At 69.4% G+C, this 40,737-nt stretch carries 29 protein-coding genes and 1 pseudogene; 11 read left to right on the forward strand and 19 right to left on the reverse strand.

Annotated features, from left to right (window positions below):
• Positions 1–418 precede the first annotated feature (418 nt).
• On the forward strand, positions 419–1,465 hold the full coding sequence (locus CCN37_RS14405; protein WP_168200667.1) for an HNH endonuclease signature motif containing protein: 1,047 nt from the start codon (positions 419–421) through the stop codon (positions 1,463–1,465).
• Positions 1,466–1,476: 11 nt separating this feature from the next.
• Here CCN37_RS14405 and CCN37_RS39840 read toward each other — a convergent pair whose 3' ends face one another.
• The 8 genes from CCN37_RS39840 to CCN37_RS14440 are packed head-to-tail and all read right to left on the reverse strand — an operon-like array spanning position 1,477 to position 9,615.
• Positions 1,477–1,644 (reverse strand): hypothetical protein, encoded by a 168-nt coding sequence (locus tag CCN37_RS39840; RefSeq protein ID WP_168200668.1) that lies wholly within the window; start codon positions 1,642–1,644, stop codon positions 1,477–1,479.
• A complete protein-coding gene (locus CCN37_RS14410) occupies positions 1,641–2,054 on the reverse strand; it encodes a hypothetical protein (RefSeq protein ID WP_086821275.1) in 414 nt (137 codons plus the stop codon). Before CCN37_RS14410 ends, CCN37_RS39840 begins: the two co-directional genes overlap by 4 nt.
• A gap of 17 nt (positions 2,055–2,071) precedes the next feature.
• Positions 2,072–3,850, reverse strand: a complete 1,779-nt coding sequence (gene asnB, locus CCN37_RS14415) for an asparagine synthase (glutamine-hydrolyzing) (RefSeq protein WP_086821276.1) — start codon at positions 3,848–3,850, stop codon at positions 2,072–2,074.
• Between the two features lie 9 nt (positions 3,851–3,859).
• Positions 3,860–5,071, reverse strand: a complete 1,212-nt coding sequence (locus tag CCN37_RS14420; protein WP_086821277.1) for a cytochrome P450 — start codon at positions 5,069–5,071, stop codon at positions 3,860–3,862.
• Positions 5,059–6,402 carry an ABC transporter ATP-binding protein gene (locus CCN37_RS14425; RefSeq protein ID WP_086821278.1) on the reverse strand — a complete coding sequence of 448 codons (1,344 nt, stop codon included), beginning with the start codon at positions 6,400–6,402 and terminating at the stop codon, positions 5,059–5,061. The genes CCN37_RS14420 and CCN37_RS14425 overlap by 13 nt, the downstream gene beginning before the upstream one ends.
• A complete protein-coding gene (locus tag CCN37_RS14430; protein WP_086821279.1) occupies positions 6,399–7,160 on the reverse strand; it encodes an ABC transporter permease in 762 nt (253 codons plus the stop codon). The genes CCN37_RS14425 and CCN37_RS14430 overlap by 4 nt, the downstream gene beginning before the upstream one ends.
• Positions 7,157–8,071, reverse strand: a complete 915-nt coding sequence (locus tag CCN37_RS14435; RefSeq protein ID WP_086821280.1) for an ABC transporter permease — start codon at positions 8,069–8,071, stop codon at positions 7,157–7,159. The genes CCN37_RS14430 and CCN37_RS14435 overlap by 4 nt, the downstream gene beginning before the upstream one ends.
• Positions 8,068–9,615: an ABC transporter substrate-binding protein gene (locus tag CCN37_RS14440; RefSeq protein WP_086821281.1), complete on the reverse strand. Its 1,548-nt coding sequence runs from the start codon at positions 9,613–9,615 to the stop codon at positions 8,068–8,070. The genes CCN37_RS14435 and CCN37_RS14440 overlap by 4 nt, the downstream gene beginning before the upstream one ends.
• Before the next feature lie 372 nt (positions 9,616–9,987).
• On the opposite strand from CCN37_RS14440, the gene CCN37_RS14445 reads away from it, so the two are divergent.
• The 4 genes from CCN37_RS14445 to CCN37_RS14460 are packed head-to-tail and all read left to right on the forward strand — an operon-like array spanning position 9,988 to position 19,797.
• Positions 9,988–10,737: a thioesterase II family protein gene (locus CCN37_RS14445; protein WP_086821282.1), complete on the forward strand. Its 750-nt coding sequence runs from the start codon at positions 9,988–9,990 to the stop codon at positions 10,735–10,737.
• On the forward strand, positions 10,734–17,906 hold the full coding sequence (locus tag CCN37_RS14450) for a non-ribosomal peptide synthetase (RefSeq protein WP_246843045.1): 7,173 nt from the start codon (positions 10,734–10,736) through the stop codon (positions 17,904–17,906). Before CCN37_RS14445 ends, CCN37_RS14450 begins: the two co-directional genes overlap by 4 nt.
• Positions 17,903–18,814 (forward strand): hypothetical protein, encoded by a 912-nt coding sequence (locus CCN37_RS14455; protein WP_086821284.1) that lies wholly within the window; start codon positions 17,903–17,905, stop codon positions 18,812–18,814. The genes CCN37_RS14450 and CCN37_RS14455 overlap by 4 nt, the downstream gene beginning before the upstream one ends.
• The gene (locus CCN37_RS14460; RefSeq protein ID WP_168200669.1) at positions 18,811–19,797 is read left to right on the forward strand and encodes a Gfo/Idh/MocA family oxidoreductase; all 987 of its coding nucleotides are present in this window, start codon (positions 18,811–18,813) and stop codon (positions 19,795–19,797) included. The genes CCN37_RS14455 and CCN37_RS14460 overlap by 4 nt, the downstream gene beginning before the upstream one ends.
• Here CCN37_RS14460 and CCN37_RS14465 read toward each other — a convergent pair.
• Complete coding sequence (locus CCN37_RS14465; protein ID WP_086821286.1) at positions 19,791–21,260, reverse strand: methyltransferase; 1,470 nt, start codon at positions 21,258–21,260, stop codon at positions 19,791–19,793. The genes CCN37_RS14460 and CCN37_RS14465 overlap by 7 nt on opposite strands.
• A 53-nt stretch (positions 21,261–21,313) precedes the next feature.
• Between CCN37_RS14465 and CCN37_RS14470 the strand changes: the two genes are divergently transcribed.
• Genes CCN37_RS14470 through CCN37_RS14485 form a run of 4 tightly spaced genes read left to right on the forward strand, consistent with a single transcriptional unit; the run spans position 21,314 to position 30,079 of the window.
• Positions 21,314–22,018, forward strand: a complete 705-nt coding sequence (locus tag CCN37_RS14470; protein ID WP_086821287.1) for a VOC family protein — start codon at positions 21,314–21,316, stop codon at positions 22,016–22,018.
• The gene (locus tag CCN37_RS14475; protein WP_086821288.1) at positions 22,015–26,562 is read left to right on the forward strand and encodes a non-ribosomal peptide synthetase; all 4,548 of its coding nucleotides are present in this window, start codon (positions 22,015–22,017) and stop codon (positions 26,560–26,562) included. The genes CCN37_RS14470 and CCN37_RS14475 overlap by 4 nt, the downstream gene beginning before the upstream one ends.
• Positions 26,563–26,573: 11 nt before the next feature.
• Positions 26,574–28,346, forward strand: coding sequence for an ABC transporter ATP-binding protein (locus CCN37_RS14480; RefSeq protein ID WP_086821289.1), 1,773 nt, complete (start codon positions 26,574–26,576; stop codon positions 28,344–28,346).
• On the forward strand, positions 28,343–30,079 hold the full coding sequence (locus tag CCN37_RS14485; RefSeq protein WP_086821290.1) for an ABC transporter ATP-binding protein: 1,737 nt from the start codon (positions 28,343–28,345) through the stop codon (positions 30,077–30,079). Before CCN37_RS14480 ends, CCN37_RS14485 begins: the two co-directional genes overlap by 4 nt.
• Before the next feature lie 470 nt (positions 30,080–30,549).
• Here CCN37_RS14485 and CCN37_RS41510 read toward each other — a convergent pair whose 3' ends face one another.
• The 4 genes and pseudogenes from CCN37_RS41510 to CCN37_RS14500 all read right to left on the reverse strand — a co-directional run bounded on the left by CCN37_RS41510 (position 30,550) and on the right by CCN37_RS14500 (position 33,209).
• The gene (locus CCN37_RS41510) at positions 30,550–30,966 is read right to left on the reverse strand and encodes an Imm1 family immunity protein (protein WP_246843047.1); all 417 of its coding nucleotides are present in this window, start codon (positions 30,964–30,966) and stop codon (positions 30,550–30,552) included.
• A 12-nt stretch (positions 30,967–30,978) separates the two neighbouring features.
• Positions 30,979–31,413 (reverse strand): annotated as a pseudogene (locus CCN37_RS41515) (pyridoxamine 5'-phosphate oxidase family protein); the annotation flags it as partial.
• Between the two features lie 15 nt (positions 31,414–31,428).
• Complete coding sequence (locus CCN37_RS14495) at positions 31,429–31,767, reverse strand: HIT family protein (RefSeq protein ID WP_210408021.1); 339 nt, start codon at positions 31,765–31,767, stop codon at positions 31,429–31,431.
• Positions 31,768–31,781: 14 nt separating this feature from the next.
• Positions 31,782–33,209, reverse strand: a complete 1,428-nt coding sequence (locus CCN37_RS14500) for an ATP-binding protein (RefSeq protein ID WP_086821292.1) — start codon at positions 33,207–33,209, stop codon at positions 31,782–31,784.
• An 86-nt stretch (positions 33,210–33,295) separates the two neighbouring features.
• On the opposite strand from CCN37_RS14500, the gene CCN37_RS14505 reads away from it, so the two are divergent.
• Entirely contained in the window at positions 33,296–34,390 is a 1,095-nt protein-coding gene (locus CCN37_RS14505) for an alanine--glyoxylate aminotransferase family protein (RefSeq protein ID WP_086821293.1), read from the forward strand.
• Between the two features lie 12 nt (positions 34,391–34,402).
• Here the strand turns inward: CCN37_RS14505 and CCN37_RS14510 are convergent, their stop codons facing one another.
• Together CCN37_RS14510 and CCN37_RS14515 are read right to left on the reverse strand one after the other, a co-directional pair.
• The gene (locus tag CCN37_RS14510; RefSeq protein ID WP_086821294.1) at positions 34,403–35,533 is read right to left on the reverse strand and encodes a C45 family peptidase; all 1,131 of its coding nucleotides are present in this window, start codon (positions 35,531–35,533) and stop codon (positions 34,403–34,405) included.
• A 48-nt stretch (positions 35,534–35,581) separates the two neighbouring features.
• Positions 35,582–36,016 (reverse strand): hypothetical protein, encoded by a 435-nt coding sequence (locus CCN37_RS14515; RefSeq protein ID WP_143261603.1) that lies wholly within the window; start codon positions 36,014–36,016, stop codon positions 35,582–35,584.
• A 158-nt stretch (positions 36,017–36,174) separates the two neighbouring features.
• Here CCN37_RS14515 and CCN37_RS14520 point away from each other — a divergent pair, with 158 nt between their 5' ends.
• Positions 36,175–37,071 (forward strand): TetR/AcrR family transcriptional regulator C-terminal domain-containing protein, encoded by an 897-nt coding sequence (locus CCN37_RS14520; protein ID WP_086821296.1) that lies wholly within the window; start codon positions 36,175–36,177, stop codon positions 37,069–37,071.
• Here the strand turns inward: CCN37_RS14520 and CCN37_RS14525 are convergent.
• The 4 genes from CCN37_RS14525 to CCN37_RS14540 are packed head-to-tail and all read right to left on the reverse strand — an operon-like array spanning position 37,032 to position 40,578.
• Positions 37,032–37,682, reverse strand: coding sequence for a TetR/AcrR family transcriptional regulator (locus tag CCN37_RS14525; RefSeq protein ID WP_086821297.1), 651 nt, complete (start codon positions 37,680–37,682; stop codon positions 37,032–37,034). The genes CCN37_RS14520 and CCN37_RS14525 overlap by 40 nt on opposite strands.
• 57 nt (positions 37,683–37,739) lie before the next feature.
• Positions 37,740–39,350: an alkaline phosphatase gene (locus tag CCN37_RS14530; protein WP_086821298.1), complete on the reverse strand. Its 1,611-nt coding sequence runs from the start codon at positions 39,348–39,350 to the stop codon at positions 37,740–37,742.
• 56 nt (positions 39,351–39,406) lie between these two features.
• Positions 39,407–39,886 (reverse strand): RICIN domain-containing protein, encoded by a 480-nt coding sequence (locus tag CCN37_RS14535; RefSeq protein WP_086821299.1) that lies wholly within the window; start codon positions 39,884–39,886, stop codon positions 39,407–39,409.
• 59 nt (positions 39,887–39,945) lie between these two features.
• Positions 39,946–40,578, reverse strand: a complete 633-nt coding sequence (locus tag CCN37_RS14540; protein ID WP_246843046.1) for a uridine kinase — start codon at positions 40,576–40,578, stop codon at positions 39,946–39,948.
• Positions 40,579–40,737: the final 159 nt, after the last annotated feature.

Consider the following 40,737-nt stretch of genomic DNA (forward strand, 5'->3'; position numbering starts at 1 on the left):
CGGTCGGGGACGGCTGGACTTCCAGCGTGCGCAGGTTACAGCGGTGGGTGCGGCTGGGCTTCCAGCCTGCGCCGGCTCCAGCGGTGGGTGCGGCTGGGCTTCCAGCTTGCGCCGGTACCAGCGTGGGGTCGGCTTGACCTGGGGCCCCTTGCGCGTGCCTTCATTGGCCGGGCGGGCACGGGATGAGTCCCGGCCCACGCGGACGAGCGTATGGCACGCGCACCCCAGGTAAAGTCGACCGTTTCGTGTGCGCCTTGCGTTAGGTGGGGGTTGCGTTTTTCGGCGTTGCGGGCGCCTGGGAATTCACCCCTTAGAGCCATGATCCACTATTTAAACGGCGTAGAATAGAGACATGGACCCTGATGTTGTTCTCAAAACAGCGTTCACGGACATAGGTAAGGCCGTAGCCGACTTTTCCGTGACCCTGCTCGACTACATTTCCGACCTCGATCCACGAGACCGGGAATTCTCCGAGGAGATCCTGATGCGTGAACTGCGCGTATCGAGGGTCAAAGCAGCCAGGCTCATCGACCGAGCCACCGATCTCACCTCCCGCCCAGGAGTGTTGAAGGCGATGGCCGAAGGCCGAGTCGACGAGGGCAAGGCACTCATGATCATCGATCTGCTCCGAGTCCTCTCGGTCGTGCACGCCGCGATCGCCGAGGAAGCGTTGTTGGCGCACGCGGAGAAGAACCCGTACTCCACCACCCGCCAGTACGCGGTCAGGTTCATCCACCGCTTGGACCCGACCGCAGCCGAGCGTCGGTTTCAGGAGAAGCGCAAGACGCGCCTGGTGGAGAAGATCAACCAGGACGACGGCATGGCCCTGCTCCGGGTCCTCATGACCGCCCACGACGCGGCGATGGTCTATGACCACATCAACCGCATCGCCCGCTCCCTCCCGAAAGACGACCGCACCCTGGATCAGAAACGCTCCGACATCGCCCGGGACTTGTTGCTGGGCAGGGACACTCCGGCCCCGCAGGGCCGGACGATGGTGTACCTGACGATGCCGATCACCTCAGCCCTCGGTCTCACCCAGGACCCCGCGATCTTGGGCGGCTACGGCCCCATCCCCGCACCCATCGCGAGGGAGATCGCAGCGGGCGGTGTCTGGAAACGCATCCTCACCGACCCCGTCACCGGAGCGGCTGAAGAGATCAGCAACGTCTACCGGCCCACCGCCAAACAGCGCGAGCTGATTGCCGCCCGCTATCCGACCTGCATGGCGATCGGCTGCAACCAACCCGCACACCGCTGCGATCTTGATCATTGCCGTCGCTACAACGGCGAGAACACCACGATCGACAACCTGAGGCCGAAGTGCCGTCGGCATCACCGGATGAAGACGCACTCCAACTGGACCTGCACCAACCAAGAGGACGGCACCCACACCTGGACCACACCGAGCGGCAAGACCGAGGACGTCCACCCCACGCCCATCGCCGAACCGGCGCCGTTCTGACGAGCGGACCGTCAGTCGCGCACGACGAACACGCACTCGTTCCGCTCGGCGGCGCTTCGGTACAGCCAGGCGTACTGCGCCAGCAGGTCGACGAGCATGTCGAGGTCCCACGGCGCCTTGTACACGTGACCGGCGATCATCGCCTCGACGTCGAACACCTCCCGAGCCGAAGAGATCATGCGCTCGATGTGGGTGGCGACAGCGGCCGCTCGCTCCGGGCGGACGAACCTGAGCGGAACTCCTTGGGTGGCCGTGGCACCGGAAGAGAACGTTGTGGCGCCGAGTACCGCGACATGGCCCAGATCGTCCGGAACCGGCTCCTTGCCCTCCCTCCGCTCGCGGAGAGCAGCCAGAGAACGGCGTCCCACGCCTGCGTGCTGAACGTCCTGTCCAGGATGCCGGGGTGCCCGCGCATCACCTGGCGAACGGCCGGGCCGAGCGCTCGCCAGGTGATGTCTTCCTGCTCCTGCGCGTCAACAGCAGCGAACCTGCCGAAGAACTGCAACGCCTCGGCGAAGTCGCGGTCGACCATCGCGCGCGCCAACAAGGGCTCGTACGGGATCGCTCGGTACTCGGCGCTGAGACTCACTCCGAGATGCTAAGCGATCACACGGCGAACGTCGGGCGGTACAGGTCGACCCAGTGGTAGAGGTCGAGAACGCGCTCCAAGCCCTGCCGAACGGGACCGGAGACGGACGTGGCGCTGACGGCCGAGCGCAGCCAGGCGCGGTCGATCAGCGCGAACACGGGATTGTCCTTCTCCGACAACACGTCGGCGGCCTGAGCTTGCAGAGCGGTGACGTACTGGTCGGACTGGACGGAGGGGTAGGGGCTCTTCACGCGATCCGCCACGGATTGGGGGAGCACGTGGCGAGCCGCCGCGCGGAGGAGGCTCTTCTCGCGGCCGTCGAAGTGCTTGAAAGCCCAAGGGGCGTTGTAGACGTACTCGACGAGGCGGTGATCGCAGAAGGGGACGCGCACTTCGAGGCCGGTGGCCATGGACATGCGGTCCTTGCGGTCCAACAGCGCCCGCACCAAACGGGTCAGGTGCAGGTGGCAGATGACGCGCATCTGCCGCTCGGAAGCCGACTCGTTGTCCAGGAACTCCACCTCCGAGACCGCGGACGCGTACTGGTCAGCGACGTAGGAGTCGAGATCGAGGTCGAGGTCCTTGCGGAGCACAGCGGTGCGGTCGGTGTTGATGGAGTGCGAGAACGTCAGCCACGGGAACGTGTGGGTGGCCTTGGTCTGGAACCAGGGGTAGCCGCCGAACAGCTCATCGGCGGACTCGCCGGAGAGCGCGACGGTGGACTCCTGGCGGATTGCCTTGAACAGCAGGTAGAGCGAAGCGTTGATATCGCCCAAGCCCAACGGGATGTCCCAGGCGCCAACGACGGCGCGGCGCAGCGACGGGTCGGAGAGCGCGGTGGGATCGAGGACCACGTTGGTGTGCTTGGAACCGACGAAGTCGGCGACCTCGCGGACGAAGCCGGAATCGGAAGTGGTGCGCAGCTCGTCGGGGGTGAACTCACCGGTGAAGTCCACGGAGAACGTGCGCAGGTCGGGGATCGCCTTGGCGGCGAGGCCGGTGATGGCGCTGGAGTCGAGGCCGCCGGACAGGAGAACGCACTGGGGCACATCGGCGACGAGTTGGCGGGCCACGGTGTCGGTGAGAAGATCGCGGACGGTCTCGATCGTGGTGTGGCGATCATCGGTGTGCTCAGCGGTGTCCAGCGACCAGTACCTGTGGGAACGGAGTCCCGAACGGGTCAACGTGAGCACAGTCCCAGGTGGGACTTCGTTCATGTCCTTCCACAGGGACCAGCCGGGTGCCTTGGTCTGGCCGAACAGCTCTTGGAGGCAGGAGCGGTCGATCACCCGCGAAGCCAGCGGGTTGGCGAGGATGGACTTCGGCTCGGAGCCGAACAGCAGGCCGTCCGAAGTGCGCTGGTAGTACAGGGGTTTGACGCCGAGGCGGTCGCGGACGAGCACGAGCTTCTGCTCCCGCGAATCCCACAGGGCGAAGGCGAACATGCCGTTCAGCCGCTCCGCGACGGCCGCGCCCCAACGGAGGTAGCCGCGCAGGACGACCTCGGTGTCGCTGCGCGTCCGGAAGTTCTGCGAACCCAGTTCCTCGCGGAGCTCGGTGAAGTTGTAGACCTCGCCGCTGTAGACGAGTGTGACGCCGTCGGCCTCCATGGGCTGGGCGCCGCCGTCCAGGTCGATCACGGCGAGGCGGCGGTGCCCGAGCGCGACCTGCGGGCGCAGCCAGGTTCCCGCCGCGTCAGGACCTCGTTGCGACAGGGTGTCGGTCATCGCGGCGAGCACGTCGGCGTGCTGGGTGAGATCGGTGTCGTAGGCGGCCCAACCGGTGATGCCACACATCGTTGGTCCCTAGGGGTGGAGGCGGACGGGGAGGGCTTCGAGACCGTGCATCTGCGTGCTCTTGCGCCAGCGCAGCTCGGAAGCGTCGACGGCCAGCTCGATGCGCGAGAACCGGGCCAGCAGGTGACCGATCGCGATTTCGCCTTCGAGGCGGCCGAGCGGCGCCCCGACGCAGTAGTGGATGCCGTGGCCGAAGCCGAGGTGCGCGCCGGTCGGCCGGGTGATGTCGAGCTTGTCGGGCTCAGGGAACCTTGTGGCGTCACGGTTTCCGGCCAGCAGCGACACCATGACGAACTCGCCCTCGGGGATCTCCACCTCGCCGACGCGCACCGGGGCAGTGGTGTAGCGCGGAGACGCCATGTTGTTCGGCGTCTCGTAGCGCAGGAACTCCTCGATGGCGTTGGGCAGCAGCCCGGGGTCCGCGCGCAGCGCCGCGAGCTGCGATGGGTGTTGCAGCAGCCCGAGAACACCGTTGCCGATCAGGTTCACGGTCGTCTCGTAGCCGCCGATGAGCAGGATGAACGTCATCGCGATCAGCTCGGGGACCGACAGCTGGTCACCGCCCTCCGACGCGTGCACCAGCGCGGAGAGCAGGTCGTCGGTCGGCGTCGCCCGCTTCTGCTCGGCCAGGCCGGCGAGGTAGCCCGCCATCGCACCGGAGGCCGCGCCGATCTGCTCCGGCGGCGCGGTCGAGACCATCGCGTTGGACCAGCCGCTGAACTGCTCCTGGTCCTCGGCGGGAATGCCCATCAGCTCGCAGATCACCATGATCGGCAGCGGCAGCGCGAACGCCTTGATCAGGTCCACGGTGTCCACAGTGGACATGTCGGAGAGCAGCTGGTCGGTGATCTCCTCGATGCGCGGGCGGAGCCGGGCGATCGTGCGCGTGGTGAACGCCTTGTTGACCAGCTTGCGCAGCCGCGTGTGATCCGGCGGGTCCACGTTGAGCATGTGCGCGGCCAGCGAGCGGGAGAACTCGATCTTCTTGCCCTCGGCCAGCAACCGTTGGTGCTCGAGGCGGTCGTAGACGCCGTCGCTGCTGAGCCGCGGATCGGTGAGCAGCGACCGCGCCTCGGCGTGCCCGGTGACCAGCCACACCCGCATCCCGTCGGGCATCAGCACCGGGCGCGCGGGCCCTTCCTGGCGCAGCCGGTCGGCGAGCTCGTGCGGGTTCTGCAAGTACTCCGGGCCGAGCCGGGGCAGCTCCTCTACGTCCTGCATGGTCGTTCCTCCAGAAGCAGCGCGGGCAGGTCCTCCGGCCGCGCGAGCACGTCATCGGTGCGCCCGCTGACGGCCACCCGGCCGTCGACGAGCACGAGAATGCGGTCGGAGACCGCGGCGGCAACGTGGGCGTCGTGGGTGATGAACACGACCGCGAGCCCGTGCCGCTGCCGGAGCTCGCCCAGCAGGCCGAGCACGCCCGCCTGCGTCGAAGCGTCCAGCGCTGAGGTGATCTCGTCGCAGACGAGGACTTTCGGTCGCGCGGCGAGCGCCCTGGCGAGCGCGACGCGTTGCCGCTGACCGCCGGACAGTTCGCCGGGAAGACGAGAAGCGAACTCGGCGGGGAGCCCGACCGCGTCGAGCAGGCGGTCCACCTCCGCGTCGTACGGCTTCCGCATCCCCCGGATCTTGCGCAGCGGCCGCACCAGTGCGGTGCGGACGTCTTGACGGGGGTGCAGCGACTCCGCCGGATTCTGCGGAACCAGCTGGACGTCCGAGCCCGACACCGACCCGTCGCTGGGCTTGTGCAGGCCGACCAGGCACCGCGCGAGCGTGCTCTTGCCGACGCCGGAGGCACCGAGTACCGCGAGGCACTCACCCTCACGAACGTCGAGGTCGACGTCCTCGAGCACGCGGTTCGAGCCGTGGCCCGCGTGCAAGCCGTTGACTTGCAGAGCAACCTGACCATCCGAAGCGGACGGTGTGCGCGGAACCTCGGTTCGGGTCGGCGTTGAACCGTCCACTGTGAACACGCGGTCGACGAGACTGTCCACAGTGTCCAGATCGTGGCTGATCCACAACAGGGCGACACCGCTGTCACGGAGCCGCTTCAGCTCCTCCAGCACTTCTGCCTTGGCCAGCACGTCGAGCGCGGTGGTCGGCTCGTCCAGCACCAACAGCCGTGGTTCGCGCGCGAGGGCGATGGCGAGCGCGACGCGCTGTTGCTGGCCACCGGAGAGCTGGTGCGGGTAGCGGCCGACGAGCGTGGAAGGAAGCCCGACGCGCGCGAGCGGCAGGTCGGCGCCGACCTTCGCGTACGGGTTGAGCAGCAGGCCCGGGTCCTGGCCGAGGTAGCCGACGACACCGCCGCGCACTCCGGGATGTGGGGTGGGAAGCATCGCGTGGCCGTCCACATAGGACTGACCGCCGACGTGCCGCACTCCGGGGCGCAGGTGACCGAGCACCGCGAGGGCCAGGGTGGTCTTGCCGGAGCCCGACGGGCCGAGCACTCCGACGGCCTCGCCCGGCGCGATCGTGAGGTTCACGCCGTCCAGCAGCAGGCGGTCATCGGCCGCGAGGGACAGATTGTCCAGCTCTACCAGTGGTTTCATCCGAGCATCCCCCTGGAGCGCCGCGCCACGCGGTCGGCGAAGAGGTTCGAGCTCACCGCGAGCACCGCCACGCCGAGCACGGGCACGAGCAGCGCCCACGGTTGCAAAGCGGCACCGGGCAGCGCCTCCACGATCAACAGACCCCAGTCGGAGTCCGACACGCTCAACCCGAGGAAGCCCGCTGCCGCAACAAGATGGACCGACGTGACGAACCGCATCCCGGCGTCAGCCAACACGGTCCCGCCCACGAGAGGCAGGATTTCCCGGCCGAGCAACCACGCCCAGTTCTCCCCGCGCGCGATCGCGATCTCCACGTGCGCACGCCCGACTACCTGCGCGGCGGCTGCTTGCGTGACCCGCGCCGCGAGCGGAGCGCCGACGACCGCGACGGCGAGAACGAGCCCCACCCGGTCGGGCATGGCGGTCAAAGTCAGCAGCAGCACCAGAATCGGCGGCACGGCGGCGATCGCGTCCAACGGCCACATCAACGCCTGCCGCTTGGTGAGCGCCACGGCCAGGCCGACCGCCGCGCCGAACAGCACTCCGGCCAGCGCGGCGGCGAGGCTGGTCAACACCAACGGCCGACCGCCGTGCAGCATGCGCGACAACACGTCGCGGCCGAGGTGGTCGGTCCCGAACGGCAGCGCCCAGGTCGGCCACGAGTACGGCACTCCGACCGGCTTGGTCGGTGAGTTCGCGGCGAACTCCGGCCCCAAGAGCACGATCAGCGCCGCGATCGCGGCGAACGCGCGCTTCACGAGGCGGTCCGAAGGCGCGGGGTGAGCAGGCGGATCGCCACATCGGCGAACAGCAGGGCGAGCACCATGGCGCCGCCGAGGATGAGCGTCAGCGCCTGCACGACCGGGAGGTCTCCGGACTGCACCGACACCACCAGCAGCTCACCGATCCCCGGGTAGCCGAAGACCTTCTCCACCAGCACTCCACCACCGATGAGACTCACCCCGGTCACCAGCCAGACCTGCACGGCGACCGGTAGCACCGCCGGGACGACCGCCGTGCGGAACACGGTTCGCGATGGAACCCCGTTCAGCCGCATGAACTCCACGTGCGGCGACCGCAGCGCTGTCGAAGCCGTCGAGCGGATCACCCTGATGGCATAGGACATGCCGAGCGCGAGCAGGCTCAACACGGGCAGCACCAACGCGGACGGGTACGCGAGCGGACTGGAACCGGCCGGAATCAACGACACGGCGGGGAACCAGCCGAGCGTGATCGCGAACAGCAGCACCATGCCCACGGCCAGCACGAACTCCGGGATCGACGCCAGCACGAGCGCTCCGGCCGAGACCGCCCGGCGAGTCGCGGCGAGCAGACCGAGCCCGAGCGACAGCGGGACGAGCAACGCCAGGCTGAGCCCGGCCAGCAGCACGGAGTTCCCGACGCGGTCGCTCAACATCTCCGACACCGGCTTGCCCGTCGCCGACCGGCCGAGATCTCCCTGGACGAGGCCGCTGACCCATTCGCCGTAGCGCACGAGCACCGGCCGGTCGAGACCGAGCTGATGCCGTGCGGCCGCAACGCGTTCCGGCGTCGCGGTCGGGCCGAGCCGCGTGGTCACGGGATCACCGGGGAGCAGTTCGACGCCGACGAAGACCAGGAACGACAACAGCGCGAGCAGGACCGCCCCGGTGGCCAGCCCGCGGATCACGCCAGTCCGGCTTTGCCGAGGTACGGGTACTTGGCGAGACCGCGTACCTCGACGCCCGCGACGGCCTTGCGCTCCAGGCTCAGCGTGTCGGCGAGACCCCAGACGATCGTGTTGCCGCGATCGGTCATCACGTCCTGCACGGTCGTCCACGCCTTGCGCTTCGCGGCGTCGTCGACCGCGGCGAGCCCTTCCGCGAGGGCGGCGTTGAGCTGCGGGTCGTTCAGCGCGAGCGACGGGTAGGCGGCCAGGCGCGCGTAGGTCACCGGCAGGGGCAGCGCGCCGATGGAGAACGTCACGCCGTGGCTCGCCGCCATCGCCTTGGGCTCGAAGAACTCGGCGACGCCGACGATGTCCGGCTTCACCTTGAGCCCGACCTCGCGCAGCTGCTCGGCCAGGAGCTGGGTGGAGGCGTTGTAGCCGACCTCGTACTCCGTCGAGCGGATGGTGATCGACGCGCCCTCGGCCCCCGCCTCGCGGAGCAGCTTCCGGGCCTCGTCGACGTTGCGCTGGACGGGAGGGCGTTCCGCGAAGTACTCGGTACCGAATCCGTAGAGGTCGTTGCCGGGCTCGCCGTAGCCGAGCAGCACGCTGTCCACAAGGGACTGGCGGTCGACGGCGAGCCGGATCGCGCGGCGGGCACGCGGGTCGTTGAACGGCGCGATCGTGGAGTTGAGCACGAAACCGAAGCCCACGCGGTGCTTGCGACCGGCCGTGCGGACCTCGATGTCCGGGCTGCCGCTGCCCGCCTTGGCCATGCTGAACGGGATGTCACCCGCGTAGTCGGCCTGCCCGGTGCGAACCGCGTTCACCTTGGCCTGCGGGTCCGTCAGGCTCAGCAGGACCAGTTCGTCCGCGGTACCGGGAGAGTCCCAGTACCGGTCGAACCTGGTCAGCCGCGCCTCGCGGCCGGCGTCGAAGGCGGCGACGCGGTAGGGGCCGGTGCCCACGGCGGTGGTCGGGGTGAAGGAGGTGGCGCCGTCCTTGACCACCTTGGTCAGGAACGCGGCGATGATCAGCGCCGGGTCGCCGATCGGTTGCAGCGTCGGCACGACCAGCGTCCGGTCGTCGCGCACCTGCACCTTGGCCAGGTCGAAGTAGCTCTGCAGCTCGCTGGGCATGGGGCGCTCCGGCGCGCTCATGTAGCGGAAGCTGTAGGCGACGTCCTTGGCGGTGAACGGCGAACCGTCGTGCCAGACCACACCGTCGCGGAGCTTGAGCACGAAGGACTTGCGGTCCGCGGCGGGCTCCGCCGACAGCGCCAGGCGCGGGGTCGCGCGGCCGTTCTCGATGGAGAACAGCGAGTCGAAGAGCACGTCGTTGCGGACGAAGTCCACCGGCGACATCGAGTCGAACGGGTTGAGCGTGTCCGCGGTGCCGCCGCCGGTGAACACCGCGCGCAGGCTGCCGCCCTTGCGGGGCAGGCGCCCCGGGGCGTTCTCCACCGGCGCCGGGCCCGGGGCGGTGGGGCCGCAGCCGCCGAGCAGCGTCGCGGTACCGAGCGCGAGCCCGGCCGAGCGCAGCAGGGCACGACGACTCAACGGCATGGGGAACCTCCGGGACGGGCACAGCGGGGAGTGTTAGGTCGACCTAAGCGCGGTCAAGGTAACAAGCTGCCCAGGTGAGTTCAACGGGCAGATTTCAAGAGCGCGCTTCGTCACGTGAACGATCTGTGACCGGGGCGAACGCTGCGTGACCCGTGCGTACATCAGCATGTGACGATGCCGGAATCCGCGCTTACTGTGCTGGTGCGCCAAGGAAAACTGCGGCCAAACGCGAATCTTCGACCGTCCACTGTGTACACATTCGGGCGTTCGCATGGGTTCTGGATCACGTGCTGATCCGCTCCCTCGATATTTGGTAAGGGTTACCTTAGTCTCTTGAACGATGAACAAGAGCTTCGTCTGGAGAGGATCGCGATGAGCCCACGCTGGCTGCGCTGCCGCACCCCCCGTGCCGCCGCGCGCACGCGACTGGTCTGCTTCCCGCACGCGGGGGGCTCCGCGAGTTTCTTCGGCCCCTGGGGTGCCGGGCTGCCGGAGGACGTCGAGCTGTGGGCCGTGCAGTTCCCCGGGCGCGAGGACCGGATCGCCGACGCGGTCCCGGCCTCGATGGCCGAGGTCGTGACCGGAGTGCTCGCCGACCTCGGGCCGCTGCTGGACCGCCCGCTCGCCCTGTTCGGGCACAGCATGGGCGCGGTCGCGGCGTACGAGGTCGCCCGCGCGCTCGAAGCCCGCGGCGAGGCTCCGACCAGGGTTTTCGCCTCCGCGCGGCACGCCCCGGACGAGCTGGTCGGCGGTGACGTCCACCTTCGCGACGACGCCGGGCTGGTCGACGAGGTGGTGCGCGTGGGCGGTGCCGGGGCCGAGGTGCTGAAGGCGAATCCCGAGCTGTGGCCGGTGTTCCTGCCCGCGATCCGCGCCGACTACCGGGTCGAGGAGACCTACCGGCACCTCGCAGGAGCACCACTGCGCGCGCCGATCACCGCCGTGGTCGGCGAGCAGGACAGCGAGGTGACGCCCGCGCAGGCCGAGCGCTGGCGCGACTTCACCACCGGTGGTTTCGACCTGCACGTCGTGCCTGGTGACCACTTCTACCCCGTGCGGCACAACGCGATGCTGCTCGACTTGCTGACATGTCAACTGAACAAGAAGGACGTCCTGCGGTGACCATCGACCTGTTAGGCACCGTGGCGTCCGTGCTCAAGGTGCCCGCGGAGTCCCTTGACGAGCACGCGAACCTCATCGAGTCCGGCATGGACTCCATCGCGATGATGCGGGTCGCCGGCAAGCTCCGCCGCGCTGGCGCGAAGGTGAGCTTCGCCGACCTCGCCGAGCGCCCGGCCGTGGCCGCGTGGCGGGAACTGTTGGGCGAGAAGGCTTCCCCGCTGCCCAGAGCGGAGGTCGACGAGTTCGCGCCGTTCGAGCTGGACCCGCTCCAGCACGCGATGTGGATCGGCCGCGAGGAAGGCGTCGCCGCGCACTTCTACGCCGAGTTCGAGGTCGAGGACATCGATCCGGAGCGGCTGGAGGCGGCTGTCCGTACGGTGATCGACCGGCACGGAATGACCCGCGTTTCCGTTGACGCCAATGGACAGCAGCGTATTTCGCCGTCCAGTGATTGGCCCGGCCTCAAGGTGCACGACGGCGACGTTCGGGCAGAGCTCTCCGAGCGGATCGCGGACGGCCGGGTCTTCGACGTCCAACTGTCGCGTGTGGACGGACGCTACCGGGTGCACGTGAACCTGGACATGGTCGCCGCCGACGCGATGAGCCTGCGCATCCTGGTCAACGACATCGCCCGCGTCTACCACGGCGAAGTGTTGCCGCCCTTGGACTACAGCTTCCCCCGCTACCTCGCCGACCGGGCCGCCAGCCGTGACGTGGAGCAGGACAAGACGTGGTGGCTCGACAAGCTCGGCGAGCTGCCCGGAGCACCGTCGCTGCCCGTGTTGCCCAGCAAGGACCTGCGCGTCGAGCGGCGTCAGTTCTGGTTGGACCCCAAGGCTTCTGAGCAGCTGCGTGAGCGCTCGCGGAGCTTGGGTCTCACTCCGGCCGTTGTTCTCGCCACTGCCTTCGCCGAGGTCGTCGGGGCGTGGAGCAGCGAGCAGAACTTCCTGCTGAACATCCCAGTTTTCGGCCGCGAGCCGCTGCACGACGACGTCGATTCGTTGGTGGGCGCGTTCTCCAGTTCGGTGTTGCTGGGTGTGCGCACGGGATCTCCTTTCGTGGACGCGTGTCGGCGCGTCCAGCAAGACCTGCGCGAGGCGTCGAGCCACTCCGGGTTCACCGGCGTGGATGTGCTGCGCGAGCTGACCCGGGCCAACGGAGACCAGGTTGTCGCGCCGGTCGTTTTCGCGAGCACTTTGGACTTCGGCGAGCTGAACGGCCTCGGACGGCCGGTGTGGATGATCTCGCAGGGGCCGCAGGTGTGGCTCGACGCGCAGGTCACGGAGCTGGACGGCGGCATCCTGCTCAGCTGGGACGCCCGCGAGGCGTTCTTCGCCGAAGGCGTGCTCGACGCGATGTTCGCCGCCTTCACCGGCCTCGTCACCGCCCTGCCCTGGGACGAGCCGATCGGGACTTTGGGCACGATCAGGCCCGGGACTCGCGGTGAAGCGCCGGGAAAGCCGCTGTACCAGAGGTTCTTCGAGATCGCGGAGGCCGAGCCCGAGCGCACGGCCCTGGTGTGGGGCGAAGACGGCACGATGAGCTACGGCGATCTGTCGCTGAAGGCTCGCCGGGTCTCCACGATGCTGATGGCGCAAGGCGTTCAGCCCGGTGACGCGGTCGGCATCACGCTGCCCAAGGGAGCGGACCAGGTCGTCGCGGTGCTCGGCGTGCTCGCGGCCGGGGCCTACTACATTCCGTCCGGAGTGGACGTTCCCGCCGCGCGCCGGGCTCAGGCGCACGCCGCCGCGAAGGTCGTGCTGACGGAGTCCGTGCTGGCCGACGCGATCGACCACCGGCCACTGGACTCCGTGGTTTCGGTGTCCGGCGAAGACCTGATGTACGTGATCTTCACTTCGGGCTCGACCGGTGTGCCCAAGGGCGTTGAGGTCCCGCACCGCGCGGTCTCGAACACGATCGAAGCGGTGAACGAGCACTTCGGTGTCAGTCGGGATGATCGCACGATCGCACTGTCCGCTCTGGACTTCGACCTCTCCGCCTACGACCTGTTCGCGTTCCTCTCCTTCGGTGGCAGCGTCGTCCTGCTCAACGAGGAACAGCGCCGCGACGCGCACGCGTGGGCGGAGCTCATGCGGCGGTGGGACGTCAGCGTGGTCAGCTGCGTGCCCGCCCTGTTGGACATGCTGATCGTCGCGGGCGACTTCGGCGACCGCCTGTGGCTGGTCATGCTCGGCGGCGACTGGGTGACCGTCGACCTGCCCGGGCGGCTCCGCGAGCTGAGGCCGGGCTGCCGGTTCGCCGGGCTCGGCGGCATGACCGAGGCCGCCATCCACGCGACCGTCTTCGAGGTCGACGAGGTCGATCCGAACTGGAACGCAGTTCCGTATGGAACGCCGTTGCGGAACATGCGATGTCGTGTTGTTGACGCGCACGGCCGCGACTGCCCGGACTGGGTCGCGGGAGAGCTGTGGGTCTCCGGAGCCGGTGTCGCTCGCGGCTACCAGAACGACGTCGCCCGCACTGCGGAGAAGTTCGTCGAGTTCGACGGAGCGAGGTGGTACCGGACCGGCGACCTCGCCCGGTACTGGCCGGACGGCACGGTGGAGTTCCTGGGCCGCACGGACCATCAGGTCAAGATCCGTGGTCACCGCATCGAACTGGGGGAGATCGAGGCAGCGCTGACCGCCTTCCCCGGCGTGGCTCAGGGGATCGCCGTCGTCACCGATGAGCGCCGGATCGCCGCCGCCATCACGATGGCACCCGACCGCGACCTCATCGCGTCCTTTGTGGACTACCTGCTGGAGATGGCCCCCGACACCGACTCGCCCTCGGTGACGCAGTGGCTCGTCGGCCGCGAACCCGCGCCGTGGAGCACTGTGCGGTGGCAGGGCGGGCCGTTCGCGCACGCGCTCGCCGAGCGCACGGACGAGCTCGTGGCGATCCTGCACGGCGATGGCGACATCACGGAGTTCGACCGCCTCGGAGAGGTGGATCTCCAAGCCCTGCAAGCATCTTTGGCTGAGCGACTTCCCGCAGTGATGGTGCCGGACCGCGTGGTCGTCCTGCCCGCCCTGCCGATCACCGCCAACGGCAAGATCGACCGCGCGGCGCTGAAGCGCGAACTGTCCATGAAGGACGCTTCGGAGGAGCTCACTCCGCCGCGCGGCCCCGTCGAGGAGACCGTTGCCGCCGCGTGGTCGGAGCTGCTGGGTGTGCCAGTGCTCGGGCGCGAACAGAACTTCTTCTTGCTGGGCGGGGATTCCCTGCTGGCGACCCGCCTCGTCGGCAGGCTGAACGCGGCGGGACTCGGCAACGTCGCGCTGGCCGGGCTGTTCGCCAACCCGACGCTCGCCGCCTTCGCCGCGACCCTGACCGAGGGTGTCGCGCTCGTCACGCAGGTCGTCGCCGACCCCGCCAACCGCTTCGAGCCGTTCCCACCGACCGACGTGCAGCGCGCGTACTGGATCGGTCGCGGCGAGGACTTCACGCTCGGCGGCATCGGCAGCCACTTCTACCGCGAGTACGCCGTCCCGGACCTTGACGTCGTCCGGCTCGAAGCCGCCGTGAACGCGCTCGTGGCCCGGCACGACATGCTCCGCGCGGTCTTCGACGAGCACGGGCAACAGCACGTGCTGTCCGAGGTGCCCGCCTACCGGGTGTCCACTGTGGACAACCTCCGCGAGGGGATGTCGCACAAGGTCTTCGACCCGGCGGTGTGGCCGCTGTTCTCCGTCAGCGTCTCCCGGGACGGCGTGCTCGGCATCGGCACGGACAACCTGATCTTCGACGCGCTGAGCGTGCTGACGTTCTACTCCGAGCTGGGCGCGCTCTACGCCGATCTCGACGCCGAACTGCCGCCGGTCGGCATGTCGTTCCGGGACTACGTCCTCACTGGGACTCCGTCCGCTGACAAGGCCGAGGAGTACTGGACCGCGCGCCTGCCCGAGCTGCCGCCCGCGCCGCAGCTGCCGTTGGCCGTGGACCCCGCCGAGGTCGAGCGCCCGCGTTTCGTTCGCCGGGAGTCGGTGCTCGACGCGCGGCGGTGGGAAGCGATCACCGAACGAGCCCGCGAGTGCGGCGTCACGCCTTCGGCGGTGCTGATGTCGGCGTTCGCCGACGTGCTCGGCCGGTGGAGCGGGCGGGCCGACCTCACCCTCAACGTCACGCTGTTCGACCGCCGTGAGGCGCACCCGGACATCGCCAACGTGATCGGCGACTTCACCTCGTTGATCTTGGTGGACCACCACCCGGTGGCGGGGGAGGCGTGGGCCGATGGCACGCGCAGGCTCCAGGAACGCCTGTGGGGAGCCCTTGATCATCGCGAGGCGTCGGCGGTGTGGGTGCTGCGCGAGCTGGCCAGGCGCGCGGGCGAGGCCGAGGTGACCATGCCGGTGGTCTTCACCAGCGCGCTCGGCCTGCCGTTCCCGGAGAACTCCCTGCTGGCGGAGCCGGTGTGGGGGATCTCGCAGACCCCGCAGGTGTGGCTGGACCACCAGGTGTCCGAAGTGGACGGTGGGATCGCGCTCGTGTGGGACGCCGTGGAGGAGCTGTTCCCGGCGGGCATGGTGGACGCGATGTTCGCCGCCTACCTCCAGGAACTGGACTGGCTGGCGAACTCCGACTGGTCGGCTCCGGCCCCCGACCTGCTGCCCGCGAGCCAGCGCGGAGTGCGCGACACCGTCAACGCGACCGAGGGTCCGCGCTCGGAGGTGTTGCTGCACCAGGAGTTCTTCCGCATTGCGGAGGAGTCGCCGTCGCTTCCCGCGCTGCTGTGGGGAACTGACGGTTCGCTGAGCTACGGCGCGCTCGCCGCTCGTGCGCGCCGGGTGGCGTCCTTGCTGTTGGCGGAGGGGGTGCGGCCGGGGGAGACGGTCGCGGTCACCCTGCCCAAGGGCGTCGACCAGATCGTCGCCGTGCTCGGCGTCCTGGCAGCCGGTGCGGCTTACGTGCCCATCGGTGTTGATCAGCCGCCGGTGCGGCGCGAGCGCATCCTCCGGCTGTCCGGGGCGCGCGTGGTCGTCACGCCGGAGCTGGTCAGGAAGGCGGAGAGCGCCGAGCCCGCACCTGTCGTGCTCGGTGCGGACCGGCTCGCGTACGTGATCTTCACGTCCGGCTCGACCGGTGAGCCCAAGGGTGTGGAGATCACCCACTTCGCGGCGATGAACACCATCGCGGACGTGAACTCGCGCTTCGAGGTCACGGCCGCGGACCGCGTGCTGGCGGTGTCCGCGCTGGACTTCGACCTCTCGGTCTACGACGTGTTCGGCCTGCTGTCGGCCGGGGGCGCGGTCGTGCTGGTCGAGGAGGAGTCCCGCCGCGACGCCCGCCGCTGGCTGGAGTTGGTGCACCGGCACGGAGTGACCGTGTGGAACTCCGTTCCAGCGTTGCTCGACATGCTGCTCATCGTCGGGGACCGCGTGCCACTGCGGTTGGTGCTGGTCTCCGGTGACTGGGTCGGCCTCGACCTTCCCGGCAAGCTGGGCTGCCGGTTCGTCGCGCTCGGCGGTGCCACCGAGGCTTCCATCTGGTCGAACCACTTCGAGGTGGGTTCGGTCGACCCGTCATGGAACTCGATTCCATATGGGTTCCCGTTACGCAACCAGCAGTTCCGCGTGGTGGACGACTTCGGCCGCGACTGCCCTGACTGGACGGCCGGGGAGTTGTGGATCGGCGGCGCGGGCGTCGCACTGGGCTACCGCGGCGCGCCCGAGGCGACTGCGGCCCAGTTCGTCGGCGGGTGGTACCGCACGGGCGACATGGGCCGCTACTGGCCGGACGGCACCCTGGAGTTCCTGGGCCGCCGCGACCACCAGGTCAAGATCCGCGGTCACCGCATCGAGCTCGGCGAGGTCGAAGCCGCTCTGCAATCCCACCCCGCAGTGGGCCAGGCGGTGGTCAGCCAGACCCTGACGGCGGCCGTCGTGCCCGCTCCGCTCCCGCCGACCACGTCGATCAGCGGCGTCGTCGAGACCGTTGACCTGGGCGACCAGGCCGCCGCGGTGGCACCTCTGCTCCGCGAACTGCTCCCGGCTGCTTCACCGCAGCTGCGCGGACTCTGGGAGAACTGGCTGGCACATCAAGATCCCGCGCGCACAGGCCAGCACGCGGTGGTCGACCACATCTGGCAGCGACTCGACTGGTTCCGCGGAGTGCTGGAGAGCGGCACCGCCGCGGAGATCCTGACCGACCCGGTCCTGGCGCCCGCCAACGCCGGTGCGGAGAGCGTGCCGGTGATCGCTCGCGAGATCGCTGAGCTGGCGAAAGAGCTGGGACGGCCTGTTGAGGTCGTGGAGCTCGGCGGCCGTGAAGGTGTTGCCGCGCAACGACTTCTCGCGGAGCTCAAGCCTTCTGAGGTGCGCTACACGCTGATCGATCCGTCCACGTCGATGGTCCAAACAGCGGCGCGGCGGCTCGACGGAGTGAACTGCCAACGCATTCCCGAAGATCGAGTGCCGGAGTCGTTGCGGCACAGGTTCGACGTGGTGCTCGCGCACAACGTTCTGCACCGCTACACCGACGTGCGCCATGGGATCGCCGTCGCGGGGCTCCTCGCGCGCAGCGGCGGTCGGGTGATCGCGGTGGAGCCGACCGTGCTGGCGCCCATCGGCCTGCTCACGGCGGCGGTGCTGGAGAACGGCTTCGAAGGGCTCGACGCGGAGCGCAGGGCCAACGGGTCGCCGATGCTCGACGCACGGCGGTGGGCGGAGCTGTTCGCCGAAGCCGGGTTCACGGAGGTGGTACTCCGTTCCGTCGGGGACTCCGGCCTGGCAACCGTCCAGGGTCGTCGACCGGCCGACGCGGTGGACGTCGATCTCGACGACGTGCAGCGCCACGTCGACGGTCGCCTGCCCGCGCACATGATCCCCGAGCACATCGAAGTGCTGCCGTGGTTGCCGCTGAGCGCCAACGGCAAGGTCGACCGTTCCGCGCTGGCCGCCCCTACTGATGAGACCGCGGGGGAAGCCCCGCGCGGCGAGGTGGAGACGCGGCTGGCGGCGATGTGGTCGGACCTGCTCGGCGTCAGCGACATCGGGCGCGACCAGAGCTTCTTCGCGCTCGGCGGTGACTCGCTGCTGGCCACGCGGTTCATCCAGGAGGCGGAAGCGCGCTTCGGCGTGGTCATGCCGCTCCGCCAGTTGTTCGCCGCGCCCACGATCGCCAGCACCGCCCCGGCGTTCGAGGTCGACATCGAGGAGGGCGAGCTGTGATCGCGCTCCTCGGCGCCACCGGCGCTGTCGGCAGGCACGTCCTCCGCGCGCTGCCCGGCGAGGTTCGGGCGGGCAGTCGATCGTCCGGTGTGGACGTTCACGACGACCGGTCCCTTGCGGAGTTCGTCGCCGGTGCCTCGGTGGTGGTGAACTGCGTCGGCCCGTCGCACCAGACCGCCGCTCGCGTCGCCGAGGCCGCCGTGAACGCCGGGGCCGACCACGTGGACGCCGGAGGCGCTGACGCCGTTGTCGATCCGCGAGGTCAGCGCGTTGTCTTCGCGGCAGGGGCTTCGCCGGGCCTGTCCGGGCTGCTTCCCCGCTGGCTGGGCTCGCGCGGAACGAGGCTGACGATGTACTGCGGAGTGCTCGACCGGTTCACCACAGCTGGGGCGGAGGACTACCTCAACGGGGTCAACGAGCCCCTGGCGGCGTGGCGGAACGGCCAGGTGAAGCGTGGTGCGTTGACCCGTGTGTCCGATGTGGACATTCCGTTCTTCGACGAGCCGGTGTCGGCCTTCCCGTTCATGGACGCTGAAAACGAAGCCGTCGCTCGTTCACTGTCGCTTGTGGACGGTGACTGGTACAGCGTCGTGGAGGGCAAGCACCTCCTGCGTGCGCTCGGCGAGCGGAAAGGCCTGTGCGAGGCTTCCGCGCTGGACCTCGCTGGCCGGAGCCCGAGGGTGACCTTCGTGGCTGAACTCGACGGCCGGACCGCCGTGTTGCGCGCGGGCAGCGTCGCGGAGTTGACGGCGGCGATGACCGTGGCCGCCACCAAGGCAATCCTGCGCGGCGATGTCCCTTGTGGACTCCACCGCGCCGCGACCGTGCTGGAGCCCTTCGACGGCTTGGACGTGACGGTGTTCGACGCGCCGCTCGCCGACCTCGTTGTCGAGGAGGGCGCGCTGTGAAGGTCCTCGTTTGCGGGACGACCTTCGGGCAGTCCTACCTCGCCGCCATCGCCCAGCTCGCCGGGAACTTCGAGCTGGCCGGAGTCCTCGGGCGCGGCAGCGAGCGTTCTGTCGCCACCGCGCACCGAGCCGGAGTGCCGCTCTACACCGCCGTCGACCAGCTCCCCGATGACATCGACCTCGCGTGCGTGGTCGTGCGCTCATCGTCGATGGGCGGGCCGGGCAGCGAGCTGGCGCGGGAACTGCTCGCGCGCGGAATCAACGTGCTGCAAGAGCAACCCGTGCACCACGACGACCTCGCCGAGTCGCTCCGCGTCGCGCGCAGGAACAACGTGACCTACCGGCTCGGCGATCTGTACGCACAGCTGCCTGCCGCGCGCCGATTCGTCGCCGCAGCAAGGGAACTGGGCAGGCCGCTGTACGTGGACGCCGTGTGCGGGGTGCAGGTGTCCTTCCCGCTGCTGCACGTCATCGGCGACGCTCTCGGCACCGTGCGCCCGTGGAGCTTCACCAAGCTCATGGACGGCGAGCCGTTCTCCGTTGTGGGCGGCCAAATCGGCGGTGTTCCGGTCACTCTGCGCGTGCAGAACCAGATCAACCCGGACGACCCCGACAACCATATGCACGTGCTGCACCGGATCACCATCGGCACCGACAGCGGCACGCTCACGCTCAACGACGCGCACGGGCCGGTGTCGTGGACGCCGCGGCTGCACATCCCGGAGTCCGTCCGCACGTCCTTCGACTTCACCGCGCCCGACGCCGCGCACCTCGCCGAGCCGTGCACCACGCAGCTGGCGGGAAATCCTGGCAGCTACAAGGAATTCCTCACCGAGGAGTTGCCCGCGGCAATCGGCAGAGACCTCCTTTCGATGGTGGAGGGCGCGCGGCCGGACCAGTACCACCTGACGCTGTGCCGGATGTGGCAGGACCTGACGTCCCAGCTCGGCTACGCGTCCCTCCTCACCGGGCTCCCTCAGTGACGCGCGACGAACAGGTATTGCGACATCGGCGACAGCGGGTGCGCGTCGTCGGGCGTGACGTCCACAAGGGACAGTCCGGCCCGGTCGATGGCCTCGACCCACTGCTGCCGCGAGAGGAACGTGGTGCCGCTGCGCAGCCTGGCGTCCTCGGCGGCGGTCATCATGAACGCCTGGGAGATCAGGATCTCGTAGTACTCACGGGTGGGCTCGATGATCAGCAGCGAGCCGCCGGGCACGAGGAGGTCCTTGAGCCGCTTGAGGGTCGCGTCGGCGTCGCGTGCGTTGTTGAGCACGCCCGCCGCGATCACCGCGTCAAAGGTACCGAGGCCCTCGGGGTTCTCGGTGTCAATGTCGTAGATCCCGTAGCGGACCCACGGGTGCTCGGCGAAGCGCTCCTTGGCCGTGGTCAGGAAGAACGCCGACAGATCGGTGAACAAGTAGTCGGTGGCCTGCCCGGCCAGGTCGCGGATCACGACCTCGCTCGTCGCACCGGTTCCCGCGCCGACTTCGAGGATGCGCTTGGCACCGAGTCGCTGAACGTACTCGCTCACGCGGGCGTTGAGGTGCCGCGCGACGGCGGTGTCCCGGTAGAGCGCGTCGGCGATGTCCGTGCGCCCCTCGGGGAACAGCAGCAGCGTCGCCTGCTCCTCACCGGTCATGAGCTGCGGCAGCCGCTCCGCGTTGTGCCGGAAGTACGCGGCGACCTCGGCCGCGCCGAGATGCCCCGTCCACAGCTTCTCCGAGGCGTCCCAAGCCTTTTCGACCGCGTCACGGCTGATCGGCTCGGTTCCCAAGAAGCGATCACCTTGGCGGGCGAGGACTCCGTGCTCGGTGAGCGCGACGAGCCAGCGCTGCACGACACCGTGGTGCCGCTCCGCGACGCGCGCCGCATTCAGGATCTCCTCGGCGGAGTGGCTGACAGCGGCGTCGCGGAGCACGCCGTTCGCTTGCAGGGTAAGCAACATCGACGCCAGCACGGCGTCACGGAAGCGCGCGACGAACTGCTCGACGTGATCGAGGGTGAGAGTGTCCACACGGGACAGTGCTGGTCCGGGGAGGTCGAACCGCGCGGGCTCGCCGACGTAGTAGATCCGGTTCAGCTCGGACAGGTCGGTCATCGGCGCGGACGGCTCGGAGTTCAAGCGCTCCACCAACTTCGACGGCAGCGTCACCGCCGTGGCACCACTGCGCTCCAGCAGCGCGAGCGTGCGCGCAGGGTGGGCGTCGGGGTCACCGAGCACGACTGTGCCGCCCGCGAGCAGCGTCGCGAGCACGATGTCGCTCCCGGCTCCGCGCAGCGGGAACAGTACGAGATTGCGTTCCGTGCGACCGCCGAAAGCCTCCAGCCACGGGCCAACCCCGGGTGCTCCGGAATCGAGAGCTTCGCGCAATTCGGGGGCCGACCGCAAAGCGTCGTCCTCATCGACGCGACGGCGCAGAAAATCGATGTCGGTGACGTTCATGCGGTCACCCTAACTCGTCTAGCTGCGTGGATGTCAAGAAAGGGATTTTCGTCATGCTGAGGACGAGTCACGTCCTGTGTCGCGTGGAGGACATTCACGAGACGGTCCAGAATTTCATCGAGCTGGGTTTCGAGGTGGGCTGGGGAAGTGATCCCAAGAAAGCACGCAATGCGCTGATCTGGTTTTCCGAAGGTCCGTTCATCGAGTTCTTCGAGTTCCCGTCGAAGCTCGCCCCGCTGCGCTGGCCGGTCGCGCTGCGCTTCGGCAGGGGCATGGGCGCGCGGCTGCACAAGTGGTCCAGGCCGGGCAAGGGCTGGCGCGACCTCGCGCTGGAGACCGACGACACCGACCTGACCGCGACCAGGGCCGAGCTCACCGCGACCGGCGTGGAAGTCTCGCGGATCTTCCGCAACGGCCGCACCCGCCCGGACGGGCAGCGCGTGCGCTACCAGATGCTCGCGCCGAGCCCGGTCGAGCTGCCGTTCGTCGTCTCCTCCTACGACCCGCCGCAGCGCCCCGCCGAGGTCGAACACCCCAACGGCGCAACGGGAATCGCCGCGATCCGCTACGGGGTCAGCCGCGTCCAGCGCCCGCACTTCGACCGCTGTGTCCGCCCCGACCAGTGGCTTCGCCCAGAACCCGCGCTGACCACCGGCGTCATCGGTGTCCAGCTACACGGCCTCCGCGCCGAACTCGACCCGGCGAAGCTGCACGGCACCGTTCTCACCCCCGCACCCATTGAGGAGCCCCAGTCGTGACCACGCCAGAAACCCTTGTCGCAGACCTCAACCGCGCGGGCGTGAAGCTCTGGGCGGAGGACGGCAAGCTCCGCTACCGCGCTCCCAAGGGCGTGCTCACCGGTGACCTCCTCGAAGCTCTCCGTGCTGGCAAGGACGCTGTCCTTTCGTTGCTGCAGAACGAAAGCGGCGCGCTCGTCCCCGATCCCGCCGGGCGCAACGAACCCTTCCCCCTGACCGACGTCCAGGCCGCGTACCTGCTCGGCCGCAACGACGCGTTCGGCTTCGGCGGCGTCGCGTGTCACGTCTACGTCGAAGTGAGCTATCCGACGCTGGACGAGGACCGCTTAACGGCCGCGTGGAACCGCCTCATCGAGCGGCACGACATGCTGCGCGCGGTGATCTCCACCGACGGCTACCAGCGCGTGCTCCCCGAGGTGCCCAAGGTGACCGTGCCCGTCACCGACCTCCGCGGCAAGCCGGACGCACAGTCCACTTTGGACTCGATCCGTGAGGAGTTCGGCCACCACGTCTACGACACCACGCAGTGGCCGCTGTTCGACCTGCGCGCCACGCGGACCGACGAGCACGCCGTGCTGCACGTGTCGCTGGACTTCCTCATCGCCGACTGGGCCAGCATCGCGATGCTGCTGGGGGAGCTGGAGGCCCTGCACGCCGACCCCGCGCGCGAGCTGCCTGAGCTGGAGATGCAGTTCCGGGACTACCTGATCACCGAGCTGAAGATGCGGGAAACCGGCCGCTACCAGCGTGATCGCGAGTACTGGGCCGCGCGGCTGGACGAGCTGCCCGCAGCGCCCGAGCTGCCGATGGATCAGCGCGACCAGGCGCCGTCGTTCTCCCGCAAGCAACTCCGGCTGACCGCGCCGCAGTGGGAGGAGTTCAAGCGCCGCACGCACAGCTGGGGCCTCACACCCTCTTCGACCGTGCTCTCCGCCTACGCCGCCGTGGTCGAGCGCTGGAGCCAGACCTCGCGGTTCTCGCTCAACCTCACCGTGCTCAACCGCCTGCCGTTGCACCCGCAGGTGCACGAGGTCGTCGGGGACTTCACCTCGGTCAACCTCCTTGAGGTGGACTGGCACGCGGGCAAGACATTCGCCGAGCGCGCCGCGGTGATCGGCACGCAGCTCTTCGACGACCTGGACCACCGGCTGTACTCCGGCGTCGAGGTGATCAGGGAGCTGGCGCGGCGCCGGGGCAGGGAGGCCGCGCTCATGCCGATCGTTTTCACCAGCGCGATCGGTATCGGCAACACGATGACCGGCTGCTTCGACGGCTTCGGCATCACCCAGACCCCGCAGGTGTTCATCGACTGCCAGGCCATGGACGACGCGGACGGCCTCCGCGTGAACTGGGACATCCGCGACGGCGTGTTCCCGGACGGCCTCATCGACGACATGTTCGAGGCGTTCCAGTCGCTGCTGCTGCGCTTGGCCACCTCCGACGAGGCCTGGGACGCCACCACGCTCGACTTGCCGTGGTGGCAAATCGAGGAACGCCGCGCGGCCAACTCCACCGCCGCGCCGCTGCCGAACTCCCTGCTGCACGAGGAAGTCTTCGCGCAAGCTGAGCGGACACCCTCCCGCGTCGCCGTGATCGACTCACGCGGATCGGTGACCTACGCGGACCTCGCGGCACGGGCCAACGCCGTCGCGATCGCCTTGCGCGCGGCGGGATGTGCGCCCGGCTCGCACGTGGCGATCGTGATGGACAAGGGGATCGAGCAGGTCACCGCCGTCCTCGGCACGCTGCTCGCGGGCGCGGTCTACCTCCCGGTCGACACCGTGCAGCCCGTGCTGCGCCGCGAAGCGATCCTGCGCGACGCCGAGGTTCAGCACGTCCTGACGCAGTCGTGGGTGGGCGAGGGCATCCACGTCGACACCCTGTCGCCTGTCGCCGGTCCTGTCGACGGTGCCCCCGGAGACCCCGACGCGGCGGCGTACGTGATCTACACATCCGGATCGACCGGCAAGCCCAAGGGCGTGGTGATCAGCCACCGCGCCGCCGCGAACACCATCGTGGACATCAACTCCCGCTTCGGGATCACCGCCGACGACCGGGTGCTCGGCGTGGCGAACCTCGGCTTCGACCTCTCCGTCTACGACATCTTCGGCCCGCTGTCGCTCGGCGCGGCCTTGGTCTACCCGGAGCCTGCTCGCCGCGCTGACCCGTCGCACTGGGCGGACCTGGTGGCGGAGCACGGGATCACGGTGTGGAACTCCGTCCCCGCGCTCATGCAGATGTTGCTGACCTACCTCAACGTCGAGCTGCCCAGCCTCCGGCTCGCGCTGCTGTCGGGTGACTGGATTCCGACCACCTTGCCCGGCGAGGCTTCGGTGAAGCTGCCCGGGATGGAGCTGATCAGCCTCGGTGGCGCGACCGAAGCTGCGATCTGGTCGAACTACCACCGCATCGACGGCGTTCCGTCGGGCTGGCACAGCATCCCGTACGGCAAGCCCTTGGCCAACCAGGGTTTCCGTGTGCTCGACGCTCTCGGGCAGGACTGTCCTGTGTGGACTGTCGGTGAGCTGTGCATCAGTGGCGCCGGGCTCGCGCAGGGCTACCTCGGCGACCCGGAGACCACGGCGCACCGCTTCGTCACGCGCGACGGCGAGCGGCTGTACCGCACCGGCGACCTCGGTCGCTACCGCCCCGGCGGGGACATCGAGTTCCTCGGCCGCGCCGACACCCAGGTCAAGATCCGTGGCCACCGCATCGAACTCGGCGAGATCGAGGCCGCTCTCTGCGAGCACCCGGCCGTCGCGGCGGCCGGAGTGGTCGTTTCGGACGGTGCGCTGTTCGGCGTCGTCGAGACCGCGCGCATTTCGCCGGCTGTTCCCGATGACTCACGGCTGATCCGGATCGCCAGCGCGGCGAGCTCCACCGATCACGCGATCGCCGCTGTGCTGCACCGCGCGGCCGTCGAGTCCGACCGTCCACTTCGGATTCTCGAACTCGACCGCGAGCGCCCCGAGGTCGCGGAGGTGCTGGCCGGGCTGGACGCGGACTACCGGCTCGGCGTGCTTGACGTCGATCTCGACTACCGCGCGCAGGGCTTCGCGCCGAACACCTACGACGCCATCGTCGCGACCTCGTTCCGGAGCGCGTTCGTCGACCTCCTGGTGCCCGGCGGGTGGCTCGTGGTGAACGGACCCCGGCCCTGGGAGGACTCGGTCCTGGAGCTTCCCTCGCTCTTCGCCAAGCGGGTCAAGACCGATCGCGCTGCGGTGAGCGGGTTGGCCGACTTTGTGGCGCTGCGCCTGCCAGAGCACATGATCCCCGCCGAGATCCAGGTCGTGGACGCGCTTCCGTTGACCGGCAACGGCAAGGTGGACCGCCGCGCGCTCCAGGCGTGGCGGCCGACCCCGGTCGAGTCCGCTGCGTCGGAGGTGCCCGAGGACGAGCTGGAGGAGGCGCTGGCCAGGCGTTGGGCGGACGCGTTGCAGATCCCGGCGATCGGCCGCACGGAGAGCTTCTTCACCAGGGGAGCGGACTCGCTGATCATGGCGCGCATGGCCGGGCGCCTGCGCGAAGAGCTGCCCGAGGCGGAGCCAGTACCGTTTGACACTCTGCTCCGGCAGCTGCTCAACGAACCGACCGTCGCGCAGCTCGCGGCTTTCCTGCGCCGCAAGGCAGAGCCCGAGACGCAGGTCGTCAGCGGCAGCAACGCGGCACTGATTCCCTTCAGTACCAGCGGCGACGGCCCGGTCCGCGTGCTTTTCCACGCCGGTCTGGGCACGATGGAGTGCTTCCGTCCGCTGGCCGCGCGGCTGGTGGCCCAGGACCTCGGCCCGGTGCTCGGTATCGCGATCGCTGACACCGATGTCTACCTGGCGCTCGACCCGACCGAGGTCGTGGGCAAGCTTGCCGACGACTACACCGAGCGCCTGCTCGCCGAGGGGCACACGCGCTTCCAGCTGATCGGCTACTGCCTCGGCGGCATGTTCGCCACGGAGGTCGCGCGGCGGCTCGCGGAGCGCGGGGTGGAGGTCGAGGACCTGGTCCTGGTCAGCAGCCACCTGGTGTCCTTCGACATCCAGGACGAGCTGATGTTCGAGACCCTGTTCGTACCGAACCTCGGTATCACCTTGGACCAGATCGGGTTCGGTTCGGTCGACCCGCAGGCCGTCTCGGAGCAGTTCCCGCAGCTGGTTCGGGACAACGACGGCCGCGTTCCGGCGGGCTCGCTCGCGAAGATCGACGACTTCTTCGCGCGGCTCGGCGAGCTGTCGCAGGAGGAGCGCTTCGCGCGCTACGCCGCGGCGGCGTCCATGGTTCCGGAGATGGCGATCGGCATGTTCCGCGTCTTCAAGCAGAGCTTCCAATCCGCGCGCTTCGTTCCGCCGCCCTACGTCGGCGACATCAAGTTCCTGTGCCCCACAACGACCTTGGCTCCGGGCATGACCGAGCAGATGCTGGAGTTCTGGCGCGACGTCTGCCTCGGTGACTTCACTGTGTCCAATGTGGACGGTAATCACTTCTCGTGCATGAACGAGCCGCTCGTTGAGCAGGTCTCTGAGGGCATCAAGTTCGGGGGACTTCGTTGAGTGACAGCGGTATGAAGCCTGTGTCCGACCTGGTCGGGCTCTCGCCGGGAGTGCGCGGCCAGCTCACGCGGGCACTGGCGCTCGGGGCTCTCGGCGGAGCCGCCGGGGTCGCGGGTTACGTGTGCGTGGCGATGGCAGTCGGCGAACTGTTCGCCGCGCAGCCCTCGGGCTCCGCGCTCGCGTGGTGGGTCAGCTTCGCCTTGGTGGGCCTCGTCGTCTCGTTCGGGTCGCGGTGGCTGGCCGAGCAGGTCGCCCACCACGCGAGCTTCGAACTCGAAGTCGTGCTCCGCCGCCGTCTCGCCGACGCGCTCGCGAAGATGCCGCTCGGCGTCGTCCAGCGACTGGGGTCCGGGCGGATCAAGAAGGTCATGCAGGACGACGTCGCCGCGCTGCACAACGTGGTGGCCGACTCCATGCCGTTCTTCGGAGCCGTTGCGGCACAACCGATCGCGGCCCTCATCGCGCTCGGCGTCGTGCAGTGGAAGCTGCTCATCGTCGTCCTGCTCGTGGTGCCGGTGGCGATGGTCTCGTTCTCGCTGATGGCTCGCGACTACACCACGCAGCGCGCGAAGTACAACGACGCCAACGAGAACGTCAACGCCGCCGTCGTGGAGTTCGTCCAGGGCATGCCCGTGGTCCGCACCTTCGACGACGGCCGCACCTCGTTCCGCCGCTTCTCCGATTCGGTGGACGCGTTCACCGAGGCCATCGGCGCGTGGACCGCGACATCGCGCACGGCTTCGGTGTTCAACAAGCTCGTGATCGTGCCGCTGCCGACGCTGCTGGTGATCGCGGCGGCGGGCGTTCCGATGCTCGCGCTCGACTGGATCAGCGCGCCGGAGCTGTTGCTGGGCTTGCTGATCGGCGCGATGCCCATCGAGGCGATCTCGCCGCTGATGCACTTGACCAACTACGTCAACGACTCCAAGGCCGGGGCCGTGCGGATCGGCGAACTCCTCGCGATCCCGCCACTTCCGGAGCCCGCCGAGCCGCGCCTTCCGTCGGGCTCCTCGGTGTCGCTGAGCGGCGTGACCTTCAGCTACTCCACGGATCGCGGCGCGCCGGTGCTGGATGACGTGGACATCGACATCCCGGCGGGCACGGTGTGCGCGCTGGTCGGTCCTTCGGGTTCCGGAAAGTCCACTGTGGCCAGGCTCATCCCGCGTTTCTACGACGTGGACGAGGGTTCCGTTCTCGTCGGCGGCGTCGATGTCCGAGACATGCGCAGCGAGGACCTGCTCCAGCACGTCGCGCTGGTCTTCCAGGACCCGTTCCTGATCGAAGGCACCATCGCGGAGAACATCCGGCTCGGCAAGCCCGGGGCGACCGACGCCGAGGTCGAGGCCGCCGCCCGGGCCGCCGCGGCGCACGACTTCATCGTCACCGAGCTCCAGGACGGCTACGACAGCCAGGTCGGCGAGCGCGGAGGACGGCTCTCCGGCGGCCAGCGCCAGCGGATCACCATCGCCAGGGCGATCCTGTCCGATGCGCAGATCGTCGTGCTCGACGAGGCGACGGCGTTCACGGACCCGGAGAGCGAGGCCGCGATCCAGGACGCCATCGCCCGCCTCACCAAAGGCCGCACTGTCCTGGTGATCGCGCACCGACTGTCCACTGTGGTCGATGTGGACCAGATCGTGGTGCTGGACAACGGCAAGGTCGCGGAGCGCGGCAAGCACGCTGACTTGGTGGCAGCGAACGGGCGCTACGCGGCGCTGTGGGCTCGGCACGAACAGGCTTCTTCGTGGGGCCTCACCGGCAACCGTAAGGACGTGAAGCTGTGAAGCGCATCCGGTCCCTGATGATGCTGGCTGCGGGCCCGTATGCGCCGCAGTTCCGCGCGACACTGCGTACCTCGGTGATCGCCTCGGTGGTGCAGGCCGGCGCCTACGCGACCTTCATCCCGTTGCTGGCCGCCCTGTCGGCCGGGCGCATCGGTGAGGCTTGGGCGTGGGTCGGCGCGCTCGCCGTGCTCGTGATCATCGAGGGCGTGCTCCGCGTTCGGGAGAGCGCCTTCACCTACGACTACTGGCACCTCGTCACCGGAGCAACGCGAACCCGGCTCGGCGAGAGACTCCGTTCCATGCCGCAGCAGGAACTCAACCGCCGCGCGGCCGGAGACCTCACGACCGTTGTCGGCAGCAACGTCACGAGCGCGGCCACCGGGATCTCCTCGTTCTCCACGTTGTTCGTCCAGCTGGTGACCGTGCCCGCGCTGCTCGGTGTCGTCGTGCTGGTCGTGGACTGGCGGCTCGGCCTGGTGCTCGTCGCGGCGACCATCGCTTCGATCCCGTTGGTGCGCAAGCTCCGCGCGCTGTCCAACGCCGGGTTCCGGCGCGTTGACGAGGCGAACGCGGGCGCGGCCAGCCGGATCGTCGAGTACGTCCAGGGGCTGCCGGTCTTCAAGGCCACCGGCCAGGCGGGCGCGGACTCCGAGCGCTTGGTGTCGGTGTTCACCCATCAGCAGGAGGCGAACGCGGTGTCCAACCGCTCCGCCTCGGTTCCCGTTGCGGCGCTTCAGTTCTTGGTCCAGGTCGCGGTCGTGGCACTGGTGTCCTTGGGGTCGGCGTTCGTGCTCGACGCGCGGTTGTCCCTGCCACTGCTGCTCGCCGTGGTCGTCGCCGCCGCGCGCTTCGCTGAGCCGCTCGGGGCCGCCGTCACCATGACCAAGCTCTTCGAGATGGCCGAGGCCGCGCTGAGCCGCATCGGTTCCGTGCTCGCCGTCGAGCCCCTGCCCGTGCGATCGGGAGGGATCGCGCCCACGTCCTTCGACATCGCCTTCGAGAAGGTCGGCTTCACCTACGACGGGCGCACGTCCCCGGTGCTGCACGAGGTCGATCTCGTTGTCCCGGAACGCAGTCTCACCGCGCTCGTCGGCCCGTCCGGCTCCGGGAAGACCACCGTGACCAAGCTGATCACCCGCTTCGCCGACCCCCAGTCCGGCGTGATCAGGATCGGCGGGGTGGACGTCGGCTCCCTCGACCCCGCCGAGCTGCTGCGCCACATCGCCGTGGTGTTCCAGGACGTCCACCTCTTCGACGACACCATCCTGGCCAACATCGCGATGGGTCGCCCCGACGCTTCCGAGGAGGAGGTCGTCGAGGCCGCCCGCGCCGCCAACGTGCACGCCTTCATCTCCCGGCTGCCGCAGGGCTACCAGACGCGGGTCGGCGAGATCGGCTCCGCGCTCTCCGGCGGCGAACGCCAGCGCATCTCCATCGCGCGCGCCATCCTCAAGGACGCCCCCGTCGTGCTGCTCGACGAGCCCACCGCCGCGCTCGACACCGAATCCGAAGTCGTTGTGCAGCAGGCGATCGACAACCTCGTGCGCGGCAAGACCGTCGTGGTGATCGCCCACCGTCTGTCCACTGTGGTCGGTGCTGACCAGATCGTGGTGATCGACGGCGGCACCGTCGCGCAGCGCGGCACACACGAAGACCTCATCACCCAACCCGGCCGCTACGCCGACATGTGGTCCGCCCAGCTCCGCGCCCGCGACTGGCAGGTCCCCGCCTAGAAAACACTCCCACCCACATCACGTAGCCACAACGCGAGCGCCCGCGCCGAAGTGGTCTACACCACTCCCGTTTCGTACCGAAAGCGGGAAACAGAGCGCTCCCAACAGCCGCTTGGAGTACGAAACGGGTACTTGGCACGCCCGGCGCACGTTGGGCGAGCGCGGGGGCGAGGTCCTGAATGACTCATTAGTCAAGTTCGCTCTTGTGCGCCAAGCGGTTGGGGCAGGAGTTCGCAGGTCAGCATAGGGCTTCAGCGCGACTTCTGGCCTGCCTCGCGGAGCGAGGGGCGTCATGAAAGCCTTTCCAGTCGCCGCTGCTCCAAAGGATCAGATGGCGCTACTGTCGTGGCTGATCTTGCGCTATGAAGAGGCCAAGGGGACCGATTCTTGTTAGGCCGCCCCACGTGCGTAGCTCCTGAGGAACACCGCTCCACCCTGAACGTCAGGGTGGAGCGGTGGCATGCCTGCGGCTAGCGTAGTCGTTGCCAAGCAACGGTTTCAGGGCGCATTCCAGTCACGGCGAACTCGTGTACTGCAGCGCGAATCTGGACCAGAGGGATGACGGTGTTGTTCGGGAAGTCGTGCCCGACGCCCATGTAGCTGTATGACACCGCTTCCCATTCGGAGTTTTCCGGGGCGCGGCTGGCCCACACGCCGTCGTCGTCGCCGCATTGCATGACCCCGACGTCGAGGCCGCCGCCGAGGCCGACGAACAGCTCGATGGGCGGAGGGTAGTTCTCCAGGTCGGTGGCGCGGAACAGCGCGACCATCACCGCTCCGGGCTGAGCAGCGAGGCGGGTCAGTAGCTCGTCGGTGGCCTCGGCCCCGTCGAGTACTTCCCCGTCCTCGTCGCGGACGTCGTACCAGGCGTGCAAGACGGCGGTCACGGCGTGTTCCTCCTGAAAGTCGATCAGCTTGGCCCACGTCGGGGTGACCACGATCCGGACCATGCCCTGGTAGAGCGAGCGGACCTCGGCCTCCCACTCGACGCGCTGCGCGGGCGACATGGCGTAGCTGCCGTTCATCCGGAGGTACTCCTCGGGGATGCCGTCGACCACGTCCAGCTCGGCGCGCCCGCGGATGAGCAGGATCTTGGGCGGGTGCACCTCGACGTCGACGGTCAGCGCGACGGCCGGGTTCGCCCGCAGGGAGTGCAGTTTCGGCGCGTTGGTCGAGGTGCACATGACGATCTCCGAACCGTTCCAGGTGAACGCGATCGGGACGGTGCGGGGTGTGCCGTCCTTGGCCACGTAGGCGAGGCGGGTGATGTCGCGGGCCAGCAACTCCTGGCTACCCGGGCGGTTCAGGACCTCGATGACGTCGTTGTGCTCCATGCCCCTGGGACGGAGCTAGCCCCGAGTTCTCGACACAGAAGTCCAAGGCAGCGCCAAACCATCACCCGCCACACGCGGCACCAGGTGAACGTGCAGGTGGAACACGGTTTGCGTGGCGTCGGCACCCTTCGAAGTGATCAAGTTCGCCGCGGGCAGCTCCGCCATCAGCTCGGCAGCGCACCGCATCACGGCCGCCGTCACGTCAGGGTCGGAGCCCGCGTCCTCGACGTGCACGCGCGGCAGGACGAGCACGTGCCCCTCGTTGACCGCGCCGTGCGGACGGATCGCGACGGCCTCCGGCCACTCCGCGAGCACCACGGCGGGCGCCCGCCCGGCGACGATGGAACAGAACACGCAGCTCTGCACGCTCAAGCCGCCCAGGCGTTGACGATGTCCTCCGGTCCCCAGACGACGTCGAGCCCCGCCACGTCCACGCCGGAGAGCGACACCGCCACCAGGCCGGAGTCGTAGCCGGGCACCTGCGGCGCGGCCTTCATGAGCGCGGCGAGGTCGTGCTTGTCGAACGCCGCGGCCAGCCACTTGATCGAGCCGACGAACTGAACGTGCCGAGCCACGGGCGCGCGGTCGGCTCCCACCAGATCGACTTCGGGGTCGAACTGGCGGTTCCACCAGCCGCCGACCGCCTCGACCTCCCACGGTAGCTCTCCGGCAGCTGCCGCGAGCAGAAGTGCTTGCCGCACAAGCGGTTCCACGGCCTTGCCCCGCCAGCTCGACCAGCTCCGCCGCACGCGCTCGAACACCGCCGAAGCGGGAAGTCCACGCCGCACCAGCTCCGACGCCGAGCGCAGCGCGGCGAGGTAGAGCCGCAGGTTGGAGTCATCGACGCGGTACAGAGCGGGCTTGCCCGGCTGAGTCGACAACGGCGAATCGGCGACGAGCACCCGCTTCTCGTCCACGAGTCGGCGCAGCAGCGGCGACAGGACACCGGACGGGAGATCGGCGTGCCCACCGGCAGCGGCGGCGATGTTGGCGTGCGTGCGCTCTCCGCTGCCCACGGCTTCGAGGACGCGGCGGGCGCGGTCGGGGGCGGGGAACTCCGCCATCAGCGTCGCCTCCGGGACGCTGAACAGCGGCGAAGCCGGGTCCGCGCACTCCTCCCTGATGAACTCCAGCGCGGGGGTGCCGTGCGGCCACGCCCGCAGGATGCCCGGCAGGCCACCGGAGACCAGGTGCGCGTCGATCGCGTCAGCGGCTCCCAGCCCGAGAGCGTTCCCCGTCTCGGCGGGGTTGAGCGGGCCGAGCACCAGGGTGTCCGCGCGGCCGAAGAACGGCCGGTCGTAGGCGGTGAGCCGCTCCATCATGTGGATGTCGCTGCCGAGCAGGACCAGCAGCACCGGCCTGCGCGAGAGCAGCCGGTCCCACGCGGTCTGCAACGCGCCGTCGAACAGTTCGTCCTGCTCGGCCAGCCACGGCAGCTCGTCCAGCACGACGACGGCGGGCTTGTCCGGTAGGACGGAAGCGAGCACGCGGAACGCGTCCGCCCAGCCCCCGGTGCTCTGCGCGGGGACCAGCTCGGGGTCGACGGGCAGCGCCGACTCGCGCAGCTCGGCGAGGAAGGCGGTCACCGCCTCAACGGGTGAGGCGCCCTTGGTCGCGCTGAAGAACAGGTACGGCACGTCGGCCCGCCCGCAGAACTCCTGGACCAGGCGAGATTTGCCGACCTGGCGGCGCCCCCGGATGGCCAGCGCGCGGCCACCCCCGGTCGTGCCGATGCGCTCAAGGCGCTTGCCGAGCAGGCCCAGCTCGGTGCCGCGACCGACGAAACGCGTCGCCATGGCACCTCCCAAGTAGGTAGATTCAATCTACGTAGACTCAATCTACCTAAAATGTGGCGACGGCACACCCGGGCTAGGGTGCGGGCATGCCTCTGCTCGATCGCGTGTTGCTGGGTCCCGGTCCGTCCAACCCGTACCCGGAGGCGACGCTCGCCCTCGGCGCGCCGTTGCTCGGCCACCTCGACCCCGAGTTCCTGCGGTTGCTCGACGAGACCTGCGCGCGGCTGCGCACCGTGTGGGGCACCGCCAACCGCCGGACGCTGCCGTTGTCCGGGACCGGCTCCATCGGCATGGAAGCCGCCTTCGCCAATACCGTGCGCCGGGGCGATGTCGCCGTCATCGCGGTGAACGGCCTCTTCGGCGAGCGCATGTGCGACGTGGCCGGGCGCTACGGCGCCGAGGTGGTCCGGGTCGACCACGAGTGGGGGCAGCCGGTCGACGTGCAGCGCGTGCTCGACGCGCACCCCAGGCCCGCGATCGTCGCGGCCGTGCACGCCGAGACCTCCACGGGCGTGCGCAGCGACATCGGCGCGCTCTCCGCCGCCGTGCGCGCGCGGGACGAGGGTGTGCTGGTGATCGCGGACTGCGTGACCTCGCTGGCCGGATCACCCGTGCTCATCGACGACTGGGGCGTTGACCTGGCCTATTCCGGCACGCAGAAGTGCGTCGGCGTCTCGCCGGGCCTCGCGCCGTTCACCGTCTCGGAGCGAGCTTGGGCGCGCCGCGTCCCGCACCCGCCGACCTGGTACCTCGACCTCGGCCTGATCGGCGACTACGTCAGCGGCGGCGAAGGTGGCGGCCGGACCTACCACCACACCGCGCCGGTGGCGATGATCGCCTCGCTGCACGCCGGGCTCGGCCGGGTGCTCGAAGAGGGGCTGCCCGAGGTCTTCGAGCGGCACCGCCTCGTCGGAACGGCCCTGCAGAACGGCTTGGAGGAGATGGGACTCAAGCTCTTCGCGGCCGAAGGCCACCGGCTCCCGCAGCTGACCTCGGTGTGGGTGCCGGACGGCGTGGACTCGGCGGCCGTGCGCAAGCGCCTGCTGGCGGAGTTCGGCATCGAGATCGGCGCGGGCGCCAAGGAGTTCGCCGCGACCGTCTGGCGGATCGGCCTGATGGGCCACAACGCCAGGCCGGAGCGCGTCGAGATGCTCCTCGGCGCCCTGCGCAGAGTCCTCTAACAGCAAGGTGCTCTAGCAGCCGAAGGTCAGCTCGTCGGTGTAGCGGTCGTCGCCGAGGTAGAAGCGCGCCGCCATGGTGCGCTCACCGAGGTCGAACACCGAACGCCACAGGGTCCGGATCGGGTAGGGCACGTCGGCGCCGACCGCGTCGAAGTTCACCGAGTCGATCGCCGCGCGCACGCCCGGTCCGGACAGCACGTCCTTGGTCTCGGCGCTGATCCTGCGGTGCCGCTCGTAGGTCAGCATCGTCTCGTCGTTGTCGGCGGGCAGCTCGCCGGAGTGCTTGTGCAGCAAGTGGTTCGTCACGCACAGGGCGCCGCCGCCACCGTCGGTGATGTGCTCGTCCCCGCCCGCGCCGCGCTCCCACACGAAGCAGTCCCCGCTCGCGTCGGCGATCAGGTAGTGCAGCGGCGTGCCGAGGTCGTACTGCTTCGCGCCGAGCAGCGCGGCCCTGGCCTGCTCCGCCGTAGCGCAGGTGTCGAGCACGAAGCGCGGCAGTTGGATGCTGGACAGTCCGACCTGCGGCTCGACGAAGCTCGGCTCGCCCGCGTTCTCCGCGTCGGCGATCAGCAGCACCACGGCCACACCGTGCTCGTTGACGCCGTCCATGCAACCGTCCAGCGTGTTCATGGTGAGCACCGTGGTCGCGGGGCCGTCGGTCGGCCTGCTGCGCACGACGAACGGCCGTGACGCCATCGGCAGTTCCGTCCCACCCTTCGGCTCGCGACCGCTGAGCATCGCGAACAGGTCGGTCGCGCTCGTGGTGAAGAAGTCGTAGTTGCGGGCGAGCATCCCGCGACCCTCCTCGGTCGCGCTCGGCGGCAGGTAGGTCGCCGAGCACGCCGAGCCGTCCGGCACCCCGGTGAGGCCGTCCAACGAGTACGCATCGGACTCGAAGTCCAGTCCCAGAGCCGAAGCCGCGCCGCGCATCCGCTCGTGGTGCTGCGGCCAGTTGCGCTCGAACCACAGCCGCCGCGCTCGCGCCGTGCGCCGGTCGGCCGGTTCCGGTCGCCAGCCGTAGGAGCGCGCTGCCTCCTCCGCGAGGGCGCGACCGATCTCCGCCTGCCCGCCCGTGACCGCCAACTCGCGAACGATCATGAAGTCCTCGTTCGTGCCCGCGACGATTTCCCTCTGCACAGCCATCTCAGCTCTCCCTCCACATGGGCCACACCGTGGGCCCCTCAGGCAACGTCACTGGGTTTCCGGTGAGCCGGAACCCGTGGCGGGCGTAGAGCGGCACGTTGCGCTCCGAACTCGCCTCCAGGTAGACCGGCACGTCGACATCGCGCAGCCGCTCCGCGAGGAGCCTGCCCCGAGCCCCTGGCCCTGCTTCCCCCGCGCCACACCGATGAACGCGAGGTACAGGTGCTCTCGCTCGGTGGAATGGTTGCGCGCCAACGAGTCCACGAGGACGCGCAGGCGTGGCGGCATCTCCACTTCGGGGCCGGGCATCAAGGACGTGCCTGCCGCGACGGGAAGCCACACCGCTGCGGCGCCGTCGTCGAGCACGGCCAGCTCTCCCGCTTCCGCCGACGCCGCGACCAGCGGGGCGAACACCCGCGCCGCCCCAGCTCGGCGTTGCTCGACCGGGCCGGGGAACACCCACTCGACCACCGGGTCCGCCACGAAGGCATCGCACAGGATCCCGGTAGCGCGCTGCGTACGCTGTATCGAACTCACGAGAGCGACTGTGCCGACGCGCGTACGCTCACCGCAATGAAAACAAGGGCTTCTCGTCAAAACGCCAGGTCGGCGCCAATAAGCGTACTAGTACACTCGGCGTCGTGAGCCCGCCCTACCAGCGCATCGCCGCCGCCATCAGGTCCCGCATCGAGTCGGGGGAGCTGAGCCCCGGCGAGCGCGTCCCGTCCACGCGCGCGCTGACCCGGGAGTGGGGTGTCGCGATGGCCACCGCCGCCAAGGCGCTGGACCTGTTGCGGCAGGAGGGTTTCGTGGAGGCCCACCCCGGAGCGGGCACCGTCGTGCGCACGCGGGGAGCCAAACCGCGCCGGGAACCGCCGCTCGGCCAGAGCCTGACCCGCCTGCGCATCACCACCACGGCCATCCGTGTCGCCGACGCCGAAGGACTTGAGGCCGTGTCGATGCGCAGGCTCGCCGCGGAACTCGCGGTGGGACCGATGTCGCTCTACCGGCACATCGCGGGCAAGGACGAACTGGTGCACCTCATGATGCGCCAGATCTTCCGCACCCGGCCGCTGCCCGAACCGCCGCCGAAGGGCTGGAAGGAGCGGCTCAGCGTCGTGTGCCGGTTGCAGTGGGCGCTCTGCCGCGCGCACCCGTGGCTCGCGGAGTTGATCTCGGTGACCCGTCCGCTGCTCATCCCGGAGGCGATGCTGCAGACCGAGTGGACGTTGGAGGCACTGCGCGCGCTGCCGATGTCGCAGGAGGAGAAGATCAGGGAAACGTTGACGCTGCCCGCTTTCGTGCGCGGACTGGCGCTGTCGCGGGCCACCGAGCTGGACGCGGTGCGCGCGAGCGGCATGACCAGCAGCGAGTGGTGGCTCGCGCAGGAGGCGGAGGTGCGCGCGCTGTTCGCCTCGGGGCGCTTCCCCCGGCTGGCCACGCTGACCGAGGAGCCGGGCAAGAACCTGGACGAGCTGTTCGAGCACGCCCTGCGCGGTCACCTCGCCGGCATCGAGGCCCGGCTGCGCACGCCGTAGTCGCCCATTCCCTTCTCCAGCAGGTCGAACGCCTCGTCGATCACCTCGACCTGCCGCCGCCTGACCTCCTCGACCGCGGTGCCGCCGAGCACGCGGTCGACGGCCAGCTCGAAGATCGACATCAGCGTCGCGGAGATGTGCGCGGCGAACAGCCGGGCCGTGGTGGGCTCGGCGCCGTCCGCCTCCAGCACGGCGATCAGCGCGACGTGCATCTCCGCTCCGTGCTCGTACATCCGGTTCACCAGCGCCGGGCTCGCCCTGAGCACGCGCCACAGCGGGATCACGCCCTCGACGGCGCCGGAGAGCGGGTGCCGCGAGGCCAGCAGGTGGTGCTGGTGCCGCCGCAGCGCGCCGACCACCGACTCCGCCGCGGGCCGCTCGGCGAGCACCCGCCTCAGCTGCGTGATCCGCTCCGCGTGCCGGTCGAGGAACAGGTCCTCCTTGCGCGGGAAGTGGCTGAACACCGTCATCTTCGAGACCTCGGCCGCCGCGGCGACCTCCGCGACCGTCACGTTGTCGAAGCCGCGCGCCAGGAACAGCCCGGTCGCCACGTCCGAGATGTGCTTGCGGGTCGCCAGCCGCTTCAACTCGCGCAGACCTTGCTTGGTCATGGCGGGATACTAAGCCCGACCGGGGAGCGGGGAGGCGGTTCGCGCCTCCCCGCCACCTCATGCCGGGTTGATCTCCTGAACCCGCTGCGTCCCGTTGGCGACGCGGAAGGACTTCGCCAGGCGAGCCGGGCTGTCCGGCTTGGTCCGATCGGCGAGGAAGTACCAGTCCATCCGCACCGAGGACGGCGTCACGTCCAGCACCGCGGCTCCGTGCGAGTCGTACTCCACCCACTTCACGTGCCGGTTGAGCCCTTGCAGCGCCTTCTCCGCGATCACCGACGCCGTGCGCGGTGGCACGTGCAGCACGTCGTCGATGTTGTCGGAAGTGACCGACGGGCAGACCAGCTCCGTGGCCAGCGACGGACTCAGCGGGTACATGCCGGCGTCGGCGGGAACGTCGCACGCCCACGACGAGTGGACGTCGCCGGTGAGGAACACCGTGTTGCTGACCTTGTTGCGCGCCAACGCCGAGAGCAGCTTGCGGCGGTCGGCGGTGTAGCCGTCCCACTGGTCGGTGAAGACCACGCCGCCCTCGGCGGGCAGGCCCAGCAACGACAGCAGCGGCCCCAGGATGTGCGAGGGCAGCGGCGGGATCAGCGTCGGCGAGATCATCACCGGGTTGCCGACGAGCTTCCACCGCGCCGTCGAGGAGAGCAGCCCGTCGATCAGCCACGACAGCTGCTCACCGCCCGCGATCGAGCGGTTCGGGTCGTCGACCTCGCCGGATAAGATCTTCACCTGCTTGGACCGGTGGGAACGCAGGTCCAACATGGAGAGCTCGGCGAGCTTGCCGAAGCGCAGCTTGCGGTAGAGCCGGTCACCGGTGTTGCGCACCGGCATCCACTCGAAGTACGCCCGGCGAGCGGCGGCGCGACGGCTCGCCCAGTCGCCCTCGGTCGCCGGGTCGTGGTTGCCCGCCCCGCCAGACCAGGCGTCGTTGGCCGACTCGTGGTCGTCCCAGGTGATCGTCCACGGCGCCGCCGCGTGCAGCGCGCGCAGGTTCGGGTCCGTCTTGTACTGCGCGTGGCGCTGGCGGTAGTCCGACAGCGTCAGCGCTTCGCGCGGTGGGACGTGCGGGCGCACGGTGTAGCCGACCGGGAACTCGCCGGGCCCGTACTCGTAGAGGTAGTCGCCGAGGTGCACCACCAGGTCCAGGTCACCGCGCTCCGCGAGGTGGCGGTAGGCCGCGAAGTGCCCCGCCTGCCAGTTCGAGCACGACACCACGCCGAAGCGCAGGCGCTGGACGTCCGCGTCCGCTGCCGGAGCCGTCCTGGTGGTGCCGACGTCGGAAACGGCCTCGTTGAGCCGAAACCGGTAGTAGTAGGTCGTCGAGGGGGACAACCCCGTCGCGTCCACCTTGACCGTGTGGTCGCGGTCGGGGCCGGTCGCGACGGTGCCGCTGGCGATCACTCGGGTGAAGGCCCGGTCCGCCGCGACCTGCCACTGGACGTCGACGTTCGGGCCGGCCCCGGAGCCCGGCAGCGACGCCGGCGTCGGAGTGACCCTGGTCCACAGCAGCACGGTCGTCGGCAACGGATCGCCCGACGCCAAGCCGTGCTGGAAGACCTCGCTGGAGGTCGCGGTGGCGGGCAGGGCGGTCAGCCCGGCCACGCCCACCGCGACCCCCGTGGCGCGCAGCAGGGTGCGCCTGTCGAGAGGATTGCTCATGTTTCTGGCTTACCGGCAACCCGGGTGGGAACGGAAGCCCGACGATCAGGTGTTCCTCAGAATTCGTGCCAGTGCTGCGCCGCGTTGTTCCGGTCGCAGTGCCAGAGCTGCACGTCCTGGTCCGGCTTGCCCTGCGCCCCGCGCACGTCCAGGCACAGGTTGTGGTTCAGCCCGCTCCTGAGCAGCAGGCCGTCCCGGACCCAGCGCTGACCCGCCAGGTTGCCGCAGTGCCACACCTGCACGTCCTGGTCGGCGGCGCCGATCCCGCCGCGCACGTCCAGGCACAGGCCGCGGTTGAGGTCGCTGGCCAACTGCTCGCCGCGCTTCTCCCAGCGCTGACCGGGGACCTCGCCGCAGTGCCACAGCTGCATGTCCTGGCCGGCCGCCCCGACTCCGCCGCGCACGTCCAGGCAGAGGCTGAAGTTCAGGCCGGTCCGGTACTTCACCAGCGGGGCGGCCGAAGCGGGCACCGCGAGGGCCGCGAGCACGAGCGCCGACGCGGCGACCACGCTGGCGAACCGGGAAAAGAAACGCATTCCGATCTCCTTCGTCAGTGGAACAAGCCGAAGGTAGAACGGCGAGGGGCGAAAACGGCTCAGCTGACCTTTTCGTTGCCCCACAAGGCATCCGGAGAGGCAAGCAGGCGCAGTTCCTCGCGCGCCGCAGTAGGTTTGCTGCGCCGCATCCCGGCCGTGACGCACCGCTGCACCACCTGCGGTTGCTCGCGCCACAGGCGCAGCCCTCGGCGCAGCAGCACCGGCACCGGCTTGCGCGCCTCGGTCACGTCGCGGGCGAAGCGCCGCGCCGCGGTCAGCGACGCCGACGGTGCCAGCACGAGCGCGTCGGCGAGCACCCCGGCATCGCGGCAGTCGTCCACGATCCGGTCCGCGAAGAGCCCTTCCGCGATGAACAGCGACGAGTCGCGCACCGAGACCGTGCGCTCGCCCGACCGGCTGTCCGAGGCGATGTCGTAGATCGGCGCCCGCACCTCGCCGGACTCGGCCAGCTCGGTGATCGCCGCGACCGCGTCCTCGGCGTTCCAGGCCTCCGGGTGGTCCCAGTCCACCGCCCCGGCCTCGTCGCGGGGCAGCCTGGGATCGCGGCCCTCGCGGTAGAAGTCGTCCAACCGGAGCACGGGCCAGCCCAGGTGGGCGGCGAGGGTGGACTTCCCGGAGCCGGACGGACCGGCCAGCAACACGACGCGCGCGCGAAGGGTGGAAGACGACACGGGAAACGAGTCTCTCACGCCGCACACCCCCACAGCGACACTCACCCGCCCAGCCTTGACATCCGCCAAGTCCGCCAAACACCCGTTTCGTACTCCACTCGGGAAAGAGAGCGCTCCCAAATCCCGCTTTCGGTACGAAACGGGAGAGGTTTAGACCAC

It is taken from the genome of Allokutzneria sp. NRRL B-24872 (genome assembly GCF_002155965.1).
GTDB lineage: Bacteria > Actinomycetota > Actinomycetes > Mycobacteriales > Pseudonocardiaceae > Allokutzneria.

Bases quoted from the DNA above. Each gene is read 5' to 3' on its own strand.
- CCN37_RS14480 (WP_086821289.1), top strand. From the start codon at position 26,574: ATGAAGCCTGTGTCCGACCTGGTCGGGCTCTCGCCGGGAGTGCGCGGC.
- CCN37_RS14505 (WP_086821293.1), top strand. From the start codon at position 33,296: ATGCCTCTGCTCGATCGCGTGTTGCTGGGTCCCGGTCCGTCCAACCCG.
- CCN37_RS14420 (WP_086821277.1), bottom strand. From the start codon at position 5,071: ATGCAGGACGTAGAGGAGCTGCCCCGGCTCGGCCCGGAGTACTTGCAG.
- CCN37_RS14535 (WP_086821299.1), bottom strand. From the start codon at position 39,886: ATGCGTTTCTTTTCCCGGTTCGCCAGCGTGGTCGCCGCGTCGGCGCTC.
- CCN37_RS14500 (WP_086821292.1), bottom strand. From the start codon at position 33,209: ATGGCGACGCGTTTCGTCGGTCGCGGCACCGAGCTGGGCCTGCTCGGC.
- CCN37_RS14445 (WP_086821282.1), top strand. From the start codon at position 9,988: ATGAGCCCACGCTGGCTGCGCTGCCGCACCCCCCGTGCCGCCGCGCGC.
- CCN37_RS39840 (WP_168200668.1), bottom strand. From the start codon at position 1,644: ATGATCTCTTCGGCTCGGGAGGTGTTCGACGTCGAGGCGATGATCGCC.
- CCN37_RS14470 (WP_086821287.1), top strand. From the start codon at position 21,314: ATGCTGAGGACGAGTCACGTCCTGTGTCGCGTGGAGGACATTCACGAG.
- CCN37_RS14465 (WP_086821286.1), bottom strand. From the start codon at position 21,260: ATGAACGTCACCGACATCGATTTTCTGCGCCGTCGCGTCGATGAGGAC.
- CCN37_RS14440 (WP_086821281.1), bottom strand. From the start codon at position 9,615: ATGCCGTTGAGTCGTCGTGCCCTGCTGCGCTCGGCCGGGCTCGCGCTC.
- CCN37_RS14530 (WP_086821298.1), bottom strand. From the start codon at position 39,350: ATGAGCAATCCTCTCGACAGGCGCACCCTGCTGCGCGCCACGGGGGTC.
- CCN37_RS14425 (WP_086821278.1), bottom strand. From the start codon at position 6,402: ATGAAACCACTGGTAGAGCTGGACAATCTGTCCCTCGCGGCCGATGAC.
- CCN37_RS14510 (WP_086821294.1), bottom strand. From the start codon at position 35,533: ATGGCTGTGCAGAGGGAAATCGTCGCGGGCACGAACGAGGACTTCATG.
- asnB (WP_086821276.1), bottom strand. From the start codon at position 3,850: ATGTGTGGCATCACCGGTTGGGCCGCCTACGACACCGATCTCACCCAG.
- CCN37_RS14525 (WP_086821297.1), bottom strand. From the start codon at position 37,682: ATGACCAAGCAAGGTCTGCGCGAGTTGAAGCGGCTGGCGACCCGCAAG.